Source organism: Lewinella sp. W8 (assembly GCF_004375085.3).
Taxonomy (GTDB): domain Bacteria; phylum Bacteroidota; class Bacteroidia; order Chitinophagales; family Saprospiraceae; genus Neolewinella.
This window is the reverse complement of sequence record NZ_SNAQ03000001.1, coordinates 286831-344501: the sequence shown is the minus strand read 5'-3', so window position 1 is coordinate 344501 and position 57671 is coordinate 286831. Positions and strand designations below refer to the sequence as shown.

41 protein-coding genes (2 of these 41 only partly in view) are annotated in these 57671 nt (G+C 57.5%); 20 read left to right on the top strand and 21 right to left on the bottom strand.

All coding sequences use genetic code 11. The features are described from left to right. Positions 1 to 244, top strand: the 3' portion of a protein-coding gene (locus tag E1J53_RS01415; protein ID WP_134270193.1) for a hemolysin family protein. Its footprint begins 1019 nt before the window's first position; only the last 244 of its 1263 coding nucleotides appear in the window; its start codon lies off the left edge, out of view; its stop codon occupies positions 242 to 244. Between the two features lie 163 nt (positions 245 to 407). Further along, positions 408 to 1487: a mechanosensitive ion channel family protein gene (locus E1J53_RS01410; protein ID WP_134270192.1), complete on the top strand. Its 1080-nt coding sequence runs from the start codon at positions 408 to 410 to the stop codon at positions 1485 to 1487. Between the two features lie 55 nt (positions 1488 to 1542). On the opposite strand, the gene E1J53_RS01405 is transcribed toward E1J53_RS01410, so the two are convergent. Both E1J53_RS01405 and E1J53_RS01400 read right to left on the bottom strand, forming a co-directional pair. Next, on the bottom strand, positions 1543 to 2721 hold the full coding sequence (locus tag E1J53_RS01405; RefSeq protein ID WP_134270191.1) for a cystathionine gamma-synthase: 1179 nt from the start codon (positions 2719 to 2721) through the stop codon (positions 1543 to 1545). Between the two features lie 197 nt (positions 2722 to 2918). Beyond that, entirely contained in the window at positions 2919 to 3809 is an 891-nt protein-coding gene (locus tag E1J53_RS01400) for an SdiA-regulated domain-containing protein (RefSeq protein ID WP_173021325.1), read from the bottom strand. A 120-nt stretch (positions 3810 to 3929) separates the two neighbouring features. On the opposite strand from E1J53_RS01400, the gene pdeM reads away from it, so the two are divergent. The 7 genes from pdeM (at position 3930) to E1J53_RS01365 (ending at position 12724) form a co-directional block, all read left to right on the top strand. Continuing rightward, entirely contained in the window at positions 3930 to 4580 is a 651-nt protein-coding gene (pdeM, locus tag E1J53_RS01395) for a ligase-associated DNA damage response endonuclease PdeM (RefSeq protein ID WP_134270189.1), read from the top strand. 16 nt (positions 4581 to 4596) lie between these two features. Further along, complete coding sequence (locus tag E1J53_RS01390; RefSeq protein WP_134270188.1) at positions 4597 to 5103, top strand: endonuclease V; 507 nt, start codon at positions 4597 to 4599, stop codon at positions 5101 to 5103. Between the two features lie 40 nt (positions 5104 to 5143). Then, complete coding sequence (locus E1J53_RS01385) at positions 5144 to 6013, top strand: PD40 domain-containing protein (protein ID WP_134270187.1); 870 nt, start codon at positions 5144 to 5146, stop codon at positions 6011 to 6013. Positions 6014 to 6016: 3 nt separating this feature from the next. Then, entirely contained in the window at positions 6017 to 6388 is a 372-nt protein-coding gene (locus E1J53_RS01380; RefSeq protein WP_134270186.1) for a glyoxalase/bleomycin resistance/extradiol dioxygenase family protein, read from the top strand. A 171-nt stretch (positions 6389 to 6559) separates the two neighbouring features. Continuing rightward, positions 6560 to 7693, top strand: a complete 1134-nt coding sequence (locus tag E1J53_RS01375) for a patatin-like phospholipase family protein (protein WP_134270185.1) — start codon at positions 6560 to 6562, stop codon at positions 7691 to 7693. Between the two features lie 64 nt (positions 7694 to 7757). After that, positions 7758 to 11657, top strand: coding sequence for a hybrid sensor histidine kinase/response regulator transcription factor (locus E1J53_RS01370; RefSeq protein ID WP_173021324.1), 3900 nt, complete (start codon positions 7758 to 7760; stop codon positions 11655 to 11657). 137 nt (positions 11658 to 11794) lie between these two features. After that, positions 11795 to 12724, top strand: a complete 930-nt coding sequence (locus E1J53_RS01365) for a hypothetical protein (RefSeq protein WP_134270183.1) — start codon at positions 11795 to 11797, stop codon at positions 12722 to 12724. 144 nt (positions 12725 to 12868) lie between these two features. Here the strand turns inward: E1J53_RS01365 and E1J53_RS01360 are convergent, their stop codons facing one another. Both E1J53_RS01360 and E1J53_RS01355 read right to left on the bottom strand, forming a co-directional pair. Next, positions 12869 to 15064, bottom strand: coding sequence for a xanthine dehydrogenase family protein molybdopterin-binding subunit (locus E1J53_RS01360; protein WP_134270182.1), 2196 nt, complete (start codon positions 15062 to 15064; stop codon positions 12869 to 12871). A gap of 53 nt (positions 15065 to 15117) precedes the next feature. After that, positions 15118 to 15579: a (2Fe-2S)-binding protein gene (locus E1J53_RS01355; RefSeq protein ID WP_134270181.1), complete on the bottom strand. Its 462-nt coding sequence runs from the start codon at positions 15577 to 15579 to the stop codon at positions 15118 to 15120. A gap of 788 nt (positions 15580 to 16367) precedes the next feature. On the opposite strand from E1J53_RS01355, the gene E1J53_RS01350 reads away from it, so the two are divergent. Genes E1J53_RS01350 through E1J53_RS01340 form a run of 3 tightly spaced genes read left to right on the top strand, consistent with a single transcriptional unit; the run spans position 16368 to position 26887 of the window. Continuing rightward, positions 16368 to 23000 carry a hypothetical protein gene (locus E1J53_RS01350; RefSeq protein WP_134270180.1) on the top strand — a complete coding sequence of 2211 codons (6633 nt, stop codon included), beginning with the start codon at positions 16368 to 16370 and terminating at the stop codon, positions 22998 to 23000. A gap of 48 nt (positions 23001 to 23048) precedes the next feature. Further along, on the top strand, positions 23049 to 25136 hold the full coding sequence (locus E1J53_RS01345) for a fibronectin type III domain-containing protein (protein ID WP_134270179.1): 2088 nt from the start codon (positions 23049 to 23051) through the stop codon (positions 25134 to 25136). A gap of 5 nt (positions 25137 to 25141) precedes the next feature. Continuing rightward, on the top strand, positions 25142 to 26887 hold the full coding sequence (locus tag E1J53_RS01340) for a hypothetical protein (protein ID WP_134270178.1): 1746 nt from the start codon (positions 25142 to 25144) through the stop codon (positions 26885 to 26887). A gap of 35 nt (positions 26888 to 26922) precedes the next feature. Here E1J53_RS01340 and E1J53_RS01335 read toward each other — a convergent pair whose 3' ends face one another. Then, positions 26923 to 27852 (bottom strand): 1-aminocyclopropane-1-carboxylate deaminase/D-cysteine desulfhydrase, encoded by a 930-nt coding sequence (locus E1J53_RS01335; RefSeq protein ID WP_134270177.1) that lies wholly within the window; start codon positions 27850 to 27852, stop codon positions 26923 to 26925. A 10-nt stretch (positions 27853 to 27862) separates the two neighbouring features. Next, the gene (locus tag E1J53_RS01330; protein WP_134270176.1) at positions 27863 to 28087 is read right to left on the bottom strand and encodes a heavy-metal-associated domain-containing protein; all 225 of its coding nucleotides are present in this window, start codon (positions 28085 to 28087) and stop codon (positions 27863 to 27865) included. A 116-nt stretch (positions 28088 to 28203) separates the two neighbouring features. Between E1J53_RS01330 and E1J53_RS01325 the strand changes: the two genes are divergently transcribed. After that, positions 28204 to 28710: a GreA/GreB family elongation factor gene (locus tag E1J53_RS01325; RefSeq protein WP_134270175.1), complete on the top strand. Its 507-nt coding sequence runs from the start codon at positions 28204 to 28206 to the stop codon at positions 28708 to 28710. A gap of 1 nt (position 28711) precedes the next feature. Here E1J53_RS01325 and E1J53_RS01320 read toward each other — a convergent pair whose 3' ends face one another. Next, positions 28712 to 29644, bottom strand: a complete 933-nt coding sequence (locus E1J53_RS01320; RefSeq protein ID WP_134270174.1) for a phosphotransferase family protein — start codon at positions 29642 to 29644, stop codon at positions 28712 to 28714. Positions 29645 to 30007: 363 nt separating this feature from the next. Here E1J53_RS01320 and E1J53_RS01315 point away from each other — a divergent pair, with 363 nt between their 5' ends. From E1J53_RS01315 to E1J53_RS01300, 4 genes are all read left to right on the top strand, one after another. Next, entirely contained in the window at positions 30008 to 30838 is an 831-nt protein-coding gene (locus E1J53_RS01315; protein WP_134270173.1) for a hypothetical protein, read from the top strand. Positions 30839 to 30903: 65 nt separating this feature from the next. Then, complete coding sequence (gene pyk / locus E1J53_RS01310) at positions 30904 to 32337, top strand: pyruvate kinase (RefSeq protein WP_134270172.1); 1434 nt, start codon at positions 30904 to 30906, stop codon at positions 32335 to 32337. An 86-nt stretch (positions 32338 to 32423) separates the two neighbouring features. Next, complete coding sequence (locus tag E1J53_RS01305; RefSeq protein WP_173021323.1) at positions 32424 to 33986, top strand: lipopolysaccharide assembly protein LapB; 1563 nt, start codon at positions 32424 to 32426, stop codon at positions 33984 to 33986. A gap of 61 nt (positions 33987 to 34047) precedes the next feature. Then, entirely contained in the window at positions 34048 to 34818 is a 771-nt protein-coding gene (locus E1J53_RS01300; RefSeq protein WP_134270170.1) for a DUF4292 domain-containing protein, read from the top strand. Here E1J53_RS01300 and E1J53_RS01295 read toward each other — a convergent pair. Continuing rightward, positions 34815 to 36101, bottom strand: a complete 1287-nt coding sequence (locus E1J53_RS01295) for a cystathionine gamma-synthase family protein (RefSeq protein WP_134270169.1) — start codon at positions 36099 to 36101, stop codon at positions 34815 to 34817. The genes E1J53_RS01300 and E1J53_RS01295 overlap by 4 nt on opposite strands. A 294-nt stretch (positions 36102 to 36395) precedes the next feature. Between E1J53_RS01295 and E1J53_RS01290 the strand changes: the two genes are divergently transcribed. Further along, positions 36396 to 36866: an Lrp/AsnC family transcriptional regulator gene (locus E1J53_RS01290; RefSeq protein ID WP_216649989.1), complete on the top strand. Its 471-nt coding sequence runs from the start codon at positions 36396 to 36398 to the stop codon at positions 36864 to 36866. 86 nt (positions 36867 to 36952) lie between these two features. Here the strand turns inward: E1J53_RS01290 and E1J53_RS01285 are convergent, their stop codons facing one another. Next, a complete protein-coding gene (locus E1J53_RS01285; protein ID WP_134270168.1) occupies positions 36953 to 38299 on the bottom strand; it encodes an HlyD family secretion protein in 1347 nt (448 codons plus the stop codon). A gap of 195 nt (positions 38300 to 38494) precedes the next feature. Beyond that, entirely contained in the window at positions 38495 to 39847 is a 1353-nt protein-coding gene (locus E1J53_RS01280; protein WP_134270167.1) for a TolC family protein, read from the bottom strand. Between the two features lie 266 nt (positions 39848 to 40113). Here E1J53_RS01280 and E1J53_RS01275 point away from each other — a divergent pair, with 266 nt between their 5' ends. Next, positions 40114 to 40668, top strand: coding sequence for an NADAR family protein (locus E1J53_RS01275; protein ID WP_134270166.1), 555 nt, complete (start codon positions 40114 to 40116; stop codon positions 40666 to 40668). Positions 40669 to 40713: 45 nt separating this feature from the next. Here E1J53_RS01275 and E1J53_RS01270 read toward each other — a convergent pair whose 3' ends face one another. The 8 genes from E1J53_RS01270 to E1J53_RS01235 form a co-directional block, all read right to left on the bottom strand. Beyond that, positions 40714 to 42024 (bottom strand): DUF5103 domain-containing protein, encoded by a 1311-nt coding sequence (locus E1J53_RS01270; RefSeq protein ID WP_173021322.1) that lies wholly within the window; start codon positions 42022 to 42024, stop codon positions 40714 to 40716. Positions 42025 to 42108: 84 nt separating this feature from the next. After that, positions 42109 to 42741, bottom strand: a complete 633-nt coding sequence (locus tag E1J53_RS01265; protein ID WP_134270164.1) for a DNA-3-methyladenine glycosylase — start codon at positions 42739 to 42741, stop codon at positions 42109 to 42111. Between the two features lie 149 nt (positions 42742 to 42890). Next, a complete protein-coding gene (locus E1J53_RS24605; protein ID WP_134270163.1) occupies positions 42891 to 47201 on the bottom strand; it encodes a LamG-like jellyroll fold domain-containing protein in 4311 nt (1436 codons plus the stop codon). Between the two features lie 126 nt (positions 47202 to 47327). Further along, a complete protein-coding gene (locus tag E1J53_RS01255) occupies positions 47328 to 47537 on the bottom strand; it encodes a hypothetical protein (protein ID WP_216649988.1) in 210 nt (69 codons plus the stop codon). A gap of 198 nt (positions 47538 to 47735) precedes the next feature. Continuing rightward, a complete protein-coding gene (locus E1J53_RS01250) occupies positions 47736 to 48413 on the bottom strand; it encodes a DUF4200 domain-containing protein (RefSeq protein WP_134270162.1) in 678 nt (225 codons plus the stop codon). A gap of 344 nt (positions 48414 to 48757) precedes the next feature. Beyond that, the gene (locus E1J53_RS01245; RefSeq protein WP_134270161.1) at positions 48758 to 51082 is read right to left on the bottom strand and encodes an acyl-CoA dehydrogenase; all 2325 of its coding nucleotides are present in this window, start codon (positions 51080 to 51082) and stop codon (positions 48758 to 48760) included. Between the two features lie 227 nt (positions 51083 to 51309). Next, complete coding sequence (locus tag E1J53_RS01240) at positions 51310 to 51996, bottom strand: porin family protein (RefSeq protein WP_134270160.1); 687 nt, start codon at positions 51994 to 51996, stop codon at positions 51310 to 51312. Between the two features lie 98 nt (positions 51997 to 52094). Continuing rightward, positions 52095 to 52787, bottom strand: a complete 693-nt coding sequence (locus E1J53_RS01235) for an outer membrane beta-barrel protein (RefSeq protein ID WP_134270159.1) — start codon at positions 52785 to 52787, stop codon at positions 52095 to 52097. 571 nt (positions 52788 to 53358) lie between these two features. Here E1J53_RS01235 and E1J53_RS01230 point away from each other — a divergent pair. Next, positions 53359 to 55158, top strand: coding sequence for an acyl-CoA dehydrogenase family protein (locus E1J53_RS01230; RefSeq protein ID WP_134270158.1), 1800 nt, complete (start codon positions 53359 to 53361; stop codon positions 55156 to 55158). Positions 55159 to 55348: 190 nt separating this feature from the next. Here the strand turns inward: E1J53_RS01230 and E1J53_RS01225 are convergent, their stop codons facing one another. The 3 genes from E1J53_RS01225 to E1J53_RS01215 all read right to left on the bottom strand — a co-directional run. After that, complete coding sequence (locus tag E1J53_RS01225) at positions 55349 to 56482, bottom strand: glycoside hydrolase family 130 protein (RefSeq protein ID WP_134270157.1); 1134 nt, start codon at positions 56480 to 56482, stop codon at positions 55349 to 55351. Between the two features lie 209 nt (positions 56483 to 56691). Then, positions 56692 to 57231 carry a hypothetical protein gene (locus tag E1J53_RS01220; RefSeq protein WP_134270156.1) on the bottom strand — a complete coding sequence of 180 codons (540 nt, stop codon included), beginning with the start codon at positions 57229 to 57231 and terminating at the stop codon, positions 56692 to 56694. A gap of 6 nt (positions 57232 to 57237) precedes the next feature. After that, positions 57238 to 57671, bottom strand: the 3' portion of a protein-coding gene (locus E1J53_RS01215; protein ID WP_134270155.1) for a sigma-70 family RNA polymerase sigma factor. It continues 115 nt past the right edge of the window; the window shows 434 of its 549 coding nt (coding positions 116-549); its start codon lies beyond the right edge, outside the window; it ends in the stop codon at positions 57238 to 57240.

Genomic DNA, 57671 nt, shown 5'->3' with positions numbered 1-57671 from the left:
CGACGGCAGCTACCTCTTCAGTGGTCGCCTGGAAATCGGCTACCTAAACGAGAAGTATGACCTCAACCTGCCCGAGGGGGATTACCATACTCTTTCCGGTTTCATCGTAACGGAGGCCGAACGGGTACCGGAGCAGGACGAGGGCTTTGAACTCAAGGGGTTCCATTTCCGTATGGTAGAAGTAACCAACACCCGCATCGAGGTGGTGTACCTGAAGCCTCCCGCGGACGACGAAGACGAGTAACGGCGGGTAACAAACCTCAGGCTTCACGAAGTGGTAATCATGGAAACGGGAAGGCGCGGCGCTCAGTTGCTACCTTTGCACCCGCGCTCCGCGCCCAGGCAATTTCGTTTTATACCCATTGACGTTCGCGTCAACCCCACCCTCAAACTACCCCACATTCTACATGGAACAACTTCTTAAATACCTGGAAGACACCGAACTCTACGTAAGAATGGCGGCCCTGATGGGCGTAGCCTTGCTCATTGCGCTGATTGCCGTTTTCGTAGTTTATCCCATCCTCAGAACCGCCGCCAAACGGACCGATAGTTTCGTCCTGGAAGCTTACACGAAGCGCACCAAAAAAATCTTTTTCTGGCTCATCTTTTTCCTATTGACGGTCATCTTCTGGTCCGGGCTGGGACCGATTAAGGAAAGCAATCCCGGTAGTTTGTACTACCGTCCACTGCTCCGGCTTGATCAATCCCTGCTCTACATTTTTGCGGGACTGTTTGCCTACAAACTGGTCAACGTCGCCGCCGACTTTCTCCGCCATATTTACAACGCCGACGACGTACACAACCTGCGGGAACGAAAAATCCTGACGCAACTTCAGTACGTACAACGCATTGCGGCCATCGTGATTTTCATCGTCGTCATTGCGCTCCTGCTGTTGCAGTTTGAAAGCATGCGTAACCTCGGCACGGGGATTCTCACCTCGGCGGGGATCGGGGGTATCATCATCGGTATCGCGGCCCAGAAATCCATCGCCAACCTGCTGGCGGGATTTCAGATTGCCTTTACGCAACCCATCCGTCTCGACGACGCCCTGATCGTCCAGGGAGAATTCGGCTGGGTAGAAGACATTACGCTCACCTACGTAAGTCTCCGGCTCTGGGATCAACGACGACTGATCGTTCCACTCCAGCACTTTATTGACTCCACCTTTCAGAATTGGACCCGAACCAACTCCGAGCTCATCGGAACGGTATTTCTTTACCTGGACTACACCTTTCCCGTGGAAGAGTTACGGCAGGAGTTGGACCGCTACCTGCTCACCCAGGAGTTGTGGGACGAACGGACGAAGGCCGTACAGGTCACCGACACCAGTGAAAAAACCATGACCCTCCGCATTCTGGTCAGCTCCAACAATGCCGGCAACACCTTTACCCTGCGTTGCAACACCCGGGAGCACCTCATCCAGTGGGTCCAGCAACACTACCCAGCCAGCTTCCCCCGCCAGCGGGTGGCGTTGGAAAGGGAATAAAAAACGCCCCCGCAGCTACCTTGCTGCGGGGGCGTTTTTTGCCTTCGAATCCCAATTAGTCCAGGACGCCAACCGCGGCGGCCAGGGCCTGTTCGAGGTCCTTCACCAGGTCCTCGGCGTCTTCCACGCCGACACTGAGGCGAATCAGGCTATCGGTAAGTCCCACGCTGAGGCGCTGTTCCCGGGGAATGCTGGCGTGCGTCATCGTGGCCGGATGGCCGATCAGGGATTCTACGCCGCCCAGGCTTTCGGCCAGGGTGAAGTAGTGGGTATTTTTCATCACCTGGGTGGCGGCTTCCAGGGTGTCTTCCTTGAGGTCGAAGGAAATCATGGCGCCGAAATCGCGCATCTGCCGCTTGGCAACGTCGTGGCGGGGGTGGTCCTCCAGCCCCGGGTAATATACGTTAGCCACCAGGTCATTCTTTTGGAGAACGGCCACGATGTGGCGGGCATTCTCACAGGCCCGCTGCACGCGCAGGTGCAGGGTTTTGATGCCCCGCAGCACGAGGAAACAATCCTGGGGGCCGGGTACGGCCCCGGCGGCGTTCTGGAGGAAGTAGAGTTTCTGCGCCAGGGTTTCATCGCGGGTGATTACGGCTCCCATCACGACGTCACTGTGTCCGCCAAGGTATTTGGTGGCGGAATGGACGACGAGATCCGCGCCCAGTTCCAGCGGCTGCTGGAGGTAGGGGCTGGCGAAGGTGTTGTCCACCACGGAGAGCAATTTGTGTTCACGCGCCAGGGAGGTCAGGGCCGCAATGTCCACGATGTTGAGCATCGGGTTGGTGGGCGTTTCAATCCAGAGCATTTTCGTGGCGGGAGAAAGTTGCTCCTTCACCGCAGCGGGATCACGCATGTCGATGAAGCGGCTCTTGATGCCAAAACGACCAAAAACGGCCGTCAGCAGGCGGTAGGAGCCCCCGTAGAGGTCGTCGCTGGCCAGTACTTCATCGCCGGGTTCCAGCAGTCGGATTACGTTATCCATCGCGGCCAGTCCACTGCTGAAGCAAACGCCAAACTTTCCCTTCTCCAGGGCCGCCAGGTTGCGTTGCAGGGCATCTCTGGTGGGGTTCTGGGTGCGGGCGTATTCGTAGCCCTTGTGTTCTCCGGGGGCACTCTGCGCGTAGGTGGAGGTCTGGTAGATGGGGGTCATCACCGCACCGGTGAGTGGATCCGGGTCGAGGCCACCGTGGATACACTGGGTGGCGAAGTTGGCGTCTGATTTGGCGGACATAGTCAATTGAAATTTGCTAATAAACACGGCAAAGGTAGCAAGGTTGGGCCAGTACGGACTTTGCTCTGGACGATTGGTTTTTTCCAGGTCTTGGGGGCGGAGCCCGGGTGCAAGGTCTGTTGGTGCTTTAGTCTGTTGGTCTGTTGGTCTGTTGGTCTGTTGGTCTGTTAGTCTGTTGGTCTGTTGGTCTGTTGGGGTTATTTGCCGGTTAGGTAGGGGAGCCGGTAGATTCTTGCTGCCTGTTCCTTTTTTCTTTCGGTGCTGATGTAGAGTGTTCCGTCGGGATCGAAGGCCAGGCCTTCGGGCTGGGGGAAGAGCTGTTTATTCAGTTTTTCGAGGTGTTCGATGCGGCCATCACGATTGAGCACCATGAGCACCTTGCCCACCGAGGAAGTAATGAAGAGCTGCTGGGTAATGGGGTGAATGGCGATGGCCGAAGGGGCCAGGTCATACTTTTCCCGTTCATTGAAGAAGGCACAGAGTTTGTCGTGGCTGGCGGTCGGGTCACAAGCCGCCAGGAACTTACGGACCGCCTCGCGCTCAATGGCGTAGACGGGGCCTTCACTCAGCATTTTAGTATTGAGGTCGAAGGCGAAGATGTAGCGCGCCGTTTTGGGGTTACCGTCGTCCTTGGCGTCCCGCTTGCAGGCCAGGAGCAGGCGGTGGTTATGCGGGTCGTAGGTCAGGCCCTCCACGTCGTTATCGGAATTGAGGGCAGTATTGTATTTCTCAACCGCCTGATCTACCGCTCCGGGTCGCCGAATCTGGTAGAGCGTGCCCGTATTCTTGACGATCCACAATTCGTCGCCCACGGTCTCGATACCTTCGTAATCGCCGTCCTTCCAGAAATCCGCGGACCACAACAATCCTCCGGTAGCAATATCGAGGCGGTAGAATTTCCCGAGCTCATCTTCGATGGCCATCAGTTCCCGGTTCGTATCCGGTGCCAGGGTAAGTCCGGAAATTTCGTCAAGTTCCGGGGGCATTTCTCCAAGTAATTCGGGGGCCGCCAAATCGTAGCCAAGCGATTGAGCGCCAACGGCCAGGGTAGTCAAAAAACAAAAGAAAAGTGTGGTGTGAATCCTCATGATCATCGTTTACCGTCCGCAAGCAGGGGGTGGGCAGAAAAGGTTTTTTGTACTGGCAAAAACGTCCGGAAATACGAGAAATTATCCGGTGATGGCCTTTGTACCTTTGTTCCACAAAATATGGAAAACGTTACGGTTGCCGCAGAACGCCTGCAATTACATCCGCTGAGAGCTGCCTATCGGTCCGGCAGGCGCATGCTGTTACTGGCGGATTTACATCTGGGTAAAGGCGCCCACTTCCGCAAGGCGGGAATTGCCGTTCCCCAAAGAGTTCGGGACGAAAACTTCGCCAACCTCAACCAGCTGATTGAGGAATTTCGTCCGGCCACGGTCCGCTTCCTCGGCGATCTCTTCCACAGTGATCACAATCGGGTGTGGGCCGACTTTTGCGCCTTCCTCAGCGCGCACCCCGAAGTTGCTTTCGAACTGGTCCCCGGCAACCACGACATCCTGCCCCCGGCCGCCTACGCGGAAGCCGGTTTGCGGATCACGGAAACCGTAGTGGTCGAAGATGGTTTTGCCTTCAGCCATCATCCCCTCGCCCCCGAAGACCACCCTCCCGGAACTTACAACCTCTGCGGCCACCTTCACCCCGCGGTGCAGCTACGGGATCGGGGCGGATTGCAGCTGCGGCTTCCCGCCTTCTACTTCGGTAGTCGCCAGGGCATTCTTCCGGCCTTTGGTGCCTTCACCGGTTGTGCTACCGTTCCCGTGCGGGAGGGCGACCAGGTGTTCGTCCTCGCCGAAGGCGAGGTCGTCGCCGTTCAGTAAACCCACTACCTACTCCATGATCATTGCATTTGACGCCCATTACCGGGAAGACCATAGTGTGCTGGCGGCGGTCTCCTTTGCCGCCTGGGACGCTCCGGAACCCGCGCACGTCCGGCGCTGGACGTTTCCGCCCGCCGCCGGTTACGAACCGGGAAAGTTCTATCTGCGGGAACTCCCCCTGATTTTGCGGGCGCTGGAGGAATTTGATCTTGAGCAAGTCAAGGCCATCATCGTGGATGGCTACGTGTATCTGGACGAGCAACTGCGGCCCGGACTGGGAGGTCATCTGTATGAATCGCTCGGAGAACGGGTGCCGGTTATCGGCGTCGCCAAATCTTACTTTCACGAAGCGCCGGCCCAGCAGGTGTATCGGGGAACAAGCACCCGCCCCCTCTACGTTACCGCCGCGGGCGTGCCTTCCGCTATGGCGGCAGAAAACGTCAGTGAGATGGCCGGTAACTATCGCCTGCCCGATCTGCTGAGGATACTGGATCGGGCCACCAAAGATGATCCCGAAAAGTAGTCCTGATTCCCCGGCCGTATATTGAACGAAAATATTGGGGATGATCAGGTTAGGGGCTACGTTGCTGGGGTTGGTTGCGTTATTCGTTATCCAGAGCTGTCAAACGGGCAGGGAACAATTGGTTTTCTCTTCCTCCCGGAACGGCAATTCGGACATTTTCGTCATGCGCACCAACGGCAAGGGCCTCCGCCAGCTGACCTCATCACCCCAGGAGGAGTGGGCGCCGGACGTACTTTCCCGGAACACCATCGTTTTTCTTCGCCAGGGCCCGGACTCCATCTATCGGGTTCGTCTGGAGCTGGATTCCGGCCGGGAGCAAACCATCCCCCACCCCAGCAACTGCTTGCTGGACGATAAGAACACCCTGCACGGTCCGGGTGGTCGGAAGTACGTATACCCCTGTGGCGGAGAGATATTCCTACAGGAGGGTGATGGCCCTCCTCGCAATATTAGCGGGTCCCTGACGGGGACGTCCAATTATCTCTCCTGGAGTCCGGATGGGGCCTACGTGCTGTTCACTAATAATGGTGGGGGCAGTAATGATCTTTACCAATACTCCGTGGGGGAGGGAGTCATCACCCAGCTTACCGACGATGCGTTCAACAACGAAAGGGGGAGCTTCTCTCCCGACAATGCGCTGCTGCTGTACAGTTCAAACCAGCTCGGCCAATCTGGCCAGGACCTGATCCTGCTGAATCGATCAACGAAGCAACGGTCCGTCATCAGAGTCAGGGAGGGCACGGAGCTCATCGGCCGTTGGGGGACAAGCGGAAAACATCTATACTTTGGCAGTAACGGCGACGGAAACTGGGAGATATACCGGTACAGTTTGAAGTCGCAGAAAATCCGACGGTTGACGGACGACCCCCAATTCGACGGAGACCCCAGATTGTTCACCGTAAAGAACTAGCCAATGGACCAACTCATCAGTCACGGAGCCCCTACCCTGCCGGTCAACGACCTGCAACGGTCCCTTACTTTTTATACGGATCACCTCGGCTTTGAAGTTTCCTTTCTCTGGGAAGACCCGGCCACCTACGCCATCCTGCGGGCTGGGGAGTTTACGCTCCATCTTTCGCAGCGGGACTCTCCGGTGCCAGAGGGCACCGAGGCCGGGCGATTGCTCTACCTGTTTGTCCACGACGTAGACGCCATGCATCAGCGACTGGTCGATAAAGGAGCACGCCTGAGCGGTCCTCCGGAGCGGCAAGCCTACCGGATGCGCGACTTTGAGGTATGGGATCCCGACGGGCACCGGATCACGATCGGGCGGGGAGAGGAATAGTCGTGCATGGCTCCTCGGGCACCGCATGGCACCCGTGCTTGCACCCAAAACAACTGCAGCAACGTCCCGGCAATTCCGTGATAGCTACTGCGTTTCACTCGTGACATTCGCGCTTGGTCCGAGCCGCCCTAATTCCCTAACTTCCACGGTAAAACCTATCTATACCTAAAAATGCTTTCCCAAAGACTCTACCACACTCCCGGCCCCAAACGAATCCTTGCGCTCGACGGCGGGGGAATCCGCGGCGCACTCACGCTTGGTTTTCTGGAAAAAATGGAAACCATTTTACGGGAGCGCTACCAAAAGCCCGACTTCCGCATCTGCGATTACTTCGACCTGATCGTGGGTACCAGCACCGGGGGCATTATTGCCGCCAGTCTGGCCATCGGGATGAGTGCCGGAGAAATTCGGGATATGTACCTCAAGTTGGGGGGAGAGATTTTCGGTAAAAAGCGGTCGCCCTGGTTGCGGGGGGAAACGCTTCGCCTCATGCTGTCGGCGAACTACGACCACCGTCCACTGGAAGCGGCCCTCGCGGAAACCTTTGGAGACATGACCATGGGCGATCAGGAAAGGTTTAAGACGGGAGTTGCCATCATGGCCAAACGGATTGACACCTTCAGCACCTGGACGATCAATAACTTCAAGGAGTTCAAGTATTACAAGTACAACAAAGACATCCTGGTACGCGACTGGCTTCGGGCAACATCGGCCGCACCGACCTTTTTCCCGGCCAAGGAAATCAAAGTAAAGGGAAAGACCACGGGCGTCTTCATCGATGGTGGCGTCAGCCTGGCGAACAATCCTGCCCTGCAGGGGCTACTGCTGGCTACCCTGAACGGCTACAGCCTCCGCTGGCCGCTGGCCAGCGACAAACTCATGCTGATCAGCGTGGGGACGGGCGGCTCCCGTAAATTTATGACCCACGAAAAGCTCGCCAAATTCCGTTCCATCAGCTGGGCCTCCGAAATTGCGGACATCTTCATGGAGGACGCCAATTACTTCAACCAGACCATCCTGCAATTACTTTCGGACACCCCGGGCATGGCCCCCATCGATAATGCCCTCGGAAACCTGGAAGAAGACCAGGCTTTCGGCAAACGACTGACCTACCGGCGCTATAACGTAGACATGACCCCGGAAGCGCTGCAGCAAATTGTCGGCCGACCCTTTGCAGAATCGGAGGCGGCGGACCTAAGAAAAATGGACCAGGCGAAGAACCGCTTCACCCTGGCAGAAATCGGCAAGCAAGCTGCCGCACAACAAATTCAAGCTGATCATCTTCCCCTTAACTTTGATGTTTAACGTCTACTGTGGTTGGACAAGGCGGGCTCGGTTTTGGCGGATGGCGGTAACGCTTGCCCTCATCATGACCGTTGCTGCACCCGGTCGGGGGCAGCTGCTTCAACCGGAGATGGACGCGTATACCTACGAAGACGGACTGGGCAGTGAAGCCATCAATGATGTACTGATTGATCGGTTCGGCTACGTCTGGACGGCGGCCTACAGCGGTTTGCACCGGTTTGACGGATACGACTTTCTCAATTATCCCGCCGACATTAACGACAGCTGCACCCTGAGCCACCCCATTGCCGTCCGACTGCTGGAAGATCACGTAGGCAACCTATGGGTAGGGACCAAAGCGGGACTCAACCGTCTCGACCGCACCACCAACTGCTTCCGGCGATTCTTCGCCGGGGCCGGGGAAGCGACCCTGCCGGGAAACGACGTCCGGGACCTGGCACTGGATGGCACCGGATTACTGTACGTTCTTACTGATCGCGGGCTGGGTACCTACCAGCCCGAACGGGAAAATTTCCGGCACATCAACACCGGGAATTTCTCGACCCAAAAACTATTCTACAGCCGTCACCACGGCGAAATGTTGCTGCTGGGACCAGAAGGTGTCGCTAGCCTGTCCGGCAACACCCTGGCCACCCTTGACGGCTTCTCCCCAACGACCATTTTCAGCGTAGCCGAGCGCGCGGACACCCTCATTCTGGGCACCAACCGCGGACTATTTCGGTGGGTTGGCGGGGCTTCCCGCATTGAAACCTTCAGGAATAACGATCCGGGACTGCTGGAAACCACCGTGCTGGACCTGGAGTCCTCCGGGGATCAGTTGTGGATGGCCAGTCGCGGACGGGGCCTGGGTCTGCTCTCCCCCAACGGAAACCTGCAATGGCACACCAACGGACTGACGGACCAACACGTTCGTGCCCTGTGTTCCGATCAGCGAGGCAACCTGTGGATCGGCACCTACGTCGGGCTGAACCGACGTTCCGTGGCGCCCTCCTCTGCTTCCCATTACCGCTCCGGAGTCGAGGATAGCGAAGACCAGATGCTAGAAATCGGGGCCGATCATCTGGGAGGGGTACTGTTTTACCTGCGCTGGAGTGGGCTGTACCGGGCGCCGGAGGTCGGGGCTGCGCCCCGACAACTACCCTTCCCCCGGAATGACTTCCTGAACGGCCGCGACCTGAACCACATCTTGCCCCTCCACGACGGGGAGGTGCTACTGAGTCGGGGCTACGATGGGCTGTACCGCTATGCCCCCGAGCGGGATGCGTTCCAACCAAAGATCACCTCTTCCCGCATTCGGGAAGTATCCGTCACGATGGTCGCCGAAGATGCCCGCGACCCCAACCTGCTGTGGCTGGCCAGTGATGATGGTTTGGGCAGCTACCACCGGATCACCGGCGAAGAGAACTGGTTTTACCCCGACCGCTCAACCCACCAACTGGCGGGCTTCGTGATCACCAGCGTTTTACCGGGCCCGGAGGGGAAGATTTGGCTAAGCTGTGGGGATTATTACAATGACCGGCTGGGCTATTTTGACCCCCAGGCGGCCAACTTTCATTTTTTGGACTACCGGCCCGGCAGCCAAACCGAAATTGCCGGTGGCCGGATCAAGCAGCTGGCCTGGGGAGCAAATGGCGCGCTGTGGGCGGCCGCTTCGCAGGGCCTGATTGGTATCGATACCCTTACGCTTACCACCCGACTGATTACGGAAGTGGCGGGGAAAAAGGTGGGCATCCCCGAATCCATTCTCAGCACTCCAAACGGCGAGTTGTGGTTCGGAGCCGGCGATCGATTGGGCATCTACTCGCCGGGAGAGGGCACCCTGCTCTTTCGGGACGCCACGGCCATCCAGCAATTCTCTAACGCCGTGTCTACTACCCATCCCGACGGTCGGCTCATCTTTGGCGGACAGCGGGGGATCATCGTTACGGATCCTTCCCTGGCACCTTCCCCTCCCAGCTTCCCCCCGATTGTTTTGAATGAGCTGCGGATCAACGGAGAAAACCACAACACCTCCCGACCACTGCCAGACCTTCAGGTCCTGGAGTTGTCGCCACGGCAACGATCGCTGACCCTTACCTTTTCGGCGCTTCAGTACGAAAAGGCCCGGAAAGTTCAGTACGCTTACCGGCTGGGCAGCATGCCCGAATGGGAGCGACTGGGCACCGAGAAATCACTTTCCTTCACCCAGCTGCCGCCCGGTGCCCACCGGCTGCAACTACGAAGCGATGACGGCCAGGGCAACTGGAATCAGGATAGCCGGGAGCTCCTCATCATCGCCCGGCCGGCGCTGGTGGAGCAATGGTGGTTCCGCTTACTGTTGATCCTGCTGACCCTTGCTGCAGCCGCGCTGCTGGCGCGCAGCTGGTTCAATCGGAAAATCGAACGCCGGGAACACGCCCAACTGGTGGAACTGGACGCCTTTAAGTCCCGACTGTTTGCCAACCTCACCCACGAATTTCGCACTCCCCTCACGCTGATCCTGGGGCCGGCCCGGCGATTACTCCGAACCGGACAGGAGCGCTCCGACCCCACCCTGGCGCGGGAGGCCCGGAGAATTGACCGCCAGGGGAAGCGGTTGCTACGCATGATCAACCAGCTCCTCGACCTGCAAAAACTGGAGGCCGGACAAATGAAGCTCTACGAGAGCCGCATCCACCCGGATGAATTACTCCGGGAGATCATTCAATCCTTCGCCGAGGAAGCTGGGAATCGGGAGGTTTTGCTTACCCTCGACGGCAATTTGGCCCCGAACACCTCCCTGGTCGTTGATCGGGACAAACTGGAAAGCATCATCGTCAACCTGGTGGCCAATGGCCTGCGGTTCAGTCCGCCGGGCAGCACGCTCCGGCTTGAGGTGAACGAGCAGCCGGGCACCCTCGTGATTAACGTCCGGGACCAGGGACCGGGCATCTCTGCAGAAGACCAGCGGAAGATTTTTGACCGCTACGTCCAGGCCAACGACGGACAGCCGGGCGGGACCGGCATCGGTCTGGCACTCGTTAAGGAACTGACCCAACTGATGGGCGGAAGCATCCAACTTTCCAGCACGCCCGGTTCTGGAAGTACCTTTTCCGTCCGGTTACCCAGGAGAGGGGCGCAAGCGCAGGATGCCGGGCCCATCCAGGGGGCCGATAATACGGGAATTTATCCCTCAATGCCTCCGGGAACCGTCGATGACGCCAGAGCGCTGGTGCTCATCGTCGAGGACGACGCCGAGCTGTCCAGTTATCTGGAAGAAAGCCTGGCGGACGACTACCGGATCGTCGTAGCCCCCGACGGCGTGGCCGGCGTGGCCGCGGCCACGGAACTGATTCCCGACCTGGTGATCAGCGACGTCATGATGCCGAACCTGAACGGCTATCAGCTGTGCACCCAACTCAAAGCCGACGAGCGCACCAGTCACCTCCCGGTACTGCTGCTGACCGCCAAGTCGGCCGACGAACACCGGCTGGAGGGTTTGGAGCGGGGCGCCGACGCCTACCTCAGCAAGCCCTTTTCCGAGCGCGAACTGCGGCTCCGGTTGCGCAACTTATTGCACCTGCGGGATCGCACCGCCGCCCGGCTCCGGGAGGAAATGCTGGACGGGGAACCCGTTCAGCCCGCCGCCTCGGCGCCGGACCACCCCGAAGCCAATTTTCTCGCCCGCATCCGGGAGTACGTCCGGGAAAACATTTCGGACACCCACCTGAGCGTCTCCGACCTGGAACGCGTGGCGGGCATGAGTCGCAGTCAGCTCCACCGCAAACTGCAGTCTACCATCGGATTGTCGGCCAGTAAATTCATCAATCAGCTGCGGCTGCAGGCCGCCGCGCAGTCCCTGCGGCACACCGAGCTTTCGATCAGCAACATCGCCTACGACTGCGGTTTCCAGGACCCGGGCTACTTCGGCAAGAAGTTCCGCGAACGCTACGGTTGTACGCCCTCCGAGTGGCGGCAGGGAGGGCAGGGAGGTGCTGAGGGCTAAGCGCCCTGAAAGGGTGCTCCTCCCCGAGCGAGGTCTGCCGTCCGATGCCGAACATCGGACCAGGGCCTCGCGGGCATCAACAAGGCTCGGAACATTGGTGGAAAGAAATATCTTTGGCGCAGTAACCCTATTGATTTATGCGATTTCCCTCCTTCTTCACCTTCCTGTGCTGTTTCCTCCTGCTATCCCCCACACTCACTGCCCAAAACGACCCGGCAGAAACGCTGAAGGCGGTTGCCCGCGAGCTGTGTCCTAGTTTCCAGGAAGTCATGGCGGGTGAAGTCGTCGACGAGGTCGAAGACTTTTTGCTCTTCACCCTGATGTCTGCGGAGAAGTTACCGGCCGCTTCGAAAGAGAACTTTAAGACCGTGTTTGGCGTCGACCTCGAAGACGCCCCCCTATTTGACCGCCCCTTCTGGGACTTGACGGTAGCCCTCGTGGAAGATTGTCCTTCCGCAAGGCAATACTTCATTTTCCAAGGACAGTCCGGAGAACTCAACGTCAAAACTCGCGCACTTCCCGGTTTTGACAGCCTGATGGCCAGTACCGCACAATTGTTGGAGGAAGACCTGGCGTCACGGCAAAATCCACTCCCGTTCCATGAGTTGGTGTATGCAAAAATTAACTTTGAGGAGTTACCAACCGCCAACTATCAGGCGCTGCTAAAACGCAAATCGATGGATAGTTTTCTACCCGCCGTACTGGCTCAGTACCAGCCCGCCGCCATTGCTTACAGCCTAGATGAACTTGGGGAAGGCTTTGAGACCATGGACAAAGTAAAAATGGACCAGGCCTTACCGACCCCCGAAGACCTGGATCGCTTCTGCGCCCAGATGCAGCAACTGGATACCATCCGTAAGGATGACGACTACCTGATTCCCGCAACCCAACTTGCCGAAGCCTACGTGGAGCAGCGCGGCCTCTCCTTCGATTATGCCTCCAACCGGACCACCTTCATCAGGCATTATGCCAATAAGATTTGGTTTGAAAAGCGATCGTCTTGCGCTCATTTCGCCAAGAAATACGGGGAATACGCTAAGCGCATATCCAGCCAAAATAGATATTGATCTTGATGATAGAACATGGGGTTAAGCCGTTGGTCATACGGCAACACTAGCGCCCTGAAAGGGTGCTCCTACCCGAGCGAGGTCTGCCGTCCGATGCCGAGCATCGGACCAGGGCCTCGCGGGCATCATCCAATACCAATAGCCTTACCCTAGCAGCTCCTGTTGTCCCATAAAGGGCTGGTCGTAGACCCGCTCTCCCTTAGCGCGGCTCAGGGCATTGGCCAGCGCGCCCATGATGGGAGGCAGGGAAGGCTCTCCCAGTCCGGTGGGATCGATCCCGTTATCCACAAAGAAGGTCTCGATTTCCTTCGGGGCCTCTCCGTGACGGATCAGGCGGTAGCTATCGAAGTTCTGCTGGTCGGGGGTACCGTCCGTAAAGGTCAGGGCGCCGTACATGGCGTGGCCGATACCGTCCACGATACCGCCTTCGACCTGGTTGCGAGCACCTTCGGGATTGACGACGATGCCACAGTCGACGGCGCAGTAGACCTTTTCCACCTTTGGCTGGTCTCCGTCCATGCTCAGGTCGAGGACCTGCGCCACGTAGGAATTGTGGCAGTAGTAGGCCGCGACGCCGCGGAATACACCATCGGTTTGCTGCCCCCAGTTCGACTTATCGCGTACAAGTTCGAGGACGCCAGCGTAGCGTTCGGCGTCGTAGTCGTTGTTTTCGCCGACGGGGTTATTCTTGGCCCGTTCGAACAGTTCGAGGCGGAAGGCGATGGGGTCCTTGCCGGCGGCTTCGGCGACTTCGTCGAGGAAGGCCTGCTCCGCTCCGGCGATGAAGTTGGAGCGCGGCGCCCGCCAGGCGCCGGTGGAGATGTTGGAGTCCTTGCTAAAGTTTTCCACCAGGTAGTTGTCTACCGTTCCGGCGGGAAAGCGGTTGGCGAATACAGGACTGCCGTTGGTGCCCGCACCGCGGATGTGGAAGGCAATCAAGTTACCGTCGGCGTCCAGTCCGGCGCGGTACTTCACCAGGTAATCCGGGCGGTAGGTGCCCTGGGTCATGTCGTCCTCGCGGGTGTAGACCAGCTTGACCGGAGCGTTGACCGCCTGACTGATGAGGGCGGCTTCTACGCCGAAGTTTCCGTAAAGCCGGCGGCCAAAGCCGCCGCCCATCCGGGTCATCATGATGTCGACCTTCTCGAGCGGGAGGTCAACGAGGGAAGCCACGGTCTTTTGCAGGAACTCGGGGGTCTGAATGGGGCCCACCAATTCTGCCCGTTCGGAGGTGACGTGGGCAAAAAAGTTCATCGGCTCCATCGTGTTGTGGGGCAGGAAGGGAGCCGAATAAGTGGCCTCCACAATTTTTGTCGCCCGGGCGAAGGCCGCTTCGGGGTCTCCGTCCCGCCGGGAAGCTTCCGCCTTGCCGTTTTCGATCAGCTCTTCCAGGGTCGCCCGGTGCTGGGCGGTAGACTCCGCCGCACTGGTTTCTTCCCATTCCACCTCCAGGGCCTGCTTGGCCTGCATGACCTGCCAGGTGGAGTTACCGACCACGGCCACCAGTTGGGGAAAGGCGTTCACGTCGGACCACTGCCGGTCCACGCCTTCCTTCTCCGCGTCAATGGTCACCACGTCCTGAATCCCAGGCATGGCCTTAACCGCATCGGCGTTCACCGACTTGAGTTTCATCCCGAAGGCAGGAGGATGTACAATACCGGCAATAAACATACCTTCCCGCTGGATGTCCATCCCGAAGAGGGGTTGTCCGGTAACGATCTTGCGGGCGTCCACGTTCTTCTTCCCCTGACCAATGATCTTGAAGTCGGCGGGGTCCTTGAGGGGCACTTCTTCGGGGACCGGCAGGTTTGCGGCCGCGGCGGCTACGTCTCCGTACCCGAGTTGGCGGTCGGAGGCATCGTGGTAAATGATGCCGTTCTCGGTTCTCAGCTCCTCTACGGGGACGGATAATTCGGTAGCGGCGGCGGCCATCAGGAGATGCCGCGCCGTGGCCCCGGCGGTCCGCAGGCTCGTCCACCCATGACGGATAGACTGACTACCACCGGCCAGCTGGCGGGTGTACTTTTCGGTGTCCAGTCCGGCCTGTTCGACGATGACGTTATTCCAGTCTACGTCCAGCTCCTCGGCGATGATCATCGGCATGGAGGTTTTGACGTTCTGGCCGATCTCCGGATTGGGGGAATAAATGGTGACTACGCCGTTATCGCCAATCTGGAGGTAGGCGTTTACGGGCACCCAGGATTCGGGCATGACCGGTCCGGTGGCCACGGCAGCGGCCGGCTTGCTTTCACAGGAGGTGAGCCAGCCAAAGCCGAGTAACAGACCGCCACCGGTAGCGGCGGATACTTTCAGAAAGGAACGACGGGAAGGAGCTTGCATAATATTTAGCCTTGTTCGGTTGGAGATGGGAAGAAAAGTGACCGGGAGCCCAATTAGCTCAGTTTTCCGGCGGCGGTTTTGACGGCGGCGTTGATCCGCAGGTAGGTACCGCAGCGGCAAATGTTGCCGCTCATTTGCGCCTCGATGTCCGCGTCGGTCGGATTGGGAATGGCGTTCAACAGGGAGGCGGCGCTCATGATTTGTCCGGCCTGACAGTAGCCACACTGGGGAACGTCATGTTCCAGCCAGGCCTGCTGGACGGGGTGGTCCCCCGCTTCGGAAAGCCCTTCGATGGTGGTGATCTTTTCTCCGTTCATATTACTGAGGGGGATCTGGCAGGAGCGCATCGCCGTTCCGTCGAGGTGAACGGTGCAGGCGCCGCAGGATCCGATGCCGCAGCCGTATTTTGTACCGGTGAGCCCGAGTTCATCCCGCAGCACCCAGAGCAGGGGCGTGGCCGGATCAGCCTCGACGTCAAATTGTTTTCCGTTAACGGTCAGTTGAAAAGTTGCCATGAATGTGGTTTTATGGCCCAAAGGATGAGCATGGGGCGAATGAGCAGGGAAGATAGTGGTTTTTACGGGGGAACTCAAGTAAACCGTCGCAAGGTCGTTCGTCACACCTCCGATGAACATTTGTCCGGTTTCATCAGGCCAAATAATGCAGCGGAGGAGGACGAACTCTCTTCTTTCAAAAAATAGAGCATTCTCCTCCTGGGCGTCGAGTAAATAGGCGACTGCGTCCGCCTATTTACTAGCTCCTCGCAGGTATAATGCACGCATCCTGAAACGTCGGTTTTCATGCTGATGCATTTGCCCAATCAAGCGGGGCCTAAAAGCGGCTTAGTTGCTTAAATGAGCGGAAATTCTGGTCCCGTAGGGGCACCCTAATCGTGGCCCTAGGGAGAAGAATCTATTAAAAATTTTTTCAGCCCGGTTGGCTCCGTCGAGAGAGTCTACATGTAGACTCTCTCGATGGAATTTTGCTCTCGCCTAATCCGCCCGGCACCCCAGCTGAGCACGAGGGTTCCAATTTATTGCACCTGCGCTCCGCGCCCAACCCCCGTCCTGTTTTCTTATCTGCCCCACCGCGCTACCCGGACAGACCCGCTGGAAAAAAATTGCGTCAAGGGGGTAAGACTCCACCAGCCCATACGATACTGATACACACGCTTTTGCCGGGAGATGCAACATATGTCCAAGCATTTGGCACATGATTCCCAAGCTTTCTTGTACCCTCCCCTGATTTTTGTTTTTGTCTTTTGGCTGTCTTCACCACGCTTTACTCACCAACCAACAAACCCATGATCCCGCCAGCCTTTCGGTATGCCCTTCGGGGTATATTGCTCTTTATTGCCTTGCTACCACTAAGTCTATTCGCACAGCCCATTCAGGTAAACGTAGTTGTCCCCAATCCTCCCCCCATCTACTGGGATGCCTACCTCGAATTTGAGGCCGATATCCTCGTGATTCTGACCAACGTAAGCCGGCAAACGCAGGAGATTAAACTCGTCCCCAACCTCACTTCTGACCGCGGAATCGAAGCCAATTTCCGCCCCGACTTCCAACCCCTGTCCCCCATCGTGCTCGGGGGCGGAGAAAGCCTCAACCTCACTTACCGCGACCTTCGGGCCATTTTTGGCACCCCCACCGAAGCGGACGTTCAGCTCAGTGGGATCAGCTTCGATCGCCTTTTTGAGTCCGAAACGATTCCGGAAGGGAACTATACGCTCTGTGTGGAAGCCCGTGATTTCGCCACCAACGTTCCGCTCAGTAACAACTTCGGCTGTGACGTCTTTTTTGTCCAACAGCACGAACCTCCGCTCATCATCTATCCGAACAACGGAGAACAGATCGAACCACTGGAACCTCAGTTTCTGAACTTTCTCTGGTCCATTTCCGGCCTTCCCGGACAAACTCGGTACCGCTTCGAGCTTTTTGACCTCGATGACCTTGGACTCAGCAACCCCAACGACGCCTTTATCCTTGATGCCGTTCGCCCCTACTTTGAACAGGATGACCTCCTGGCCAATACGCTAGCTTACGACCTGGCGCTCCCGCCCCTGATCGCGGGGCACAATTACGCCGTGCAGGTTACGGCCTACGACCCCGAGGGCCGGTTGCTCTTTGCCCAGGGTGGGCGCAGCCAGATCCACACCTTCCTCTACCACCCCTTCAATGATGGTGGGGTGGAACCCGGGCCGGGCGTGGTTGTGGCACCGGAAAATGACAACCCCAACCCCGGAGTGAACCAGGATGGGCCCAACGACTTCCAGGATAATAACCAACCCCAGCAAACGCTGCAGCAGTTCGCCTGCCCGCCCGCGGGACCAGCGCCCACCACGAACCCCTACCCCAGCACCATCAGTCCCGGAGCGGAAATTACCGTCGGGGACTTCACGATGGAACTGCTGACCGGCGGCGGCATCAGTCCCATTGCCGGCTCCGGGCGGATGCTCATTCCGGCCCTGAACACTTACGTCAACGTGTCTTTCACGGGTCTTGACGTCAATACCGAACTGCAGGTCTACGGCCAGAATGACGTCATTCGGACGACCGACGGCAGTGGCAACGTGCCGTTGGTGTTGCTACAGGACCTGACGGAAGGCAACGTCACCCCCGAAGACCTTCCCGAAAACGTAGCACTGCAACTGGCCGACTACGTAGACAACCAGGGCAACTGGCTCGACCCCGATGCCCCGGGCATCAATCCCGCGATCAATCTGCCGGCCGGCATTGCTGGCCAGGGCATGGATTTGATCCTGACCGGCATGGAGTTTCGGCCCGAGGGCGCCACCCTTTCGGCCTACGTCCGGGTGGAGCTCCCAGAAGCCCAGGGCAGTCGTCGTCTGATCCTGCTCGGCAAGGGGATGTGTCTTACCCAGGGCGGCCTGGGACAGGACGCGGACCTCATTCTCGGCAACAACCCCACCTTTTCCCTCTCGCCGGGAGTGGACCTGACCTTTATCGGTGGCGAGGGCCACACCAGCGTCAGCTGGAGCGAAAACGGGATTGGGGCGCTGAACGTAGATGCCGAGCTCTCCTTTGCGCAAAATATTGTGGCCACCGACGGACAGCCGCTGGTGGCCAGTTTCACGGCCTCCGTCAACGATTATCAGGACTGGACGGCCAGCGTCACCCTCAATCAGGACAGCTGGCAGGTTCCCGGCCTGAACGACTTCGAGCTGACCCTGATGGGAGGAAACATCGTCTACGACCACTCCGCCATTTCCGGTCCGCCGAACTTTGACCTACCGGGCAGTCACCCACTGGCCGGCAACGAAAATCTCTGGCAGGGGGTCTACATCCCCGGACTGGAATTTTCCTTCCCCGAAGGGCTCGACGCCGAAGTCAACATCGAAGACATCATTCTGGACGGCCAGGGGCTCTGGATGGACGTCGACGCCAACGGCAACCTGCTGAGCATTAACGAAGGCGAGGTCGGCGGCTGGCCGCTGGCCATTGATCACCTGGGGCTCGACGTTCGGGCCAGCAGCGTGGAGAGCGCCAGCTTCGGCGGCCAAATCCGACTCCCCATCAGCGAAACCCTCCTCGACTTCACGGCGCCCATCGGCAACGGCGGTAACTTCAGCTTCGCCGTGGAACTCGGCGAGGCCCTGGACGTAGATATGTGGGTCGCCGAAATCAGCCTGGCGGGCAACTCTTCCGTAGGGGTCACTAAGCAGGGGAACACCTACCTGCCGGAGGCCGTCCTTAACGGGGAACTCACCATCGGCTGGACCAAGGGCGACAACCAGGCCAACTCAGCCGTGGGCAGCTTCAACATTCCCGGTATTGAGTTCCAGAACTTCACCATTACCGGAGGGAACGGCACCCCGCAACTCAGCGGGCAGTTCGGACTGGACCTCGAGAACGTTGGTCAGGGTGGCATGGCGGACTTCCCGCTCCAGCTCAACGAAATCAACATTGACCTGGAAGGGGAAGAAGTTGGCATCCAGTTTGACCTCGGGCTCAAGCTGACCGAAATGGCCAACGGATTTGAGGGGGCCACGGCCTTTTCCATCATTGGCGACTGGGATGCCGGCCAGAAACGCTTCACTTACGACCGGACACAACTGGACGAAATTTCCATCGACGCCGACATGGGCGTCATTGAACTAGAGGGTTCCATCATTTTCTTCAACGACCACGAAACGTACGGAGATGGGTTTGATGGCGCCATCGATATCGGCATCGTACCCATTGACGTGGGGCTGGAAATGCGCCTGATGGTGGGTAAGATGCCCCAGTATCGCTACTTCATGATTGATGCCCTGACCAAATTCCCCGGTATCCCGCTCGGGCCTTCCGGACTGGGGCTCTACGGGCTCGGTGGCGGTTTCTACGCCAATATGCAACGCCAGTACCCCGAAAATGCCGTCATGACGATCAATGACGTTCCGGATGACCCCGACCTCGGTGGAGAAATCGGCGAGACGGGAAGTGGGGCAACCTACGTACCCGTGCAGGGTAATTTTGGCTTCATGGCCCGGGCCGTCCTGGGCTTGTACCCCGTATCCACCGCCATGAACGCGGACCTGGAATTCGGTATTGACCTGGGGCCAAACTTCAACGTCAACAGCATGTACATGAGCGGCGACGCCTACGTCATGCAGAACATGGCCGACCGTGACGGCGGTGCCCTCATCAGCGGTGGTGCCGACCTGATCATGAACTTCCAGGAAAAGGAATACACCTTCGGCGGTGACCTCTCGGCCAACATCCTGAATTTCCTCGAACTGGACGTTTCCCTGGAGGCTTTCTACTCCCCGAACGACTGGCACTTCTACCTCGGTCGCTGGACCCCCGGCCACCAGGACCCCCTGACCGACCCCAACCGGATAAAGTTTGAGGCCGGCTTCGACTTTGCCGTAGCCAGTGTGAAGACGGGCATCAACTCCTACTTTATGATGGGTACTGATCTGCCCGCGGGCCTGCCCCCCAAGCCGCTGCAGATTCAGAGCATCTTCAATGAAGACGGGGAGAATCTCCCCTCCCAGAATCTCTTGCCGGTGCTCACCACCACCAAGGGCTTCGCCTTCGGGATGATCAATTACTTCGACCTTAGTTTCAAGGCCCTCATCTTCCGCCTCGACGTGGAGTACCTGATGGGACTCGACGTCCTGATGGAAAACAAAGAAGGCCAGGAATGTAACATGAACGAGTTCGGCATTAACCAGTGGTACGGTAAAGGGCAAGCCTACGCCTACCTGGGAATTGAAGGCGCCGTGGAAGGAAAGCTTTTCGGCAAAAAACGAAAGTTCACCTTTGCCGAGATCGAAGCCGCCGCGGCGATCGATTTTGCGGGGCCGAAACCCGTGTGGTTGCGCGGCAAAGCCGCGCTCCGCGGCGAGGTGCTCGGCGGCCTGATCGAGTTTGACACCAAGGTCGAATTCGAGCACGGCAAGAAAGTCGTCTGTTCTCAGGATGGCAATAACATCTTTGACGACATTCCCATCGTCGAGGAATTTGACCCCACCGATGGCGCCTCGGGGCAGTCCATCTTCACCCACCCGCAGGTGGCCTTCAACTTCCCCCGCGGAGCCTTCCCCATCGACGAGGAATCCGACACTCCCGGAGAGTACCTTACCCGGTACTACGGTTACGAGATCATCGGCCTGACGGTAAAGACCAAGGAGCAGGGCGGCAACTGGAAAACCCACCTCGGGGGCACCGGGTCACCGCAGTACGACGACGAAGGCTACAGCTGCCTGTATGACCTGCCCAACCAGCTACCCGAATTTTCTCAGGTAGAACTGACCCTACGGGTAAGGGGACAGCGATATAATTCCAACGACCCGGATGACGTGGCGGAGAACTTCGAGGTGCAAACCTACACGGCCACGTTCCAAACGGGTGCCGCTCCGGATTACATCCTGGCCAACAGCATTGACCGGTCGAAGCCCTTCCACCGACAGCTCAACTTCCTCGAAGATGAGGGCGGCAATAACGGCTACCTGAACTTCTGGCACGAGCAGTCCAACAGCCTGTTCCGGACTACCCCGACGGCCCAGGACGGGCTCTCCACCCAGGGGCACTACACCTACGTGGTGCGCTTCAAGGACCTGAGCGCGGGAACCGCTAAAGACGTCAATCCCTTCAACCTGAGTACCGCCGGTGGCGGTGGAATGAGCTTCCCCATTCCCAAAAATTTCCTGAAGCCAAAGACGGTCTACGAACTGGACGTCCTCCGCATTTACCACCCCCCCAACAGCACCCCGGACAACAACACCTCCGTGGTGATGGCGGACCTGGGTATTGACGGGCAGTCCGGCGGCGGCGGTGGAGGAGGAAATCTCCAGATCCTGGCCATGCCCCAGCAGCAACAGAACAACGTGCCCAACGCGGGTATGATGCAAGTGGCCATGTTCCAGAATAACGCCAATCAGGGAATGAACGTCAACGTGCCCAACCAATTCCAGGACGCCAACAATGATCCCGGCGTCGATCCTCCCTTCGAGGGTGGCAATGGCCAGATCCTGAGCAACGAACCCGACGACGGCCCCGGCTTCGGCGGACCCAATGACTTTCAGTCTCCTGGAGGAAACATGGACGGGCTTAAGTACGCCTCCCGCCGTCTGGAGCAGCGCGGTCTGGTGGGTGAGGAAGTTTCCAAATCCCTGATGCAGCAGAAGTTGTATTTCCGCACCTCCATGTTCACCGACCTGGCGTCAAAAATGAACCAGGTGAAGGTGAAAAACCTCAATCAGTCGCCCGCACAAACCCACATGGTCGACACTGATAACCTACACCAGTTCACGGACGGCACGGAGGTAAAGACACCTTATCTCTTCCTGGAATCTGACGAAGGTTTCGATCGCTTTGAGAGCCAGTACTGGCAATGGAACTATCACGTCAGTGACGGCGAAAACCACAATGCCTTTAAACTGGTCAAGTACACTCCCTTCGTCACCTTCGAGGGGCGGGAGGACTGGCGCAGCCAGACCTTCATGTCCGAAGGAGATAACGGATTGTTCCGCCCCCCCTTCGGCAACAGCGACAACAGCTGGTGTATGGAAACCTTCTACGACCCCGACGATGAGCTGAACCACATCGACGGAGGGCTGCCCAAGCCCAACGCTCCACTGCAGTCCGGCAACCCCAACCCCTACGCCTGGTTTGGCTACCAAATGCCGGCTCCAGATTTTGATCTCCTCGAAGACCCCGACCGCTACGAGGACGTCGCCCCGTTTGGCACCCGCAAAAACCGGGAGTTGCCGCCACCCAACGGCAGTTATGCGTATCAGTTTGAGTTACCGACCATTGAGTTCCTCCAGCATCCTACCGGGAGTTTACCCAACGACCTCGGGGGCGTAAGTGTCCAGAAGAACAATACCTACCTAACCAATGCGGTGATCAATGCCGCCCAGCCGCCCGAGCCACCGGACCCACCGGGACCGGGCCAAATCAATGAACTCTGGGTAGGCTTTGACCCACCGTCGCCCGGCATACTTGACGTCGTGCCGAACTTCAACCTGATGGGTAACGGCGGTATCCAACCGCCCAACAGCGGCGGCGGATCACCCGCCGTGGGCGGAACCACGGTCCTCACCGGAAACCCCTCCTTCATCCCACTGGTGGACTTCACTGAATGGATGACCTACCAGGATTACGTACTCTTCCGTCGCCTGGTCGACGAGGGGGTCCTGGAACTGGCCATCCTAAGTGAGACTTTTGAGGCCTTCAACAGTCCGCATTACAATCATGACGTCGATTGTAGTGACGACCTGGGGCCCATGCCCAACCAACCGGACTACAATCCCTTTGATCCCGGCTACGATTTCTATCTGCAGTACTACAAGCAGATACGGGCCTACTTCAAATCGACCGTTATCCACAGCTACTTCCCCTATCCCGCCCGTCCGGAGCAGGAAGGCTTCTTCCGCCTCGGCGGTAAGAACTTCAGCTACCAGGTCAAATCCCTCAATAACGAATGATGCTCCGATTCCCGTACGGGAAAGGAACAGCGTGAAAATATATTCATCATGTATCCACAACTTCAAATCCTGCAGCGGAGCATCACCGTTTGGTTTGCCATACTGCTGAGCCTGGCACCTGCGCTTGCGCAAAATGATGCCAATACGACTCCCCCCGATGACCTCCACCTCCTGGCCCGCCCGCACGGCGATTCGATCACCCTGCGCTGGGCCCCCAGCAACTATTCGGTCTGGCTGGAAATGCAACGCTTTGGCGTTATGCTGGAGCGCCGGATTGCCGGCAGCGAAGACTGGCAGCCCGTGCACGGAGACCGCCTGATCGCCTACTCCGTGGAAGACTTCACGGCCTTCACCGACACGGATGACCCCCACATCATCGCGGTGGCCGAAGCCCTGCACGGCGATGCCGAATACCCCGCGACGCCGCCCGCCGGTCCGATGGGAGAGGTGCGACAAAAAATGGACGAACACGAACAGCGGATGTTCCTCGCCCTGGTCAACGCCGACCTGTCCGCCGAAGCCGCAAAGGCCCTGGGCTGGCGCTGGACGGACACTGGACTTAAGCGGGGCGTACCCTATGAATACCGCGTACGAACCCTGCCCGCGACAGACGCTACCGAGAGTCGGTTCGTCAGTGCGCCCATCCGGGTTCGCCCCAATGATCGTTTTCCCTTCGGCCCGGTGTTCGGGCTGGAAGTAGAAGAGGGCGAGCAGAAGCTGATGCTTTCCTGGCCCCTCGACCCGAACCGGAAGCGCTACATTGCCTACCACCTGGAGGTGAGCGACGACGGCAATGCTTTCCGGCGCGTGAATACCTACCCCATCTTCAAGACCCAACCCCAGGACGGAGAAGATGCTTTCCGCTACGAAGTGAAGGTGGAAGAAAATTACCAACCGAAGCACTACCGCCTGGTCGGGATTAATTCCTTTGCCGAGGAAGCACCGCCCTCCGAAGCGGTACGGGGACAGGGGATCGACAAGACGCCCCCACCCTCCCTGAGTGAACTGCGGGCCGAGGACCTGAAAGACGGCACCTTCCGCCTGCGGTGGACCTTTCCCGAGGCCACCCCTCCCGACGTCCGCGGCTACGTAGTTGTCCGTGGGCAGGATTATAAGGGCCCCTTCACCCCGGTACACGACCAGATTCTGGGTCCCCTCACCACCGAGTTCATCGACGAAGATCCCATTCCTTACCGGGCCAATTACTACGCCGTGTACACCTACGATGAAGCGGGCAACTACAGCATGAGCACCCCCGCCATGGCGCTTTGGTACGACGAGGAGCCGCCCGCAAAGCCCGTGGGATTAACGGGCCGAATTGACACCATGGGCAACGTGTTCCTAATGTGGGAACCCGGCACCGAACCGGATTTGCACGGTTATCGCGTGTACGTCAGTCACGCCAAAAAGCGGGAATTTCTGCAAGTCACCCACGACATCCTTCACCAGAATTACTTCTTTGACTCCACCCGCCTCGACATCCTGAACGAAAAGGTCTACTACCAGGTGGTGGCGCTTGACAACAACTATAACCCCTCGGCCTATTCGGAAATTCTGGAGCTGGAGCGCCCCGACAAGATCGCCCCTTCGGCCCCGGTGATCACCGGCTACTCCGGCCGCGGGAATGCCGTGGAGTTGCGCTTTCGTCCGAGCACGAGCGTAGACGTCGATCGACATGAGGTCTGGCGGCAGACCCCGGAAGGAGCATGGCAACCCGTTCGCTCTTTGGGGCCCCAGGATTCCATTTTTGTCGATACCACCGTCGTGGCCCGTACCGGCTACACCTACCGGGTTCGGGCGCTGGATGAAGTCCGTCTCTTTGCGGACTCGCAGCCCCTGTCGCTTCAGTCCGGGACCGCCAGCCAGCAGCAAGGCGTTACGGATTTGGCGCTCACGCAGGTGCCGGGGGAAGACCGTTGGGAGCTGAGTTGGTCAGTACCTGATGGCGATGCCTCGGGTTTCCAGGTGTACGTTGCCCCGGAGGATGCCCAGTTAAGGCCTCTGCGTCGGCTGGCGGCGGACACCCAGCGTTGGCGGGTGCCCCAGGCGGCTAACCACCGCTTCGCGCTGCAAATCATTTATCCCGATGGCAGCAGATCCCCGCTCAGCGAGGTAATCAGTGGCCCCAAAAAATAAGCACCATGACCTCCATATTCAGAAAATTATTTTCCGGGGCGGGCCTGATCTTCCTGCTGCTGGGCTTACCCGGCTTTGTCCTGGCCCAGGACGTCGACCGTATCGGTAAAGCCACGCCCCTGCAGCTCACCGGAGGGCTGCGGATCGGCACCCAATTTTACCAGGTCACCGGACTGGGAGAGCGAGCCGCTCCCTTTCAATTCACGGCCAGCGGCCGAATGAACCTGCAGATTTATGAGGAGTTCAACATCCCCTTCAGCTTTGCCATCGGGCGGCAAAGGCCCAACCTCACCTTCCCAGTCTACCGGCAGTTTGGCCTTAGTCCCCGCTACAAATGGTTGACCGTGCACGCGGGCTACCGCAATATGCAGTTCAGTCGATTCACCCTCAACAATCATACTTTTCTCGGGGGCGGCATTGAGCTCAATCCGGGTAAGCTGCGGGTAGCGGCCATGTACGGGCGGCTCCGGCAGGGCCGGCAGGAGGTAGAGAATGACATTGACCTGTTCTTCGGTCAGCCGCTTTACAATCGCTACGCCTGGGGTGGACGAATCGGCTGGGGAACGGCCGCCAGCCACTTTGACCTCATCTACTTCCGCGGAGAAGACCGCGACCTTAATGTCACGCTGGACCCGATGCTGGACATCCCCGACCCGGCCGAAAACCTGGTGGTGGGCTTCGAGTGGAAACAAGCCATCGGAGACCGTTTCAACCTCTACGCCGAAGCGGCCGCCAGTGGCTTTAACCGCAACCTCAATTCGGAGGAATTTCCGGTGGAGGATTACCGCGGAGCACAGATTCTCGACCTGTTGTTCACCCCAAAGTTTTCCACCCAGGCCGGCCTGGCGGTCAAGGCGGGCGGTAATTTCCGGACCAACGCCTTCAACCTGGGCCTTGACTACGAACGGATTGACCCCGGCTACGAAAGCATGGGCACCTACTTCCTGAACGGCGACTGGGAGAACGTCCGGGGGAGCCTGGGCTTCGGGCTGCTCAAAAACCGTCTGCGGGTGCAGACCAGCCTGGGCGTACAGCGCAACAACCTGTACGATCAACGGGCGGAAACCAACCGCCGGATCATCGGCTCGGCCAACGCCAACCTGCGCGGTAAGGGCCGGTGGAATTTATCCGTGAATTACTCCAACTTCAACCAGGACAATCGCCCCTCTGCGGTGGTGGTCCTGAACGACACCCTGCGCATCGCCAGTACCACGGAAAACATCGGTGCCAGCTGGTCCACCTCCGGCAAGGGAGGTAAGGGGCGCCCCCTCGGGACGCTGACCGCTACGGTCAACTACCAACAGACCAGCAACGACAATCCACTCAGTGAAGGCTTTGACGACCTCGGCACCCTGTTCGGTTCGCTGAACTACGCCTACCGGTTGAGTAACGAGAGCACCACCATCACGGTGGGGGGCAATTACTCGGAGATTGACGTGGCCGACCGGCTGACGACCGGGTACGGCGCCACCCTCGGGTGGCGGCAACGCATCGGGGACCGTAAGGCGCAACTCAGCCTTACCAATACCTTTAATCTGACCCGGGTAGACGGCACGGAAGACGGGTATAGCAATGCGCTGCGGGGCAACTTCAGCTGGCAGGTCAGTAAGCTGCACAGTTTTACGCTGGGCTTTTCCTGGCTCAACCGCAACAGTAATCTCGGCTTCGACTTCAGTGAGCAGCGCGGACAAATCGGCTACGGGCTGACCTTCCCCGTACTCAAAACGGGCCGAAAGAAAACCGATTCCTGATGGTTGAGGAGCCCGCTCAGGCGGCTCCGCTTGGTTCAGTAAATCCCTCCGGTGTGTAGTACCACGATGGTACTCCCCGGAGGGTAGCATCCCTGGCGAATTCGGGTCAGCACCCCCGAGAACAGCTTGGCCGTGTAAATCGCTTCCAGCGGGGGAAGACCCGGTTCGCTGATGTCCGCCCGGGTAGCGAATCCCGCCGAGGGGATTCGCCATTCCTGCGGGAAGCGACCGTAGCCCCCAAAATGGTGGTCGTGGATGCAGGTCCACGAAGCCTTCGGAGGCGAGGGTAAGCGGGAATTGATCTCCTCCCGCATCCAACTGCCCTTAAGGGCCGGGAATATTTCAATCCGGGTTTTAGCTTCGGCGGCAAGGATTACACCGGCGGCCGTGCCGCCGGTTCCCGCACTCAGGGCCACGTAGTCGGGTGCGTCCCCCAGCGCTTCCGTTATTTCTCCAACGATGGCGCTCACCGATTCGATGGCCTGCGGACTGGTTCCCCCTTCCGGAATGATCCAAATTTCTTCCGGCGCGAGGTCGTACCGCTGCGCCAGCCGCAGGACTTGCCTACTACGCCAGTTCTCGTCGCGGTGCTGCCGATATTCCGCGCGGGAAATTCTTTCCAGGGTAGCTCCGTCGGCCACCGCCCGATCGAGGACGGGATTATCGACTTCCTCTCCCCGAATGAAGAGGTGGACCGGAAGATGGTAGCGTTTTCCGGCCGTAGCCAGTGCGGAAGCGTGGTTACTGTAGGCACCGCCGAAGCTGACCAACAGTGGCGGCCGGCGGGCCGCAAGGGCCCGGCGCAGCACCGGAGCCAGTTTTCGCACCTTATTCCCCTGCAGGGCAGTCCCCGGAGCGGGGCTCAGCAGATCGTCCCGTTTGCAAAACAGTTGAATACCGGCTTCCCCGGCGGCGGGGTGATAGAGTCGTTCCAGCGGACTGCTCAGCTCAGCAAATGGCATCATGTGCCAGGGGCTATTCTGCGGGAGTGGGCAGGGGCTCAATGTCGAAGCCAGCTTCCTCCACCATCGCTACGATATCGGCCTCGGACGCCTCCCCCTCTACGGTAAGCACCTTGCGGGGATCATCAACGTCTACCCGCCAGATGGTTACACCCTTGACTTCGTCCAGGAAGGGAGTGACGGAACGGACACAGCTGCCGCAGTTGATGTTGGTTTGAAATGTCTTGATTTGGGGCATACCAGTGTTTGCTTGTATGATGGGAAAACGCGCCAAAGTGAAAATTGGTCGAAAGATCCCTGAGGTCCGCCAACCAAGCGGGTTACTTCTCCTGTTCTATGACAAATCCATCACCCATGTCACGAGGTTTCGTTAAAGAATCTGATCAGGAAGAACTTCCCATAATTCCTCCCCGTGCTCCCCTGCCGGAGGGAACCGTGAATTACGTGACGCCAAATGGCCTGGCCCAGCTGGAGGCCGAACGCACGCAACTCGAAGCGGACAAAGCAGCGGTGCCGACGGACAACGAGGAAGAACACCGCCGTGCCGTAACGGTACTGGACGGAAAGCTCGCCCTCCTCCTCAAGCGCATTCAGAGTGCCCGGGTCATCGACCCGGCCGAGCAGCCCAGCAACGAAGTTCGCTTTGGGGCCCGGGTTACGGTAAGCCAACCGGGCAGCGGCCGCCGGCAGGAATTTCAGATTGTTGGGGTGGACGAAGCGAACGTCAAGGAGAAAAAAATTGCCTTTACCGCGCCGATTGCGCGGGCCATTACGGGGCTATGGGTCGGGGAAACGGCTGAATTCAGGCTCGGCAAGGAGCTCCGGCAGATTACGGTCCATTCCCTGTCGTATGACGTCTAGCTCAGGGTTTTTCCGCCCACGCCAGTGCCCGGCTCAGTGCCGTTACGTAGCGGCTAATCGGCACCGTGGCCTGATGATCGAAGGCCCACCGATAGGTGTCGAGGGTCTTTAGCAAATGGATTTGCTTGATATCGGGCAAGATTTTAAGCAACTGCCGCTCACTCATCCCCAGGCCCTTACGGAACGCCGTGAATGCCAGGGGAGGTACCTCCGCCAGCCCGGGAGCGAGTAATCTGGCCAGGTCCACGTGGGGGTAAACGTGTAATTCCGCCATTCCCCAATCCAGCAAATACGTTCGGTGATAGTGTTGGATAAAGTTACGGCCGTGCAGGTCACCGTGTACCAGGCCGATGGTGACTTCCATTTTTGCGACGCCCTCCAGCAACCGGCGAAGTTGATCATACTGAGTCATGGTCATATGCCCTTGATCCAGCAGGGAGTCATGGCGGGTGGATAAGGCTCCGAGATTGTAGGTCAAATACCGCGACCAGCGGTCGGAGAATTGTCCGGTAGCGAAATTTTCAAGCTGGTCCCCAAATCCCCTGGCGGGAACCCGAGTAAACCTGGCCACGTATTTCCCGCAGTTATACCAGGACAACAACTGCGCGCCTGGAGGTAATTTACTGACGTTTACGCCCCGGATGTCTTCCTGAATCTGGTAGACGTAGTCATTCTCGGATCCGGAATGAATTATGTTCGGGCAAGGAATCCCGACCGCCCGGACAGCCTCCACGCACCAGGCTTCCTTGGCGTATTCCTGGGCTTTTGTCCCCTCGTTCATGCGAAGAATGTACGCCCCCCGGTGGGTCATCACCCGCACAACCTGGTTGACCGATCCGACGCCAACGATCGGATCAATGGCGCTCACCTCCTCGCCAAGCCTGGCCAGAAAAAGCTCTTTTGCGGTATCTTCTAACTCCTGAAAAGAAAACATGACGGGAATAGTATGTCCCGACAACAAGCGGAAAAGGTCAAAAGAGCCAAAAAAGACGAAATTCTCCGGTAAATACCACCTGATTTCAGGGCCCTGGTTCGAGAAAAAAGCCCTGGACTGGATGTATCGGACGGCAGAGTAGATTGGTCAACCCCCATTTTACGCAGCGGATGAACTTTTGCCACTGCCTCAGAAAATGATGTAGCCGATGAGAAAATAGGACATTCCTTCATTCAATCCTTCGATCCTTCAATCCTTCCGTTCGGATGAACTTTTGCGACTGCGTCAGCAAAAGATGCAGCCGATGAGAAAATAGGACATTCCTCCTGGAAACAATATTATCCGCGTACGCATTTCCCCTGCATGAAAATCCGCTTCGTCCCCCAGGAAGAAATCGACATTCAGCTTTACGACAGTTGCGTCCACTACGCGACGAACGGCAGCATCTTTGGCTACCACTGGTTTCTGAACAATACGGCCAGGGAATGGGACCTGCTGGTGGAGGGTGACAATTACGTCAGTGCCATGCCACTTCCCCGCACCAAAAGCTGGTGGGGGCGTAACCGACTGACCCAACCCCGTCTGATTCCTGAACTTGGGGTGTACAGCGTCAAACCCCTCAGTCCCAAGCGGATTCAGGCCTTCTGGGACGCCGTGCCCGATCATTTCCGCAGCGGCAAGCTTACCGTTGAGCCAGCTTCGGTTCCGTCCAAAGACACCCGGTTTGACGTGGAGGCAGCAAGCGGATCGGCCCTCTTCCTCAACCAGGCCTACGAGAAAATCACGGAAGACTTTCCGGTCAGTTACGCCACGGAACTGGCCAAGGCGCAGCTGGCCAACTTACGGCCAGCCCAACGATTCAAGCCAGAGCATCTGGCAAATTTCTGGCTGGAGCAACACGGAAAAACCGCCGATAACGAATGGACCTATCACGCCATGCAGCGGCTGATGTATCAGGTCCTTCACCGGGGCTGGGGCGGCACCCGCGCCGTGGAATCCGCCGAGGGAGAGATGCTGGCCATGTCCTTTGTGGTCTATTCCCACAGTAGAATTTTTCCGCTCTTTACCGTGCAGAGTGCGGCGGGGAAAGCGGTCGGTGCGCTAACCTACTTGTGGGAAAACCTGCTGCAGGGCCACGCTAACCAGCCCCTGAAAATTAAACGGGAAGATATTCTGGGAACATTTATGATGTGATAATCCCCCAATATTCCCCTACATTTGCGGTATTATTGTAGAAATTACACTATCCCCCGCAAGTTATGAAAGTTACCGATCATCAGAATACGAAAATTGTTGCTACCGTTGGCCCCGCATGTAGCTCCCTTGATGGTTTGAGGTCCCTCATTGAGGCGGGGGTAGACGTGTTCCGCCTGAACTTCAGCCACGGTAGCCACGAAGTGCACGGCGGCGTGATTGAACGGATCGTTCAGCTCAACAAGGAACTCAATACGCACGTCAGCATCCTGGCGGACTTGCAGGGCCCCAAACTCCGGGTCGGTAAGATGGAGGGTGACGGACTCCCCGTAGAAGAAGGGCAGGTCATTACCTTCACCAATACCGAGTGCATCGGCAACGCCGAGCGCATTTACATGAGTTACCCGCAGTTCGCCCAGGACGTTAGCGTGGGAGAGCGCGTGCTGGTAGATGATGGCACCCTGGTGTTTGAGGTGATCGAAACCAACGGCGTAGACACCGTGAAGCTGAAGACGCTTTTTGGGGGAGTGCTTAAGTCCAACAAGGGCGTAAACCTTCCCAACACCAAGATCAGTCTTCCCAGCCTGACGGAAAAGGACCTCAATGATCTGGAATACATCCTGACGCAGCCCGTCAACTGGATCGCCCTGAGCTTCGTTCGTCACCACAAAGACTGCAAGGATTTGCGGGCGCGCATCGAAGCCGCCGGGCACCCCGCCAAAATCATTTCCAAGATCGAGAAACCCGAAGCGGTTCAGAACATCGATAAAATCATCAAGCACTCTAATGCCATTATGGTAGCACGGGGTGACCTGGGTATTGAAATTCCGATGGAGCAGCTCCCCATCGTGCAGAAAGAGATCATTCGGAAGTGTATCCAGCGGGCCCGTCCCGTGATTGTAGCCACCCAGATGATGGACTCCATGATTACCAATCCGGGTCCCACCCGCGCGGAGGTAACGGACGTGGCTAACGCCGTACTTGACGGTACGGACGCCGTGATGCTGAGTGGAGAAACTTCCGTGGGCCGGCACCCGGCGCTGGTGGTCAAGGCCATGAACGCCATCATCCACGAAGCGGAAAAAATCTACGAGATTGGGATGAAGCGCCCCAAGGCCAACCCCAAAAGTGGAACCTTTATCGGTGACGTGGTTTGTTCTGCCGCCGCCTGGGCCGCTCAGAACGTCGGTGCCCGGGGCATCATCGGGATGACGCAGTCGGGCTACACCGCCTTTAAACTCTCCAGCTTCCGGCCCAAAGCGAAGATTTACATTTTTAGCGACCTCCATCATATGCTGGCGACCCTGAACCTATGTTGGGGCGTCCGTTGCTATCATTACGACAACTACACCAGCACGGATAAAACCGTCGAGGACGTAACGGAAATCCTGAAGCAGGCCGGTCGGGTAGAGCCCGGAGACTTGCTCGTCAACACGGGGTCAATGCCCCTCGAAAAACGGTTGCGCACCAACATGATGAAGGTGACGGTGGTGGATTAAGCCCCGGAAGCGGCAGTTTTTCCCCGCGAGACACAACGCCAGCCAGCCCGATGCGTTTAGTTAGGGTGATCACTAATTCTCCTCCCATGCGGCAGGCGCTTACGCTTTTGTTTCTACTTCTACTCGTTGGGCTACAGGCTCAACCCGGCTCAGTATCTGAATCCAGCGTGAAGGCTGAGTCCAACTTCATTGAAGCCAAACGGGAAGCCATGCTCGGGCGGACCGACAAAGCCATTGAATTATTCAAGGTGATCGTTGATCTGGAGCCCGACAACGACCCGGCCCGATTTGAATTGGGTCGCTTACTGTACGCCGCCGGAGAAACCAGCGACGCCATCGACCAACTTAAGGAGGCCTTCGCCCAGCGTCCTAACGAGATTTATGCCGCTTTTTTGGCCGAACTCTACCAGGCCAGTGGAAGAAATAGGGAGGGCGCCGACCTGTACACCCAACTGATCAAGGATCACCCCCAAAAGGAAGAATACTACCTGGGAAAGGCGTCTTTTCTCGTCCGGGATCAGGACATCAAGGGAGCAATCGCGGTGTACAACGAACTGGAAAAGCGCATCGGTGTCAACGTTGAGCTCGCCCGCCGGAAACACTCCCTTTACCTGGGCCAGGGTGACGTAAAAAAGGCCGAAAAGGAACTACTTACCTTAATTGACACTTACCCGAAGGCCATTAACTACCGGCACCTCCTGGCCGGGTTCTACCAGAGCCAGAAGGAAGAACAGAAGGCCCGGAAAACCTACCGGGACATCCTGGAGCTCCAGCCCGCAGACGTCAAAGCCCAGCTAGCGCTCCAGGAGTTTGACTCCGGAAAGACCGGTGGTGACGATGATGCACAATTGATCGCCCTGCTGGGAAGAAGCGACGTTGACATTGACCTGAAAATTGGCAAGCTGCTGCCACTGGTGCAGCAGGTTGCTTCCGGAGGGCGTACGCCCGAAATCGGACGACGCGCACTCCGTCTGGCCGCCGAACTCCGTCGGGTGCACCCCGACGACGCCAAGGCCGCAGCCATTGAGGGAGATCTTCTCTTTCATACCGGCCAGCTCAGCAAAGCCGCCGAAACCTACCGCCAAACCCTCGAACTGGACGATACCGTATATCCCGTATGGGAGCAGTTACTGGTGACCCTTTACCTCGACAATCAGATCGTTGCCCTGCGGGATTACGCCGAGGAGGCGCTTGATGTTTATCCTAACCGGCCGGCCATCTACCTCTACTACGCGCTCGGCGAAGCCCTACGGGCGGATTTTGGGGAAGCGCTTGACCTGCTGGACCAGGCCAGTCTGATGCTGAGCGGCAAACCCCGTCAACTGGAAGTACTGCAGGAAGTGGTGAAGACCCTGGAGGGGCTTGACGACCCGACGAAAAGCCAAAGCGTGAACCCCGCCCTGCTTCCCGGCGGCCCCAAAGGCCCGATTGCCTTCGTCTGGCAGCAGGCTAATGCCGGCGGGGAACTCGGTAGCCTGCAAGCCTACGATTCTGACCAGAATACCAACGCCCTCTTCCTCGAATTTCTCGGCGATGCCCTTAAGGCCAGTGGAAACAAGGTAGACGCCGCCACGATTTATCAGCGGGCCAAGTCTGCCGGCAGCAAATCTGGCGCCCTTAGCCAGAAATTATCCTCCGTTAAAAGCTAAGAGCTTGTTTGGAATTTAATAATCGGCCAAAATCCAAACAAACTCAAACCCCTTCCTTACGATGAACGCGATCACCATTCGTACCGTATTCCTACTGCTCGGTGGCTTACTCCTGACCGCTTCCGCCTGCAACAAAAAAATGCGGGGAGAGGACGGTCGTGACGGCCTGACGAAAACCAACCGGGTATCGCGGGTACTCGACGCCCTGGACGACAACCGCTTCGATACGGAATGGCTCGATGCGCGGGCCAGAATCAAGGTCGAAAGCCCGAAACTCAATATTGGCGGCACCGCCTACATCCGTCTGGAAAAGGACAAGGCCATCTGGATGAGCGTGAAGAAGTTTGGCATCGAAGGTGCTCGCGCCCTGATCCGCCCCGACTCCTTTTTCGTCATCAATCGCCTACAGGGGGAATATACCGCCGAGCCCCTCAGCTACATTGAGGAAAAATACAAGGTTCCGGCCCGCTTTGATCTCCTGCAGGAGATCGTTCTGGGTAATCCCGTATTCTTCTTCCGCGATCTGGAAATGACCACCGAAGGGGAAAACTACCAGCTCTCTGGCCGCGACCGTCGCTACGCCACCAACTACGTAATCGACGGCCGGGGCATGCGGCTCACGGACATGAAACTGGAAGAGTTGGCCCAGAACCGGAAGCTTTCCATATCGAACGGAAATTATCTCCGCATCGAGGGCCTGGACCAACCCGACTTCCCGCATCAGCGGTCCGTGGTGATCGAATCCGAGGCGACCGGCCGGGCCAAAATGGACATGGAGTTCACCAAGCTTTCCTTCTCCGGCCCCCTGAACATGCCCTTTAATAAGCGTTAGCCCAGAACGGCCCGTTTCTCCACTGGCGAGTCGGTGGAGACGGCCATGAAGGCGGCCTCCAGGTCCGCCCGCAGGTCTTCGTGGTGCTCCACGCCCACCGACAATCGAATCAGCTTATCGGTGATCCCCATCCGGGCACGTTCCTCGGGGCAAACGCCCACGTGGGTCATGGTGGCCGGGTGCTGCACCAGGCTTTCCGTGCTGCCGAGGCTGACGGCCAACTTGACCAGTTTCAGGGCGTTGAGGAAGCGAAAGGCTTCGGCTTCTCCTCCTCGGATATCGAAGGAAATCATAGCTCCCGGTCCGGAGTACTGCCGCCGGAAGAGCTGACCTTCCGCCGAACTGGCGGAAAGATGTCCCAGATAGTAGACGCGTTCCACCAGGGGATGACCGGTGAGGTAATCGGCCAGGTGGCGGGCATTTTCCTGTTGGCGTTCCATGCGCACCTTCAGGGTTTCCAGGCTGCGCAGTAACAACCAGCAGGTGTGGGGGCTGGCCATATTCCCCAGGAAGGTTCGCAGTACGCGAACGGCCGCCAGGCTTTCCCGGTCGCCCAGTACCGCCCCGGCGATCAGGTCGCTGTGGCCGCCAATGTACTTGGTTGCGGAGTACAGCACCAGGTCGGCACCGTGCTCGAGCGGGCTGCACCAGAGGGGCCCCATGTACGTATTGTCTACCGCCAGGCGGACCCGTTGGTCCGCACGGGAAAACCGATCGGCGATCCCGCGCATCATCCGCAGGTCAATGAGGGAGTTGGTGGGATTGGCGGGAGTTTCCACGTAGACGAGGCGCAGGCGATCCGCCCGTCCGCTCTCCAGGATGCGCCCCTCAATGGTTTCGGCATCGTCTTCCGGGCCAAACCCAACGGCCATGATGTCCATCTCCCGCAGGACGTGATTGACGAAGTGGTCGGTGCCACCGTAGGTCGGACGGCTGTACAGCAGGAGGTCTCCCGGGCGGAGGAAGCACAGCATCACCGTGCTGATGGCCGACATGCCGCTCTCAAATACGGCGCAGGCCTCCGCCTGGTCCCAGAGGCACAAGCGATCTTCCAGGATCTCCAGGTTCGGGTTGTTGATGCGGCTGTAAATCAGGCCCGACTCTTCCTGCTGTCCCCGCTCCCGCAGTCCGTAGGCCAGTTCGAAGTAGGCCTTGCCCGCCTCCGCTGATTCGAATACGAAGGTAGACGTCTGGAAGATGGGCGGTTTGATGGCTCCCTCCGATAATTCGGGACGGTAGGCGTGGGTCATCATCAGGCTCTCGGGACGGAAATTATTTGGCATGGCGGCACGATATTTTGGTTGGCAAATTTGACGGGGGCGATGACCGCAGGTGCCGTGAAGTGCCGTATCCGTGAATACCCGGAAAGCCGGCACCCCGCTAGGACACCCTGCACCTGCGTCCTCGCCCAACACTTCCCTTTCTACCGAAAAAGAAATATTACGGCAAAATTATCTCCATACCCTATATTTATCTACCCTAAGCCCTATACCAAGGAACAAGTCCCGAAATCGTCGCTTATTCCGGAAATTTTACACCACACCAGTGCCCATTCATTGATAAAAGGAATTTTTCCCGTGCTGAAACTTGACGCAACCGACCACCGCCTCCTGACCATGCTTCAGGAAAACGCCAAAATGGGTGTAAAGGCCATGGCCAGACGGCTGAACATGAGTAAAACGCCCGTATACGAACGGATAAAGCGCTACGAGCGTGAGGGCATCATTGACCGATACGTGGCGATCATCAACCGGCGGAAGCTGACCACCTCCATGGTGGTTTTCTGTTCGGTGAGTCTGGACAGCCAGAAACTGGCAGAGATTACGGCCTTTAGTGACGCCGTCCGGGGCATTCCCGAAGTGTTGGAGTGCTATCTGATGGGCGGGGCGAACGATTTTTTGCTTAAGGTGGTTGTAGCCGACCTGCAGGCCTACCATGAGTTCTCCTCGGGCAAACTGGCCGCCCTACCAAACGTGGCCCAGATCAAAAGCACCTTTGTCCTGAACGAGGTTAAACGGTCCACCGTTTTCCCACTGGGGGAGCCCTAAAAAAAGTCCTCCCGAAGACAGCAACAGCCGCTTCGGGAGGACACAATAATAACTACCGAATAGTAACCAGGGTGGCCGGGGCCACACTAGTTATTTTCTCCTTTATAGATTTCGTCCTTTTCCCGGACGAGTACTTGCATGCCCTGTTTGAGCTGGCGGCTGAGGGCCGTGTAGGGTCCCGCCACCACTTTATCCCCCACGGACAAACCGGAGGTGATTTCGATGACGTCGGCGTCCTGCAGGCCGGTTTCTACCTGCACCTGGTTAACGGTATCTCCCTGCACGACGAATACGACTTCCAGCAGTTCCGCGGCGCCGATGGCCTCATCGTCGGTCTCTTCTTCCCGGGTGGTTACCGCCTCAATGGGAACGCTTACCACGTTTTCGGACAGCTCGGTAAGGATATCCACGCCGGCCGACATACCGGGCCGGAAGGGAAACTTGTTCCCGGCCGCCACCAGGTCGGCGTAGCTATCGGGATCGATGCTGATACGGACCTCGAAGTTGGTGACCTGATCGCTGTTCAGGACGTTGTCGGCCAGTCCGGCCGTAGTACTGGAGTTGGCAATCTGGGTTACCGTACCGGTAAAGGTCCGGTTGAGGTAGGCGTCCACCTCCACCTCGGCCTTATCGCCGATCTGCACGGAGGGTACGTCGTTTTCGCTGACCTCTACCCGGACTTCCATGGCGTTCAGGTTAGCGATCCGCATCATCTCCGTACCCGACATCTGAATGGTACCCACGACGCGTTCCCCTTCCTCTACGTTGAGCAGGGAGATGACGCCGCCCATCGGGGCGTAAATCGTGGCGCGCTTCAAGCTGGTCCGCAACTCGCTGAGGGTGGCCTGGGCCGATTCCACTCCGTATTCGGCAGAACGGGCGCTTTCTTCGGCGGCCTTGATGTTACTTTCTGCGGCGGACAGATTGGCCTCCAGCTGACGGACGGTGGCCCGGCTGTTCTGCAGGTCCTGCTCGCTCACGACTCCGTCGGCGGCCAGGGTCTGGTTACGCTCGTAGATTTCCCGGGCGTTGACCAGCTGGGCTTCGATTTGCTTCTTCTGGGCTTCCAGGCTGTTGGCCTGGGCCCGGGCGTTCGCCAATTGGGCCTTAGAGCTGTTCACCTGAGCAACCCCACGGGCAACCTGGCTCTGGAATACGTCGGGGTCGATCTTGGCCAACAGCTGATTCGGGACGACGCTGTCGCCCTCCTCAACGTAGAGTTCAACAATCTCTCCGGACACATCCGAACTGATTTTCACCTCGGTCTGGGGGAAGATTTTTCCGCTCGCGGTCACGATCTCCTGAATGGACCGCTCCCGGACTTCCGAGGTGAATACTTTTGTTCCGGATTCCTGACGGCCACCCATGACTACGGCCGCAATCAGTGCGACAACCAGGAGGCCAAGAATAAGGAATAGAATCTTACGGGACATTTGAATGAATTTTTAAACTGGAGTTCCGGTCGGCATCACTGTCTCTGGAACTGAATGGGTGGATGGTCGTGTGACGTTTGACGTTTGATGTTTGACGTGCGATGTTTGATTTGAGGGGATGAGTAATTAGGGGAAGACATCGTATCGGACAAAACTCCCGCCTCTCTACATCAAATTTCAAACATCAAGTCAGGATTAATCGAGGGAAAGTCCCCGACCGAGATAAAACTGAATCACCTGACGGTTAAAGATCAACTGGTACTTGCTGCGGGTGTATTCCGTACGGGCCTGATCCAGCCGGTTCGTGGCCGTGACCAGGTCGAGGCTGTTAGAGGCACCGGCCTTATAGCTTTTTTGTGCGTTTTCGTAGGCGGCCTGCGCTGCGTCCAGGCTAATTTCGGCCGCGCGGAAATTTTGGCGGGCGGCGCGCAGGTCGGTCAATGCCAGCTGCACCTCGTTCACCAGGTTATTTTCGGCCTGCTCTACGTCCAGATCGGCGTTCACCATTTGCAGCTTTGCCCGCTGCACGTTGATTTTGTTACGATTTTGACTATAAATTGGTATTTGTAACGCCAGTCCAGCAGACTGTCCAAAGTTCTGATCTAATTGATCAAAATACCCCAATCGAGGAAAGCCAGGAGCGGTAAAGTCCCTTGCGATGGAAGAGTAGTTTGTACTTACGCTTCCAAAAAGGGATAAAGAAGGACGCATCCCTGCCTTAGCGAGCTCTTCTCCTACTCCGACAGATTCCCGGCGCATCTCGGCGGCGGCAATCGTTGGTTGAATCTGTCGGGCGGAGAAGAGCACTTCCTCCGCATCGTATTCTTGGAAGAGTTGGGCCTCGGTGGGCTCCAGTTGGGGAGTAGCCACGTCAAATTCTTCCGTAGGATCCAGCAACAACTGAAGTTGAAGCCCGAGCAGCGCCATGGTTACCTGGTTCTCCAGTTCTACGACCGTGCGCTGGTTGGCTGCCACCTGGGCTTCCAGGTCAAAGCGCTCGGCGGGAGGTAAAGCTCCGGCATTGATCAGCCGGTTCGTGTTGTTGAGCTGTTCGGTGGTTAGTTCGAGTTGGGCCCGTGCGTTGGCCAGTTGTTCCCGGACCAGTACTACCGTTAGATAGCTGTTGGCCACCTGCAGCGCCACGTTATTGCCCGTCACCTTGGCGTCCAGATTGGCGGCACCGGCATCCAGCTCCGCCTGACGGATGCTGTTCTTGATGAATCCACCATTATAAAGCGTAATGTTGGCGTTAAGTTGGTAGCCCTGAAAACCAATGTTTTGCTGTTCAAACTCGTTAGTGGTGGGGTCAATCGTGCGGCCAAACTGCCCCCCGACGTTCGTGGAAGCACTCAGGGTAGGTAAGCGGTTGTTCAGGCTCTGCTGCACCTGAAGCTTGGAAATGTCGGCCAGAGTATTCAGCTGGCGCACCTGGATGTTGTTGCTCAGCGCGTGTTCTACCGCCCGCTCCAGCGTCCAGACGTTACCGTCCTGAGCAATCGCTCCGAAGGACACGGTAAGGAAAAACAGGATAAAGTAAGATTTTCGCATGGGTGTACTTTAACTACGGTGGGCAAAGCTACCATACGTATAGGAAGCCAGAAATTTAATCTATGAACAGTCGGGCTTTTCAGATGAACGCAGAGATTCATCGACGGAATGCACCGGAAAGTGGGTCAATCGGCGCTCCCAAATAGCGAGAAATTCTGGAGTAATTATTAATTTGCTTAAATATTAAGCTAAGTTTGCAACTTCCCGGAAACTCTCAATCATTGACCACCCGTATTTTCTTACTCCACTCCTAAAAAACACCTAAGATGAAATACTCCAATGAATGGCTACTCCAACATCTCGCCAGTGGCCGAGACTTTAGCTATCTTTTCTTTTGGGGACACCGTCCCCTGGCCAGCGGAAAGATTGGACGCTCCTGCCTGAGCCAGTGGTTCGCTTCGGGATTTACCCACGCAGGCATCCACTACCCTACGGCGGAACACTGGATGATGGCGGGCAAGGCCCGCCACTTCAACGACGAGGAAATACTGGCAAAAGTTCTCCAGACCAATGACCCGATGCAGGCAAAAAAGCTGGGAAGGAAGGTGAGCAACTTTAGTGTGGAAAGCTGGCGGGAAGTCATGACGGACCTCGTCGCGGAGGGCAGCTACCATAAGTTTGTCCAAAATCCACGATTACGCGATTTCCTTCTCGCTACGGGAGAAAAAGTTTTGGTGGAAGCCAGCCCGTACGATCAGGTCTGGGGTATTGGCATGGGCGCCCAGGACCAACGGGCAAATCACCCGGAACAATGGCAAGGGACCAACTGGCTGGGCTGGTGCCTGATGGAAGCCCGTGACCGCATTCGTCAGCAGCGGTAGGAACTTAGCTGGACTTTAGCGGTTGGCCAACCGCTAAAGTCCAGCTTAATTCGCGTTAGAGTTCAGCAGCGTATAGCCCACAATGCGGTCGTACCGACCGCCGATGGGGCGCCAGTACACGAAGGTCAGGTAATCGTTCTCGGCGTCGTCGAAGCTGCCTTCGGTGTGCTCATACACCACCCGGTCTCCGGGCATACTGAGTTCCCGGTCCGGATTACTCGTGACGAAGTAGTAATTATAGAAGCCTTGCTTGAGCACCGTTCGGCCCACGTAGGCATTGATCTGCTGGTTCCAGACCATCCTGAGGGAGGGCTTCAATTGCCATTCACTGAGGGCTCCGAAAATGTAGATATCCTCCTCGATTTCGTAGTCCATCGAGAGAATGAACGTCATTTCCACGTACTCGCCGGTGAAGTCCAGTTGGAAACGCTCAAAGTTTTCCTGCAGGAATTCATCGGCGATGTTGATGACGGGACGGTCAAAGCGGAAGTTGACAAAATCTCCGTTGAGGTCAAAGTACTGAATGTAGGTTCCCGTCCGGGGCTGCTCGGGAAGCATCATCATCGTATAGTACTCGTCGCCGTTGGCGATGTCGGCCATCCGGGTTCGGGGAGCCTGAATGGATCGAAAATCAAGGTTCCGAAATTCATTACCCCCCCGAAAGCTCACCTGCCCCTGGTAGTCAAAGCGGACGGCCTCCCGCTGCAGTAGATTGGGCTTGATGTCCGACATGGTCATGTCCCAGCGCCCGTTCTGCACGATGGAAGCAGACAGTTCCCGCATTGGTGCCCGTAAATCCAGTTGTTTGGTGTTGACCGTAAGATCAATTTCCTGGTGGGTGTGAATCTTATTAATGTCCGCCGGTCGCATCACGCGTCCACTGACTCCGGCCATGTTCTCTACCACGTAAAAGCGGCGGGTAATCACCGGAATCCGGTCCCCTTCGGCATCGTAAACGACCAGTAAGTAATTCCCGCTCACGTCAAGTTTCATCGTACGGTTAGGGAAAACCAGATCGTAGTGAATGTACTCCTTGAAGGTGCGCAGGCTAAAGTCGTATTCGTCCAGATAGTCTTCCGCGTAGCCACTGTTGTATTCCAGTACACTCAGTCCCGAAGGCTCCCAGTTCTGATCGCAGTGAATAAACTTGTAGAGGTAACGGCGTACCTCATCGCTCGTATCATCAAAGGAAAGGCGGAGGCGGGCATTACCGTCCAGTTCAATGACGGGATAAGAATGGGGAAACCCCTGGATGTGGAGTCGGACCGTCTTGATGTGGTCAACGTAGGTGTTGTCGTAAAATTTGAGATCCTCATCCTGGGCAGAAGCCGTAGCGAGTAGCAGGTTGAGGGCCATAAACAAGCATAATCGGACGGTAGCCGCCCGGAGAAATGCGGTGGATCGGTACAAAGTTGAACGGCAATGAGTCATGCGGTCAAGTTAACTATTTGGGGCAGATTGCTTTTTCCCCGGAGAACGACTAACGAACGGTGAATCTTTCAGAAAAAACCGCCAGTGCTTGTCCGCCCAGGGCGGACCGGCGTAGTCGATACCAATCCGGGGACTTTCCCCGATTTGGGACGCTGCCACCCGGGTACGGGTCACCTTTAAACGAACCGGGCTCTGGTCGTCGAGCAGGTTAAGTCCGTTGTGACGACGGGTAATACCGAGTGCCCTGGACACAACGCCCGGGCCACTCGTTAATTGCGGTTTTAAGGTTTTTATAGCACGTCTTTCCATGATGGTGTCCAGACCACGTAGGGGGCTGACCGCCCTGATCAGTACGGCATGCGGGGTGCCTTCCGGGCCGGTAATCACGTTGAACAACTCATGGATTCCGTAACAGAGGTATACATAACTGGTCCCCGCTGGCCCGTAAAATACTTCCGTTCGCTTCGTCCGCCGATGATTGTAGGCATGGCTGGCCCGGTCTTCCGGTGCCCAGTACGCTTCCGTTTCGGTGATGAGGCCACTGGTAAGTCGCCCGCCGATTTCCGTCACCAACTCCAGGCCGATGAGTAAGCGGGCAATCCTGACCGGATCTTCCATCGCCAATACTTCCGCAAGATTCATACTACCTCAACCCGGAAATCAAGGGTACAGTTTCGCTTCCCCATGGATTGTCGGGGAGTGTGCCCGCAGCATTCACGATGCTACACGTGCCCGGGCCTCAATGGCCGAAGCTCCGAAACCATTTAAGGTACGGGCCATCCACCTGGTCTTTACTCCGTAATGATCAATCTCCCGCCCTTGCGGTAGGCCTCTCCCCGGATTTGATAGAGGTAGACACCTGCCGGCAACTGTCCAAGATGAAGGTTGGCATCCCCTTGGAAAACGAAGCGCCCAACCTCCTGCCCCGTAACGGAATACAAACTAAGGGAAAGTACTCCCGCTAAATCCGTGACTACGGTCAATTGCTCCCCACGGGCTACCGGGTTTGGGTAAAGCATGACGGGCTCCGATAATGCGCCCACCACCACCGAGCGAACTTCGGAGAACGTTACGGTACCATCAAAATCAACCATCCTTAGCCGGTAAAAGGAACGTCCACGATGGGGGCTCACGTCCAGGAAACCGTAACTGAGTTCTTCTTCACTATTGCCGGCGGCGGAGACCGTCGTTAGCAGCGTAAAGTTCTGTCCGTCCCGGCTCCGCAACACTTCGTAACGGTCCAGATTTTCCTCTCCGCTACTGACCCAGGAAACGTCAACCGATTTCTGGTTCTGTATCCGGGCCGTGAAATTCAGTAGTTCTGCCCCGAGGGCAGGCGTTTCGAAGGAAATAATGAACTGGCTGAAGCTGGTCTGGTTGTTACCGACACCAAAGGTGACCTCTCCTCCATTGCTGGTAGCGGCAGCCGTAGCTTCGGCGACAAAATCCCCCCAGGTATCCCCCTCACCAACACTCTTTCTTTTGTAGAGCTTCAGTTGGGAAGGGGCGGCCACTATACCGGCATTAATCCCATTTACCTCCGCAAACATAAGTGACTGAAGGGGGGAGAAACTTTCATTGACTCCAAAATTATGTACGACCCAGTAGGATGAGCTGACCTCCGCCGCGGGCAGCCGGTCCGGTTGAATTTTCAGGCGGGTCACACACAATTCTCCGTCCGGCGTTACGCCCGTATCAAAGTTCAGGGTCAACCCGGTATCCCCAAACCCGTAGGATCCCGGAGCGGTAATTGTTTTCCGTGCACTGGAGCCCGGCCCCACGGGTGCCGTGGATTGCCCCCTAAAGGCGCCTCCCCCCAGGTTAAGGTGGTTCGTGCCAAAACGATCGGTCACCTGCCCCTCGTCTCGGTTGAACTGGTAGTAAGCCAGCAAGCCGACCTCGCCTCCATCCGTGCGGGTGAGGTGCATGCTTTCTCGGATTTCAGCCTGGCTGAGGCTCCGGTTATAGATACAGACTTCATCCATTTCACCCCGGAAATACCGGCTACTGTGATTGGGGTCCCGGCCAAAGAAAAGTGGACTATCGAAGGTGACGGCCGGAGCGGAAAAAGACCGGTTGGCGGGATGTCCGTTCAGATAAAGCGTAACGCCGGTGGGCGTAACCACCATGGCAACGTGGGCCCATTCCTGATCGTTAACGACCAGGCCGCTGTCCCACCACCACTGGGCGTTGTTCCAGTGAAACCGCAGCTCATTATCGTTACCAAAGTTGAGCCCTACGGCAGTTCCCCCACGCATAAAGATGATGCCCGCGTTGTCCGGCTGATTCCCATCTCTTTTGATCCAGGCCGAGAAGGTCATTTCGTTAGTGGTGAGATTCAACGGCTCCGAACTTGTGGCCGCGCCACTCCCGTTGAAATACGCGGAGTTTCCGGGGCGGGGTTCCGGGTCACACTCCGGACTTATGGTTACCGAAACGGATTCCGTACTGGAGCCCCCCGGCTGACTGACGGTAAGCGTCGCGGTGTAGGTACCCGGTCCGGGAAACTCGGCGGTAACTTCCCGCTGATTCAAGGCCGTGGTAGTTGTTGCCTCCGGAATGCTCCATTGGTAGGTGGCGTTGCCCTTGGCCACGGAATAACTATCAAAATGTACCGCATCCCGCTGGCAAAATCGTTCTGTGCCGTCAACGAAGGGTTGGGCCACCGGCGCCCAATTTTCCTGATATAGGGGGATTTGCCACACCCCACGGTTACCGGCCCAGCGCAGTGCGTTCCCCCGGTAGTAGGGTAAGATTTTGGTGGGGTTGGCACTGGCGGGAAGGCCTGCGGAATAGTCCACCCACTGGCTCATCCCCCGATCCCGGTAAAAGACTTTGGCCGGCAGCGTTCCCGTACTCCCCCTTTCTGAGGCGATGTATACACCGCCGTTACTGCCCACCTGATGGGCCATCGCCGTCCACTTCCGGCCCGCCAGGGCCGGGGTGTGCCAACTCGACCAGCTGGTTCCGCCGTTGGAGGAATACCAAACCCGGTCTCGGTTACTGTTTGCTCCGGCATTCCAGTCGAGGAACCAGATTTCGTCGGGATCAGTACCACTTACGTTAATCCGGCCGCGGCGGGCATTGCTGGCCGTTAGTCCGGGAGGGAGACTGATGCTGTTGAAGGACGCTCCCCGGTCCGTAGACCGGTAGATTCCGTTGTTAGCGATCAGGTATACGTAGTTCGGATTGGCGCGGGAGATATCAAAATGAAACACTTCGGCGCCAAAGTCATGTAGGGCCTCCCAGCTCACCCCGCCATCCTGGCTACGCCAGTACTGATTACCCTCCCCTACGTAGGAGGTCATGTAATCTGCGGGATCAACCATGATCCGGCTGTACCCCGCCCCGTAATACCAGATGTTGGGATATTTATTGAAGGCAAAGGTTCCCCCGGCGAAATCTCCGATTTGTTCGGGAATAATCGTATTGCTGATATCGTCAAATACGGCGTGGCGTTCCCGCCCGTGCTGGGCCCAACCGGTGGCACTTTCTGCTCCCCCCATCCGCAGAGCGGTCGCTTCGGGATAGTTTTCGTGCATGGCCGTATTTCCGTTGTGGTAGCGACCGCCAATAACGTAATCTTCATTCCAACCCTGGTCGAAGCCCCAAAAATCGGTCCCGTCCAATCCGTCAATGCGGGCCTCCCAGTTACCGGTATTCTGATAAAAGTCCGTAGAAAAGTTGATCCCGCCATCCGTGGGGAGCCAGGTGTTTTCCTCTCCCCCATCAAGGACGGAGATGATTTCCTGAATGTCGGGATGGATATCGAAGGGCCCGCCATAACCTCCAACGGCCTGATAATTGACCCCACCGTCCGTGGATCGGTAAGCCGTCGTGGTTGCCACAATCAAGTGTTCCGGATTGCGGTGAGAGGCACATATTTCCAGATCGTAGTACCCCTGTCCGTTGTTCATCTCCAGCGCCGTGGTTTTCCCCTGAGCTACCTCCGTCCAGCTGCTCGCCGCATTCGTACTTTTTAGCACGTAGGGCGTATTACCGTTCCGACTCGACAGTAAGACCACGTACACATACTCTTCGCCGGCCGGGGTCACCGTCATTCTTCCACCACTATGATCGGGGTAGGATCCCCAGCCCGTCATGGAAAGGGTAAAGGATTGTCCCGAATTTGTACTCTTGTGAAGCTTTGCGGTAGCCGGACTTCCCGAGCGGGTGAGTGCATAAATAGCCGAAGGGTTACCGGGCTGGAAGGCAGCATCGAGTACCTCCTCGGCCAACACGTTATCCCAATTACTACCTCCGTCTAGGGTTCTCATCAAGCCCGAACCCGTTCCGGCCATCACGACATCGGGGTCAGTAGGGTGCATCCGAATGGAATTACACGACAGGGACGACCCCGTGAGTACTGGCGTCCAGCTCAGTCCTCCGTCCGTAGACTTAATGACGTCGGTCGCCGTACCTACGTACACCAGATCGGGGTTCTGAGGAGCAATGGCTACGGAAAGAATCGCCCTTCCCCAGTTGTAGTTCATAATGGGCGTCCAGGTAATCCCCTTATCCGTTGATTTATACAGCTCTCCGGTTTCGCTCCCGGCAAAAAGCAGGTCGGGGTCACTCTCCGCAACCGCAATAGAATAAATATTGACCTGCCAGGGTGCTACGGGCTGGCCGGCCCGGTGCTCGGCCCGCCAAAGGGTTTTCTTGGGGCCGTAGAAGGTCCAGGCATCACCCGGTCCCGATTTAGCCGTCTCTTGACTTCGCGCATCGGCCAGAGCAGCTTCCTTCCGTCGAGCCATCAGGGCCTCCGTGTTCAGAGACTTTACCACCCCCTTATTGTCTACCTCCCGGGAAGCATGACGAACCCAATGATGGAAGAACTTGGCGTATGGATTGTTTTCAAGATCCTCGGACCATGCCCTTGGGCCGCGTTCCCGGTAGTAGGTAGCGTGGGCCTCCAGCACCTCTTCGAGCACGACGGATTCTCCGTACAGTGGGACTACGTACGCTGGCATATCCACCGTTGGCAAAGGAATGCTGGTTCGATCCATAAAGTGCCAGGAAGGCCGGGCACTTTGGGTCATTAGCGTGGAGGAAATCAGCGTGCAGGCGCACACCAGTAAAAAGGAGAATGAGTTTTTCACGAGACAAGATTATTACAACGATAGCCATACGTTTCGGAAATCCCGAAAATCCTCACTAAAGTAGCCAACCCTAGCCACTCCCTCATCAAGCGACCGGTCTCCCGGAGTAATTCACCCTCCTTCGGGCTACTTTCCATCCATCAAGGCCGCGTACGTCATGACGCGAAACTTCCGGACAATTTCGGAATACTGCGGGATGGGGTGCACGTTGGTGTAGAACAACATGATGAGCTCTTCCTGCGGGTCAATCGTGAATTCACTACAGTACATCCCTCCCCATTTATAGCTCCCCGGCGTTGCCTGATCACCGTAGTGAGAGCCGGGCGTAATGATCATAAAAGCTCCCCAGAAAGACCAGAAACCATAGGATGCGCATTGACGACAAAATTTTGTCCTCCAAGGTAGGTAATTCGACCTGGGTAGCCATCAGTGGCGTTGCCACAAAAAAATCTGGCCAGCGGAATATTTCCCGCTGGCCAGATTACTTTTAGGTTCCTTGGGGTGCAGCCACCCAAAGGGTTATTAATCCTTGGCTTAGAAGTCCTTGAGCTTCCGCTTGATGGTTTCCACGGCTTCAATTTGTGCGCCGATCTCCTTTTCCTTGTTGGCCTGAGCGTCAATGTTGCGTTCAATGTCCGCCCGTGCATCTTCAATGGCTTTTTCGGCGTCACGAATCACCTTCTCAAATTTCTCCTTGTCCTTCTTCAGGCGGTCCAGCTCCTTTTCCAGTTCCTTCAGGGCTTTTTCCTCCTCTTCGACCTCCAGTCGCAGTTGCTCCCGGCCGACCTCCAGCGCAAAGCGCATGAGCATTTTTTCCGCCTCTACGTAGCGACTGACGTCCATGTTCGGGCTGATGTATCCGTCGGGGGTAGCGATCCAGACGATCAATTCACTACCCGTACCGGCCCCCTTGATGTCGCTGTACATGTCCACTTTACCGCCGGCGCTTACGCCGGGAATCAGGAAGTTGAGGCTTTCCATCTCTTTGGTCTTCCGGTTCTTTTTGGTCTTCACCTTGTAGGTGTCCTTCAGCCAGTCCGGCCAGAGCTTGGCGACCATCTTATCGTCGGCACTGGGCAATTCCAGAATCAGGGCCTCGTTGGTTCCCCGGCTCATCGTCATGGTTTGGTTGGTTACCTGGGCGGTAACGACCTGGCTTCCCGCAAGGAGAAGCAGGCACAAAAAGGCGAAAGAGAAAAATAAATCTTTCATGGTGGTTGATTTTTGGATTTAGACGTATAGTTGGTGACGTACCGTTGTCCATCGGAGGTCTTCGGCCAGACCAACGCTATTGGTAATCTCTTCAGGCTCAGTGGAATGTTCACTACCCTGCTGAAGTATCCGGAACATCATTGCGGGTCAACCGCATGTGGTTTAGACGTTCAAGTCCTGACTGGTCACTAAGATACCCATTAAAGAATTGCTAAAGGGCTAAGCCCGCTTACCACACGTAACGCGACAATTCATAAAAGTTAGTTCTAACCTGATTTGGGCGACGGAGCGCAGGTGCCAGAGTAACCCGCGAATAGCCAGGAACCCTTCGGGACTCTCCTACCCTATAGGGCGATGGGCGCTCCCAGCAACTCATCCGGAATACCGAAGCCGTTAACCAGAGCTCCGGCCTCCGGCCGGAGTTCCGCACAGAGCTTATCGACCAGCTTCCGAATGGCCTTGCTTTTCTGGCCGCTGATGTAATCACTTTCCAGGTACCATCCGCGGTGCCCTTCGATGGTATGCAGCGCAAAAAGCGCCACCACCTTTTGCATCAGGGGGCGGATGGGGTCATCCTTCGCCAGCGCATCAATCCGCTCCAGGCTTTTCTCCAGGATGAGGTTTTCTACGTAGGCCTCCGCCGCCTCGATCATGTGGGTCTGGCACCGCAGTCCGGCTTCGTAGGCCGATAAGCCTTCCTTAATGAAGGCCCGCAGGCGTTGGGCCAGGGTACTGGTCAGACGACGCGACCGGAAGCTGAAGGCATACTGGTAAAAATCCCGGCTTTCGAGGTGCGCCCGGTCCGTTTGGCGGACGGTGTAGGGATTCTGTTCGGTTACGATGGTCGCCACCCGGCGCCCCAGAAACTTCAGCACCGCAAAGTTACCGTCCTCACGGAAGGACTTCTGAAAATCCGCCAGCAATGACTTGGCCAGGAGCTGCATTAGCACGGTATTGTCCCCTTCAAAAGTGGTGAAGATGTCGGTATCGGCCTTCAGGTCCGCAAAGCGGTTTTCGGCCAGATACCCCTTCCCTCCGGTAGCTTCCCGGCATTCCTGAATGGCCGCCGTGGTGAACCAGGTGGCGTAAGATTTGAGTCCGGCGGCCATGGCTTCGATCTCCCGCATATCCTCCTCGCTGCGGTTGACGTAGCGCTCCAGCAGATAGTCCAGTCCAAACTGGGTAGCGTAGGCCTTGGCCACGAGGGGAATCAGCCGGCGCTGCTGGTTGGGATAATCCATGATGATGGTCTCCGCCTTCAGCGGATCGGCGGCAAATTGCCGCCGCCGCAGCCCATACCGTACCGCAATGGCCAGGGCTGATTTTGCCGCACTCAGTCCGGCGCGCGGCACGCAAACCCGGCCACCCACCAGCGTACCGAGCATGGTAAAAAACCGCCGACTGGGATTTTCAATGCTGCTCTCATACCGGCCATCTTCGGTGATGCCGCCAAAGCGGTCCAGCAAATTTGCTACCGGCACCCGTACCCTCGTGAACCAGAGCCGCCCGTTATCAACGCCGTTCAGGCCGAGCTTATAGCCATTGTCCTCCACCCGGATTCCCGGCAGCACCATTCCTTCCTCGTCCCGCACGGGAACCACCACCGCGTGAACACCGTGGCTCTCTCCGTTAACGATCAGCTGGCAGAATACCGCCGCCATCCGGCTGTGCATGGCATTGCCGATGTATTCCTTACCGGCCGCAATGCTGGGCGAATGCACGATGAGTTCTTTGGTGTCCGGATCGTATACTGCGGTGGTCTCCAGTCCGCGGACGTTAGACCCGTGGCCGGTTTCCGTCATCGCGAAACACCCCGGCAGATCGAGGGTACCCGTGTCCTTCAGGTAGGCATCGTGGTGTTTTTTGGTGCCCAGGTTGTAGACCGCGCCTCCCCACAAGCCAAACTGTACGCCAAACTTGATCGTCAGGCTCAGGTCGTGATAGGCCAGGGTTTCAAAGGCGGCGGCGTAGGCCCCCATATCGTTCTGCCCACCGTATTCCCTGGGGTAACTCAAGGCACCAATGCCCTTCTGACCCAAAGCCTTGGCCCAGCGGAGAACCTGCTCCCGGTAATCTTCCTTGACCGGAAGTTTTTCCCGGTTGAAGCCCGGTCCGGTAAGGATGTCCTTAACGCGGGCAATGGTCTCGGCGTGTTCGCCATCCAGTAAGCGCTGGATCGCCGCAGGGTCCACCGTTGCCCCCCGAACGGATTCTTGCAGCTTCTTACGCTGGTCGTAGCGGGGAAAGAGCGACCGGTAGGTGTCCTCTTCCACCCCGCCCAGTCCCATTTCGATTTCGGTAAGGGCCGGCAGCTGAGCGACCCAGAATTCCCGGCGGTCTTCAGCCATACCCTCGGCGGCATGGCCCAACAGCACCCCCAACTCCGCCAGGCTGGCCTTGCGGTCGGCCGGCAGTTGCTCGGCGGCATTACGCCCCATGGTGTGCCATTGCTGGAAAAGTTCCCGGGCCGGGGGGCGAGCGGGATCACTCCACACCAACAGTACCTCCTTATCGGAAGCGTTCAGGAAGGGTAAATCAGCAGCTCGCTTTCGGAGCGCATTGATTTCCTTTAGGTTCAGATGACGATCCGCCCAGGCCGCGTAGAGCAACGGAAGCATTGCCTGAATGCCCGGAGAAAGCTGGGTGTTCATTTGGAATTCCGCGCCCATAGGTATCAGATGTTTTGTTTGGGAGTGTAACGCCCTTAATCCACCCTGGGTTTAGTCAACGATTCACCTTCGTCATTATCCTTTTCCTAAGACTCCGGAGTAGGGTTAAACTCTCCCCTCTGAATAGCCAAGGGGCCCAATCGATCAGCTCGACGGGCCCCCTGGAACAATGAGGGATATTGACTTTATTCTTGGCGGGCGAGCTTACGAAGTAGCGCCCGTCTGCCTCAATTTAGGGAAAATGATACGCCTGCACCAACATTCACGCCCCGAAAACCTACTTTATCGGCAACAACGGGTACGTCGTAGGGTTGGCTGAGTCCGTGTTCGTAGCGGGCTTCGGCAAAAGCCGCAATGCCGTTACCCAACTCGGCCTTCACCCCGGCACCGCCAACGGCAGCCACGTGAAACCGCTGATAGTTGATGGCGTCCAGGTCGATGGAGGTGGTCATGAGGTTGAACTCGATGATGGCCTGAGCGGTCGTGCGGATGTTGCCGCCAACGGCATAGCCCAGACTGCCGCCCCCGAAAACGTAGGGCTGGACGGAAGAGTTTGTGGGCAAGGTGAATTGGGCCATCAGGGGAACGTCAACGTAAGTAAACCGGGTTTGAGCCCGGGCCCCGAAGGGGATACCAATACCGAAAACCGATACGTCGTCCGACAATTCCAGGCTGGCACCGCGGCGGTTGATCTCCAGGCCTGAACGCAGGCTTACTACGTCGCTAAGAGGAAGTGCTGCGGCTACACCAAAGGAAAGCGTGGAAGCAGAAGAAAATTGATCGGTCACCAGATCAAGGTCATTACCCGAACGGACGTTAGACTGGCCGTAGCCGCCACGAATGCCCAGCGTAACCTGGGCGGTTAGTCCGGCGGCAATAAACAAGAAGAGTAAAGAAGTGAGGAGGGTGCGCATACGTCATTGATTGTTTGACTGGAAAACGAGCACCCTCCCCAAAATTTCGGTATGGAAAGGTTAAGGCCGGTTAAAACCCGTTAAGGCCTCACGGAGCCTTACCGTCCGATGGGAATGGACAGTCCGCCACTGAACAACAGGGTGGAGAAGCTTCCCTTTGCGCCGCTGTTGTCGAGGCGCAGCCAGGGCTGCAGCTGACGGTCATAACTGGCCTCCAGGTGGATGTTGGCTCCGCTGTTCAGATAAATCTCTACCCCCCCGGCCGCCTGGGCAGAAGGCTGCCACTGACGCAGACTATTTTGCTGGGGATCGATCCGACTGGTAAATTGCTGAAAATTGAGCTTGGATTCCGAGCTGACCCGCAGGTCGCCACCACGGAGGTAATTCATCGCTACCCCGGCCCGGCCGTAAACGTCCAGCACGCGGGAAAGCGTAAGACTTCCCTTAATACGCAGGGGAACTTCCAGGGTATTCATACGCAGATCAACGGCGTACTGCGGCGGGAGGGCCGTACCAAAAAGATCAAAAAGACCGTCTCCGCTGATGTTCAGCGCGTACTGCCGGCTCACCAGACCCGACTCCACCGACAACCCGGGAGCCACGATCAGGGAACCGTAGGCCCCGATTGAGGTAGCCCTACCGGCGGTGGCTTCGGAAAAGGCTACGGATTCGGCTTGATCCTTAACGTTGACGGAACTCGTCCCCATACCACCCCTCAGGGAGAGGGTGAACTGGGCATCGAGGGAAGAGCAAAGGCCCAACAGGGCGAGGAAGAGAAACAGGGGTTTCATAACTAATGGGTTTTTGGCGGATCCCGTAACCGGAATCCTTCAGGTGTTAATTCTTCAAAAGGCAAGGATGTTTCTTGCCGTGACAACTTTGACAAAATTAGGGGAAATCGTCACGGCCACAAGTGGGAATGCGTTAAACAAAGTTTAAGTTCCCCGCTCACGGCTCTTTTGAAAAATACCCGGCACCTGCGTCCGCGCAATTATTCAGAAGACACTTGGTTTCGTAGCTTCCCCTAAAGGAAATGGAAGAACATTTTCTCTCGTCTATCGGCCGACATTTGAGCACCCGTCGCTGACGGTCAATCAAGGTTTACCAAACGGTGGCCGCATCCGTCAAGCGTCCATTCAACGGCTGGATTACCGTCAATTACCTATTCGCATCGCGCGGCTAAAACGCTGCACGTGGCGGGAAAAAGTGGTGAAATGCATCATGATTCAATTGAGGAAAATCCTTCCCATGAAAAATTTAGCGAATTTTCGCTAAAAATGACCGCTGAACACTTGACCGTCTGAGGATCAGCCCCTAACTTCGCAGCGAATTTTCGCTAAAACGATTTTTAATCCCATCGCCATGTCCGAAACAGCTGCGGTCACCAAGACCCTCAAAGGAGGAGAATTCCTCATCGCCGATACCCGTCCGGAAGACATCTTCACGCCGGAGGATTTCAACGAAGAACAGTTGATGGTCCGCCAGATGGTAGAGGACTTCATCCAGCAGGACATCTACCCCAATCTGGAGAAGATCGAGAAGCAGGAAGACCAGATCGCCGTCAAACTGCTGGACAAGATGGCCGAACTCGGCCTACTGGGTAGCCACATGCCCGAAGCATACGGCGGCATGGCCATGGACACGAATACGAATACCCTCATCTGCGACGTGATGGGCGGCAGCTCCGGTTCCTTCACGGTTTCCTACGCGGCCCACACGGGTATCGGAATGTTACCGATCCTTTACTTCGGCACCGAAAAGCAGAAGGAGACTTACCTGCCCCGGCTGATTTCCGGGGAGCTGAAGGCGGCGTACTGCCTCACCGAGCCCGGTAGCGGGTCGGATGCCCTGGCCGCCAAAACCACGGCCATCAAGGACGGTGAACACTACGTGCTGAACGGGCAGAAGATGTGGATTTCCAACGCCGGATTCGCTGACGTATTTATCGTTTTTGCCCAGGTCGACGGCGATAAATTCACCGGCTTCATCGTTCCCCGCGAGCTTGAGGGGCTTACCCTCGGCGCCGAGGAGGACAAACTCGGCATCAAGGGGAGTTCCACCCGGCAGGTGTTCTTCGAGAACGTGCGGGTGCCCGCCGATAACCTCCTGGGGGAAATCGGCAAGGGTCACCTGATCGCCTTCAACGTGCTGAACATCGGTCGCTTCAAGCTACACGCCCTCAGTATCGGTGGTTGCAAGCGCTCGCTTTCCATCGGCATCAACTACGCCAACGAGCGCGTGCAATTCAAGCAGCCCATCGCCAATTTCGGTGCCATCAAGCACAAAATCGGGGAGGCCGCCGTCCAGATTTTTGCCGGGGAATCGGCCCTTTACCGGGTGAGCCAGCAAATCCAGGACATGAACAAGCACCTCATGGCGGAAGGAAAATCCTTCAGCCAGGCCAAGCTGCTGAGCGCCGAGGAATACGCCATCGAATGTGCCCTGCTTAAGTTCATCGGCTCCGAGATTCTCGACTTCACCGTAGACGAAGTACTCCAGATTCACGGCGGTATGGGCTACAGCGAGGAAACCCTCGCTCCGCGCATGTACCGGGATGCGCGCATCAACCGCATCTACGAAGGCACTAACGAAATCAACCGCCTGCTGAGCGTAGACATGCTGCTACGCCGGGCCATGAAGGGTGCGCTGGACATCGTTGGTCCCGCCTGGAACGTGCAGAAGGAGCTGGCGGGCATGCCCAGCCTGGGAACTCCGGAAGGTGAATACGGCTGGGAAGAAAAGGCCGTTCAGGAATTCAAGAAGCTCATCCTGATGGTCGCCGGCGGAGCGGCCAAACAGCAGATGGACGGAGAACTTAACCTCAAGTCCGAGCAGGAAATCATTATGAACGTGGCCGACATGCTGGCCGACCTCTTACTGGCCGAAAGCATGCTGCTCCGCGTACAGAAATTACGCGCTCAGGGTACCGGCAAGCACGATCAGTCGATCTACGATGCGATGCTGCGCACCTTCCTCCACGACGCGACGGCCCGCGTGGCCAAAAACGCCACGGACGCCGTGGCCGGGTTTGCCGAAGGCGACCTGCTGCGCACCTTCGTGATGGGCATCAAGCGCTTCACCAAGTACCCCCCGCAGAACGTCAAAGCACTGCGGCGTACCGTCGCCGAATACCTGATCGGGAAAAACGAATACGTGCTTTAAGCACGCACGAAACTTCAATGCTACTTACTGACCAGGCCCTCGTTCCACCGGAACGGGGGCCTTTTTTAATATAAAAAAGTACCCGCACCGGATGGTACGGGTACTGAATGATGTTTTCGGTGTTTCACTTCAGGACAATTAGCGGAATATTTTGTTTAGCGGTTCCGCAGTCCTTTCCCTTAAGACTCCCCTACCGGTCGTCTTCACTTACCGCTACCCCCACCATACTGTCTGCTGTACCGTAATAGAGGTACCATTTTTGCCGGAAACGCACCAGGGCTTCGGTGAAGGTAGTCCCCGAAGCATACTGTCCCGTCATCTCATGGGGGAGGCTGGGTTTGATGTAGGGGGTGTCCTGCCGCAGGAGGAGTTCGGTGGGGTCTTCGGGGCTGAAGAGTGCCTGCCCTCCGCAGTAGGCACCCGGACCGATGTCCATCGACCGCAGGGAGTCGACCTCCGCATTTTTGCCATTGTAGAGGACCAGAATTCCCCGGGGAGTGATCAGGGCCGGAGGCCCGGGCTCGCTCAGGCCGCTGTCGAATTTCCCCCGGCGACGCGGCAGGGGGTCGAACAGGGTCGAATCCGGGTTCAGCACCGGAGTCCAGTCCAGCAGATCGTCACTGTGCGCCAGCCCGACGACCGCATCCCCCCAGTACATCCAGTACTTTCCCCCTACTTTTTGGGCGACCATTCGTCCGTCTTCCCGCAGCTCGCAAACCACCGATCCCGACTTGGACCAGGTGTTGTGGAACTTCCCTCCGTAGGCGTTTTCAAAGACGGGACCGTGCTTGGTCCAGTTCCGCATATCGGAGGAAGTAGCCACGCACAGGCGGGCGACGTCCTGGTTCCAGGCCGTGTAGTGCATCAGGTAACCACCCTCCGGCATCTCCACCACCCGGGGGTCTTCGCATCCCCCACCCTCCTCGAATTCGCGGTTGCCGTCGTTGGCCGGGAAAAGAACCGGTTGGGGTTCCCGGCGGAAATTGATCCCATCGGCACTGACGGCCAGACCGATCCGCGAGGTTCTACCCCCGAGGATGGCCCGGGGATTGTCTTCGGCCCGGAAAAAGAGGTAGACCGAATCACCGTCCGTAACGGCGCCGGGATTGAAAACGTCCGCCCGTTGCCACCGGACGATGGTATCGGCCAGGGGGTCCAGAAAAGTGAAGGAGGAATCCGCCGTCAGAATGGGGTTAGCGGCCGGTTTCTCGAAGCCGCCGATCCAGGGAGAACCTTCCGGAGCTTCGGGTTCGCCGGACTCCGCGGGCGACGGCGCGCAGGTGCAAAGCAACAGGGGGAGGAGCAAGGTAAGGACACGGGGCATGGGGCCAGCATTCAGGAAGTGAACCCGAAATGTACGGGCTTGTCTGGATTTGGAGCTTACCTTGAGCTCCGGCACCCTTTCGATTCCCTGCAGGGTCTTGCTTCCGTTAGCCTATTTTGCTACCTAGAGCAGATCTTTTGCGGGAAGATGTTCCGCTTTGCTAATGGCTCAGCGTGGAACGCCTCGACCAGTTTGGGGGCGTTTCCCCGTCATTTGGCGCCCACCATGAGCTCCAGCACCCTTTCGATTCCCTGCAGGGTTTTGCTTCCGTTAATCGGGGGAGGAACTCCCTCGGGCAGGTACACCGTATCGATCCGGTAGACCGTCATCGGCTCTACGGTTGCCGCGGCAATCCGCAGGGTATCCCGGATGACCTTTACGGCCGTCCGGATTTCAAAGAGGGTGTCCGTTTTGGTGATTATTTCCGGAGCCGGAGGGTCGGCGGCCATTACGCGATAGACCGTTTCCGATTTGGTGGGGGTCACGCCCCAGGCGATAGCCGTGCACAGGAACAGCAACCAGCCAGCCGCGGCCGCCCAGCGCCAGTTAAACGAGCGTGGGATGGCTTTGGGCCGATGATTCCGTTCCCGAAATGCCGCCGTAAGCGCCGGCGGCAGGGCGTTGGCCCCGGGCGCCAGTCCCCGTGCGATGGTGCGTCGGTAGGCGTATTCTTCCCGACCAATCGATTCCCGAACGTCTACGGGGAGTTCGTCGTAAGTGCAGTGGAGGAGGTAATCAAGATAATCCATACCAAATTATACTAAGCTACCGGCCCGGAGCCAGGTGGCCATTTTCTTTAATCCGTAGTGTAGTCGTGACTTTACCGTTCCGGGCGGACAATCAAGTAATTCTCCGATTTCTTCGTGGCTGAGGCCCCGCTTGAAGCGTAATTCCAAACATTCGCGCTGATGGGCGGGCAGGGCCGCCAGCGCCGCCGAAAGCTGGGGGTTCGGTTCTTCCGGTTCGGGTACCCAGTCTTTGGTCGGTTGCAGGGTGCGGAAGACGCGTTCCCGTCGCTGTCGTCGTTCGGTCCCCCGGTAATCATTCTTGAGTAGGTTGGCCGCGATGGTAAACAGTAGGGAGGAACAATCCGCCTTGCCGTGGCCCGCCTGCCGGAAAGCCTTACTCTCCAACAGCTGTAGAAACACCTGTTGGCGTAGGTCTTCGGCCCGGGCCGCGTCCTTGCCGC

Bases quoted from the DNA above. Each gene is read 5' to 3' on its own strand.
- E1J53_RS01410 (WP_134270192.1), top strand. From the start codon at position 408: ATGGAACAACTTCTTAAATACCTGGAAGACACCGAACTCTACGTAAGA.
- E1J53_RS01405 (WP_134270191.1), bottom strand. From the start codon at position 2,721: ATGTCCGCCAAATCAGACGCCAACTTCGCCACCCAGTGTATCCACGGT.
- E1J53_RS01400 (WP_173021325.1), bottom strand. From the start codon at position 3,809: ATGAGGATTCACACCACACTTTTCTTTTGTTTTTTGACTACCCTGGCC.
- pdeM (WP_134270189.1), top strand. From the start codon at position 3,930: ATGGAAAACGTTACGGTTGCCGCAGAACGCCTGCAATTACATCCGCTG.
- E1J53_RS01390 (WP_134270188.1), top strand. From the start codon at position 4,597: ATGATCATTGCATTTGACGCCCATTACCGGGAAGACCATAGTGTGCTG.
- E1J53_RS01385 (WP_134270187.1), top strand. From the start codon at position 5,144: ATGATCAGGTTAGGGGCTACGTTGCTGGGGTTGGTTGCGTTATTCGTT.
- E1J53_RS01380 (WP_134270186.1), top strand. From the start codon at position 6,017: ATGGACCAACTCATCAGTCACGGAGCCCCTACCCTGCCGGTCAACGAC.
- E1J53_RS01375 (WP_134270185.1), top strand. From the start codon at position 6,560: ATGCTTTCCCAAAGACTCTACCACACTCCCGGCCCCAAACGAATCCTT.
- E1J53_RS01370 (WP_173021324.1), top strand. From the start codon at position 7,758: ATGACCGTTGCTGCACCCGGTCGGGGGCAGCTGCTTCAACCGGAGATG.
- E1J53_RS01365 (WP_134270183.1), top strand. From the start codon at position 11,795: ATGCGATTTCCCTCCTTCTTCACCTTCCTGTGCTGTTTCCTCCTGCTA.
- E1J53_RS01360 (WP_134270182.1), bottom strand. From the start codon at position 15,064: ATGCAAGCTCCTTCCCGTCGTTCCTTTCTGAAAGTATCCGCCGCTACC.
- E1J53_RS01355 (WP_134270181.1), bottom strand. From the start codon at position 15,579: ATGGCAACTTTTCAACTGACCGTTAACGGAAAACAATTTGACGTCGAG.
- E1J53_RS01350 (WP_134270180.1), top strand. From the start codon at position 16,368: ATGATCCCGCCAGCCTTTCGGTATGCCCTTCGGGGTATATTGCTCTTT.
- E1J53_RS01345 (WP_134270179.1), top strand. From the start codon at position 23,049: ATGTATCCACAACTTCAAATCCTGCAGCGGAGCATCACCGTTTGGTTT.
- E1J53_RS01340 (WP_134270178.1), top strand. From the start codon at position 25,142: ATGACCTCCATATTCAGAAAATTATTTTCCGGGGCGGGCCTGATCTTC.
- E1J53_RS01335 (WP_134270177.1), bottom strand. From the start codon at position 27,852: ATGATGCCATTTGCTGAGCTGAGCAGTCCGCTGGAACGACTCTATCAC.
- E1J53_RS01330 (WP_134270176.1), bottom strand. From the start codon at position 28,087: ATGCCCCAAATCAAGACATTTCAAACCAACATCAACTGCGGCAGCTGT.
- E1J53_RS01325 (WP_134270175.1), top strand. From the start codon at position 28,204: ATGTCACGAGGTTTCGTTAAAGAATCTGATCAGGAAGAACTTCCCATA.
- E1J53_RS01320 (WP_134270174.1), bottom strand. From the start codon at position 29,644: ATGTTTTCTTTTCAGGAGTTAGAAGATACCGCAAAAGAGCTTTTTCTG.
- E1J53_RS01315 (WP_134270173.1), top strand. From the start codon at position 30,008: ATGAAAATCCGCTTCGTCCCCCAGGAAGAAATCGACATTCAGCTTTAC.
- pyk (WP_134270172.1), top strand. From the start codon at position 30,904: ATGAAAGTTACCGATCATCAGAATACGAAAATTGTTGCTACCGTTGGC.
- E1J53_RS01305 (WP_173021323.1), top strand. From the start codon at position 32,424: ATGCGGCAGGCGCTTACGCTTTTGTTTCTACTTCTACTCGTTGGGCTA.
- E1J53_RS01300 (WP_134270170.1), top strand. From the start codon at position 34,048: ATGAACGCGATCACCATTCGTACCGTATTCCTACTGCTCGGTGGCTTA.
- E1J53_RS01295 (WP_134270169.1), bottom strand. From the start codon at position 36,101: ATGCCAAATAATTTCCGTCCCGAGAGCCTGATGATGACCCACGCCTAC.
- E1J53_RS01285 (WP_134270168.1), bottom strand. From the start codon at position 38,299: ATGTCCCGTAAGATTCTATTCCTTATTCTTGGCCTCCTGGTTGTCGCA.
- E1J53_RS01280 (WP_134270167.1), bottom strand. From the start codon at position 39,847: ATGCGAAAATCTTACTTTATCCTGTTTTTCCTTACCGTGTCCTTCGGA.
- E1J53_RS01275 (WP_134270166.1), top strand. From the start codon at position 40,114: ATGAAATACTCCAATGAATGGCTACTCCAACATCTCGCCAGTGGCCGA.
- E1J53_RS01270 (WP_173021322.1), bottom strand. From the start codon at position 42,024: ATGGCCCTCAACCTGCTACTCGCTACGGCTTCTGCCCAGGATGAGGAT.
- E1J53_RS01265 (WP_134270164.1), bottom strand. From the start codon at position 42,741: ATGAATCTTGCGGAAGTATTGGCGATGGAAGATCCGGTCAGGATTGCC.
- E1J53_RS01255 (WP_216649988.1), bottom strand. From the start codon at position 47,537: ATGATCATTACGCCCGGCTCTCACTACGGTGATCAGGCAACGCCGGGG.
- E1J53_RS01250 (WP_134270162.1), bottom strand. From the start codon at position 48,413: ATGAAAGATTTATTTTTCTCTTTCGCCTTTTTGTGCCTGCTTCTCCTT.
- E1J53_RS01245 (WP_134270161.1), bottom strand. From the start codon at position 51,082: ATGGGCGCGGAATTCCAAATGAACACCCAGCTTTCTCCGGGCATTCAG.
- E1J53_RS01240 (WP_134270160.1), bottom strand. From the start codon at position 51,996: ATGCGCACCCTCCTCACTTCTTTACTCTTCTTGTTTATTGCCGCCGGA.
- E1J53_RS01235 (WP_134270159.1), bottom strand. From the start codon at position 52,787: ATGAAACCCCTGTTTCTCTTCCTCGCCCTGTTGGGCCTTTGCTCTTCC.
- E1J53_RS01230 (WP_134270158.1), top strand. From the start codon at position 53,359: ATGTCCGAAACAGCTGCGGTCACCAAGACCCTCAAAGGAGGAGAATTC.
- E1J53_RS01225 (WP_134270157.1), bottom strand. From the start codon at position 56,482: ATGCCCCGTGTCCTTACCTTGCTCCTCCCCCTGTTGCTTTGCACCTGC.
- E1J53_RS01220 (WP_134270156.1), bottom strand. From the start codon at position 57,231: ATGGATTATCTTGATTACCTCCTCCACTGCACTTACGACGAACTCCCC.